General features: G+C 47.2%; 53 protein-coding genes, 3 tRNA genes and 1 pseudogene (2 of these 57 cut by a window edge). 27 read left to right on the plus strand and 30 right to left on the minus strand.

Annotated features, from left to right (window positions below):
- A protein-coding gene (leuC, locus tag FTT89_RS10280) for a 3-isopropylmalate dehydratase large subunit (protein ID WP_005182046.1) crosses the window boundary here: on the minus strand, window positions 1-651 show its start. It extends 783 nt beyond the left edge of the window; only the first 651 of its 1434 coding nucleotides appear in the window; its start codon is at window positions 649-651; its stop codon lies beyond the left edge, outside the window.
- A gap of 257 nt (window positions 652-908) precedes the next feature.
- On the opposite strand from leuC, the gene FTT89_RS10285 reads away from it, so the two are divergent.
- The 3 genes from FTT89_RS10285 (at window position 909) to ovoA (ending at window position 4528) form a co-directional block, all read left to right on the plus strand.
- Window positions 909-1145: a DUF2061 domain-containing protein gene (locus tag FTT89_RS10285; RefSeq protein ID WP_005182043.1), complete on the plus strand. Its 237-nt coding sequence runs from the start codon at window positions 909-911 to the stop codon at window positions 1143-1145.
- Window positions 1146-1350: 205 nt separating this feature from the next.
- On the plus strand, window positions 1351-2217 hold the full coding sequence (locus FTT89_RS10290) for a LysR family transcriptional regulator (protein WP_005182039.1): 867 nt from the start codon (window positions 1351-1353) through the stop codon (window positions 2215-2217).
- Window positions 2218-2353: 136 nt separating this feature from the next.
- Complete coding sequence (gene ovoA, locus FTT89_RS10295; RefSeq protein WP_180057190.1) at window positions 2354-4528, plus strand: 5-histidylcysteine sulfoxide synthase; 2175 nt, start codon at window positions 2354-2356, stop codon at window positions 4526-4528.
- 76 nt (window positions 4529-4604) lie between these two features.
- Here the strand turns inward: ovoA and FTT89_RS10300 are convergent, their stop codons facing one another.
- Together FTT89_RS10300 and FTT89_RS10305 are read right to left on the minus strand one after the other, a co-directional pair.
- Window positions 4605-4853, minus strand: coding sequence for a DUF2789 family protein (locus FTT89_RS10300; RefSeq protein ID WP_160241643.1), 249 nt, complete (start codon window positions 4851-4853; stop codon window positions 4605-4607).
- A 184-nt stretch (window positions 4854-5037) separates the two neighbouring features.
- Window positions 5038-5697, minus strand: coding sequence for an HAD family phosphatase (locus tag FTT89_RS10305; RefSeq protein WP_005182034.1), 660 nt, complete (start codon window positions 5695-5697; stop codon window positions 5038-5040).
- A gap of 183 nt (window positions 5698-5880) precedes the next feature.
- Between FTT89_RS10305 and FTT89_RS10310 the strand changes: the two genes are divergently transcribed.
- Both FTT89_RS10310 and ptsP read left to right on the plus strand, forming a co-directional pair.
- A complete protein-coding gene (locus FTT89_RS10310) occupies window positions 5881-6363 on the plus strand; it encodes an RNA pyrophosphohydrolase (protein ID WP_005182032.1) in 483 nt (160 codons plus the stop codon).
- An 85-nt stretch (window positions 6364-6448) separates the two neighbouring features.
- The gene (gene ptsP / locus FTT89_RS10315; protein WP_005182028.1) at window positions 6449-8746 is read left to right on the plus strand and encodes a phosphoenolpyruvate--protein phosphotransferase; all 2298 of its coding nucleotides are present in this window, start codon (window positions 6449-6451) and stop codon (window positions 8744-8746) included.
- Between the two features lie 13 nt (window positions 8747-8759).
- Here the strand turns inward: ptsP and FTT89_RS10320 are convergent, their stop codons facing one another.
- Window positions 8760-8939 (minus strand): hypothetical protein, encoded by a 180-nt coding sequence (locus FTT89_RS10320; RefSeq protein ID WP_005182025.1) that lies wholly within the window; start codon window positions 8937-8939, stop codon window positions 8760-8762.
- 428 nt (window positions 8940-9367) lie between these two features.
- On the opposite strand from FTT89_RS10320, the gene FTT89_RS10325 reads away from it, so the two are divergent.
- Window positions 9368-9859, plus strand: coding sequence for a macro domain-containing protein (locus tag FTT89_RS10325; protein ID WP_016659595.1), 492 nt, complete (start codon window positions 9368-9370; stop codon window positions 9857-9859).
- 151 nt (window positions 9860-10010) lie between these two features.
- Here FTT89_RS10325 and FTT89_RS10330 read toward each other — a convergent pair whose 3' ends face one another.
- Window positions 10011-11663, minus strand: a complete 1653-nt coding sequence (locus FTT89_RS10330) for an acyl-CoA dehydrogenase family protein (RefSeq protein WP_180006776.1) — start codon at window positions 11661-11663, stop codon at window positions 10011-10013.
- A gap of 80 nt (window positions 11664-11743) precedes the next feature.
- Here FTT89_RS10330 and FTT89_RS10335 point away from each other — a divergent pair, with 80 nt between their 5' ends.
- Together FTT89_RS10335 and FTT89_RS10340 are read left to right on the plus strand one after the other, a co-directional pair.
- The gene (locus tag FTT89_RS10335; protein ID WP_168395851.1) at window positions 11744-12409 is read left to right on the plus strand and encodes a TetR/AcrR family transcriptional regulator; all 666 of its coding nucleotides are present in this window, start codon (window positions 11744-11746) and stop codon (window positions 12407-12409) included.
- Window positions 12410-12684: 275 nt separating this feature from the next.
- Window positions 12685-14205 (plus strand): catalase, encoded by a 1521-nt coding sequence (locus FTT89_RS10340; RefSeq protein WP_005182013.1) that lies wholly within the window; start codon window positions 12685-12687, stop codon window positions 14203-14205.
- A 69-nt stretch (window positions 14206-14274) separates the two neighbouring features.
- On the opposite strand, the gene FTT89_RS10345 is transcribed toward FTT89_RS10340, so the two are convergent.
- The 8 genes from FTT89_RS10345 to hcaE form a co-directional block, all read right to left on the minus strand.
- Window positions 14275-15324, minus strand: coding sequence for an MBL fold metallo-hydrolase (locus FTT89_RS10345; RefSeq protein ID WP_005182011.1), 1050 nt, complete (start codon window positions 15322-15324; stop codon window positions 14275-14277).
- Window positions 15325-15507: 183 nt separating this feature from the next.
- Window positions 15508-16416 (minus strand): DMT family transporter, encoded by a 909-nt coding sequence (locus FTT89_RS10350; protein WP_016659599.1) that lies wholly within the window; start codon window positions 16414-16416, stop codon window positions 15508-15510.
- A gap of 312 nt (window positions 16417-16728) precedes the next feature.
- Window positions 16729-17958: a 3-phenylpropionate/cinnamic acid dioxygenase ferredoxin--NAD(+) reductase subunit gene (gene hcaD, locus FTT89_RS10355; RefSeq protein ID WP_180006774.1), complete on the minus strand. Its 1230-nt coding sequence runs from the start codon at window positions 17956-17958 to the stop codon at window positions 16729-16731.
- 4 nt (window positions 17959-17962) lie between these two features.
- Window positions 17963-18928, minus strand: coding sequence for a 3-carboxyethylcatechol 2,3-dioxygenase (locus tag FTT89_RS10360; protein ID WP_180006773.1), 966 nt, complete (start codon window positions 18926-18928; stop codon window positions 17963-17965).
- 67 nt (window positions 18929-18995) lie between these two features.
- A complete protein-coding gene (hcaB, locus tag FTT89_RS10365; protein WP_005182001.1) occupies window positions 18996-19811 on the minus strand; it encodes a 3-phenylpropionate-dihydrodiol/cinnamic acid-dihydrodiol dehydrogenase in 816 nt (271 codons plus the stop codon).
- 2 nt (window positions 19812-19813) lie between these two features.
- The gene (gene hcaC, locus FTT89_RS10370; RefSeq protein WP_005181999.1) at window positions 19814-20140 is read right to left on the minus strand and encodes a 3-phenylpropionate/cinnamic acid dioxygenase ferredoxin subunit; all 327 of its coding nucleotides are present in this window, start codon (window positions 20138-20140) and stop codon (window positions 19814-19816) included.
- A complete protein-coding gene (gene hcaF / locus FTT89_RS10375) occupies window positions 20140-20658 on the minus strand; it encodes a 3-phenylpropionate/cinnamic acid dioxygenase subunit beta (protein ID WP_005181997.1) in 519 nt (172 codons plus the stop codon). The genes hcaC and hcaF overlap by 1 nt, the downstream gene beginning before the upstream one ends.
- A complete protein-coding gene (hcaE, locus tag FTT89_RS10380; protein WP_005181982.1) occupies window positions 20655-22022 on the minus strand; it encodes a 3-phenylpropionate/cinnamic acid dioxygenase subunit alpha in 1368 nt (455 codons plus the stop codon). The genes hcaF and hcaE overlap by 4 nt, the downstream gene beginning before the upstream one ends.
- A gap of 284 nt (window positions 22023-22306) precedes the next feature.
- Between hcaE and hcaR the strand changes: the two genes are divergently transcribed.
- Window positions 22307-23206, plus strand: a complete 900-nt coding sequence (hcaR, locus tag FTT89_RS10385; RefSeq protein WP_005181980.1) for a DNA-binding transcriptional regulator HcaR — start codon at window positions 22307-22309, stop codon at window positions 23204-23206.
- Window positions 23207-23512: 306 nt separating this feature from the next.
- Window positions 23513-24189 (plus strand): annotated as a pseudogene (locus tag FTT89_RS10390) (DUF1345 domain-containing protein).
- A gap of 75 nt (window positions 24190-24264) precedes the next feature.
- On the opposite strand, the gene FTT89_RS10395 reads toward FTT89_RS10390, so the two are convergent.
- The 7 genes from FTT89_RS10395 to FTT89_RS10425 form a co-directional block, all read right to left on the minus strand.
- Window positions 24265-25125 carry an alpha/beta fold hydrolase gene (locus FTT89_RS10395; RefSeq protein WP_005181976.1) on the minus strand — a complete coding sequence of 287 codons (861 nt, stop codon included), beginning with the start codon at window positions 25123-25125 and terminating at the stop codon, window positions 24265-24267.
- A gap of 282 nt (window positions 25126-25407) precedes the next feature.
- Complete coding sequence (locus FTT89_RS10400; protein WP_005181973.1) at window positions 25408-26679, minus strand: OprD family outer membrane porin; 1272 nt, start codon at window positions 26677-26679, stop codon at window positions 25408-25410.
- A 589-nt stretch (window positions 26680-27268) separates the two neighbouring features.
- Entirely contained in the window at window positions 27269-28288 is a 1020-nt protein-coding gene (dmpG, locus tag FTT89_RS10405; protein WP_160232107.1) for a 4-hydroxy-2-oxovalerate aldolase, read from the minus strand.
- 11 nt (window positions 28289-28299) lie between these two features.
- A complete protein-coding gene (locus FTT89_RS10410) occupies window positions 28300-29196 on the minus strand; it encodes an acetaldehyde dehydrogenase (acetylating) (protein WP_180006772.1) in 897 nt (298 codons plus the stop codon).
- Between the two features lie 25 nt (window positions 29197-29221).
- Window positions 29222-30019 carry a 2-keto-4-pentenoate hydratase gene (locus FTT89_RS10415; protein ID WP_180006771.1) on the minus strand — a complete coding sequence of 266 codons (798 nt, stop codon included), beginning with the start codon at window positions 30017-30019 and terminating at the stop codon, window positions 29222-29224.
- Window positions 30020-30434: 415 nt separating this feature from the next.
- Entirely contained in the window at window positions 30435-31103 is a 669-nt protein-coding gene (locus FTT89_RS10420; RefSeq protein ID WP_179988473.1) for an HAD-IA family hydrolase, read from the minus strand.
- 353 nt (window positions 31104-31456) lie between these two features.
- Window positions 31457-32419, minus strand: coding sequence for an RluA family pseudouridine synthase (locus tag FTT89_RS10425; RefSeq protein ID WP_168417529.1), 963 nt, complete (start codon window positions 32417-32419; stop codon window positions 31457-31459).
- Between the two features lie 752 nt (window positions 32420-33171).
- Here FTT89_RS10425 and FTT89_RS10430 point away from each other — a divergent pair.
- The 5 genes from FTT89_RS10430 to FTT89_RS10450 all read left to right on the plus strand — a co-directional run bounded on the left by FTT89_RS10430 (window position 33172) and on the right by FTT89_RS10450 (window position 39034).
- The gene (locus FTT89_RS10430) at window positions 33172-36570 is read left to right on the plus strand and encodes an Rne/Rng family ribonuclease (protein ID WP_180006770.1); all 3399 of its coding nucleotides are present in this window, start codon (window positions 33172-33174) and stop codon (window positions 36568-36570) included.
- A 170-nt stretch (window positions 36571-36740) separates the two neighbouring features.
- Window positions 36741-38582, plus strand: a complete 1842-nt coding sequence (locus tag FTT89_RS10435) for a long-chain-acyl-CoA synthetase (RefSeq protein ID WP_168384441.1) — start codon at window positions 36741-36743, stop codon at window positions 38580-38582.
- A gap of 130 nt (window positions 38583-38712) precedes the next feature.
- Window positions 38713-38788, plus strand: a tRNA-Lys gene (locus FTT89_RS10440).
- Between the two features lie 20 nt (window positions 38789-38808).
- A tRNA-Lys gene (locus tag FTT89_RS10445) sits at window positions 38809-38884 on the plus strand.
- 74 nt (window positions 38885-38958) lie between these two features.
- Window positions 38959-39034 (plus strand) — tRNA-Lys (locus tag FTT89_RS10450).
- A 125-nt stretch (window positions 39035-39159) separates the two neighbouring features.
- On the opposite strand, the gene FTT89_RS10455 is transcribed toward FTT89_RS10450, so the two are convergent.
- Window positions 39160-39753: a hypothetical protein gene (locus FTT89_RS10455; RefSeq protein ID WP_228289529.1), complete on the minus strand. Its 594-nt coding sequence runs from the start codon at window positions 39751-39753 to the stop codon at window positions 39160-39162.
- A 288-nt stretch (window positions 39754-40041) separates the two neighbouring features.
- Here FTT89_RS10455 and FTT89_RS10460 point away from each other — a divergent pair, with 288 nt between their 5' ends.
- A complete protein-coding gene (locus tag FTT89_RS10460) occupies window positions 40042-40308 on the plus strand; it encodes a PspC domain-containing protein (protein WP_005181954.1) in 267 nt (88 codons plus the stop codon).
- A 68-nt stretch (window positions 40309-40376) separates the two neighbouring features.
- On the opposite strand, the gene FTT89_RS10465 is transcribed toward FTT89_RS10460, so the two are convergent.
- Window positions 40377-41507 carry an HPP family protein gene (locus tag FTT89_RS10465; protein ID WP_005181952.1) on the minus strand — a complete coding sequence of 377 codons (1131 nt, stop codon included), beginning with the start codon at window positions 41505-41507 and terminating at the stop codon, window positions 40377-40379.
- A gap of 480 nt (window positions 41508-41987) precedes the next feature.
- Between FTT89_RS10465 and glyQ the strand changes: the two genes are divergently transcribed.
- The 7 genes from glyQ to FTT89_RS10500 all read left to right on the plus strand — a co-directional run bounded on the left by glyQ (window position 41988) and on the right by FTT89_RS10500 (window position 48937).
- Window positions 41988-42977 (plus strand): glycine--tRNA ligase subunit alpha, encoded by a 990-nt coding sequence (gene glyQ, locus FTT89_RS10470; RefSeq protein WP_127801778.1) that lies wholly within the window; start codon window positions 41988-41990, stop codon window positions 42975-42977.
- On the plus strand, window positions 42977-45046 hold the full coding sequence (gene glyS, locus FTT89_RS10475; protein WP_180006768.1) for a glycine--tRNA ligase subunit beta: 2070 nt from the start codon (window positions 42977-42979) through the stop codon (window positions 45044-45046). Before glyQ ends, glyS begins: the two co-directional genes overlap by 1 nt.
- 86 nt (window positions 45047-45132) lie before the next feature.
- On the plus strand, window positions 45133-45411 hold the full coding sequence (locus FTT89_RS10480; RefSeq protein WP_180006767.1) for an AAA family ATPase: 279 nt from the start codon (window positions 45133-45135) through the stop codon (window positions 45409-45411).
- Between the two features lie 74 nt (window positions 45412-45485).
- Entirely contained in the window at window positions 45486-47027 is a 1542-nt protein-coding gene (locus FTT89_RS10485; protein WP_180006766.1) for an ATP-dependent endonuclease, read from the plus strand.
- 75 nt (window positions 47028-47102) lie between these two features.
- Entirely contained in the window at window positions 47103-47492 is a 390-nt protein-coding gene (locus FTT89_RS10490) for a hypothetical protein (protein WP_005181941.1), read from the plus strand.
- A 290-nt stretch (window positions 47493-47782) separates the two neighbouring features.
- Window positions 47783-48307: a hypothetical protein gene (locus FTT89_RS10495; RefSeq protein ID WP_005181937.1), complete on the plus strand. Its 525-nt coding sequence runs from the start codon at window positions 47783-47785 to the stop codon at window positions 48305-48307.
- Between the two features lie 204 nt (window positions 48308-48511).
- Window positions 48512-48937, plus strand: a complete 426-nt coding sequence (locus tag FTT89_RS10500) for a hypothetical protein (protein WP_104470692.1) — start codon at window positions 48512-48514, stop codon at window positions 48935-48937.
- 94 nt (window positions 48938-49031) lie between these two features.
- Here FTT89_RS10500 and FTT89_RS10505 read toward each other — a convergent pair whose 3' ends face one another.
- The 3 genes from FTT89_RS10505 to FTT89_RS10515 form a co-directional block, all read right to left on the minus strand.
- Complete coding sequence (locus tag FTT89_RS10505) at window positions 49032-49988, minus strand: 2-hydroxyacid dehydrogenase (RefSeq protein WP_104484188.1); 957 nt, start codon at window positions 49986-49988, stop codon at window positions 49032-49034.
- A 99-nt stretch (window positions 49989-50087) separates the two neighbouring features.
- On the minus strand, window positions 50088-50285 hold the full coding sequence (locus tag FTT89_RS10510) for a hypothetical protein (protein ID WP_005181929.1): 198 nt from the start codon (window positions 50283-50285) through the stop codon (window positions 50088-50090).
- Window positions 50286-50385: 100 nt separating this feature from the next.
- Window positions 50386-51660, minus strand: a complete 1275-nt coding sequence (locus tag FTT89_RS10515) for a hypothetical protein (protein WP_016659613.1) — start codon at window positions 51658-51660, stop codon at window positions 50386-50388.
- Between the two features lie 121 nt (window positions 51661-51781).
- Here FTT89_RS10515 and FTT89_RS10520 point away from each other — a divergent pair, with 121 nt between their 5' ends.
- Both FTT89_RS10520 and FTT89_RS10525 read left to right on the plus strand, forming a co-directional pair.
- Window positions 51782-52564 carry a class I SAM-dependent methyltransferase gene (locus FTT89_RS10520; protein ID WP_171525510.1) on the plus strand — a complete coding sequence of 261 codons (783 nt, stop codon included), beginning with the start codon at window positions 51782-51784 and terminating at the stop codon, window positions 52562-52564.
- A gap of 13 nt (window positions 52565-52577) precedes the next feature.
- On the plus strand, window positions 52578-53126 hold the full coding sequence (locus tag FTT89_RS10525) for a hypothetical protein (protein WP_180006764.1): 549 nt from the start codon (window positions 52578-52580) through the stop codon (window positions 53124-53126).
- A 65-nt stretch (window positions 53127-53191) separates the two neighbouring features.
- Here FTT89_RS10525 and FTT89_RS10530 read toward each other — a convergent pair whose 3' ends face one another.
- Both FTT89_RS10530 and FTT89_RS10535 read right to left on the minus strand, forming a co-directional pair.
- Window positions 53192-54394 (minus strand): TIGR03862 family flavoprotein, encoded by a 1203-nt coding sequence (locus FTT89_RS10530; protein WP_180006763.1) that lies wholly within the window; start codon window positions 54392-54394, stop codon window positions 53192-53194.
- A 2-nt stretch (window positions 54395-54396) separates the two neighbouring features.
- Window positions 54397-55047, minus strand: coding sequence for an SAM-dependent methyltransferase (locus tag FTT89_RS10535; protein ID WP_171066723.1), 651 nt, complete (start codon window positions 55045-55047; stop codon window positions 54397-54399).
- A gap of 84 nt (window positions 55048-55131) precedes the next feature.
- Between FTT89_RS10535 and FTT89_RS10540 the strand changes: the two genes are divergently transcribed.
- Together FTT89_RS10540 and FTT89_RS10545 are read left to right on the plus strand one after the other, a co-directional pair.
- Window positions 55132-55305, plus strand: coding sequence for a DNA gyrase inhibitor YacG (locus tag FTT89_RS10540; RefSeq protein WP_005181919.1), 174 nt, complete (start codon window positions 55132-55134; stop codon window positions 55303-55305).
- Between the two features lie 181 nt (window positions 55306-55486).
- Window positions 55487-55666: a hypothetical protein gene (locus FTT89_RS10545; RefSeq protein ID WP_005181916.1), complete on the plus strand. Its 180-nt coding sequence runs from the start codon at window positions 55487-55489 to the stop codon at window positions 55664-55666.
- A gap of 69 nt (window positions 55667-55735) precedes the next feature.
- Here the strand turns inward: FTT89_RS10545 and FTT89_RS10550 are convergent, their stop codons facing one another.
- The 3 genes from FTT89_RS10550 to FTT89_RS10560 all read right to left on the minus strand — a co-directional run.
- Window positions 55736-56380 (minus strand): MBL fold metallo-hydrolase, encoded by a 645-nt coding sequence (locus FTT89_RS10550; RefSeq protein WP_163146170.1) that lies wholly within the window; start codon window positions 56378-56380, stop codon window positions 55736-55738.
- 3 nt (window positions 56381-56383) lie between these two features.
- A complete protein-coding gene (gene hemH, locus FTT89_RS10555; RefSeq protein WP_005181909.1) occupies window positions 56384-57412 on the minus strand; it encodes a ferrochelatase in 1029 nt (342 codons plus the stop codon).
- Between the two features lie 66 nt (window positions 57413-57478).
- Window positions 57479-57671 carry the end of a DUF4062 domain-containing protein gene (locus FTT89_RS10560; protein WP_127801785.1) on the minus strand. It continues 836 nt past the right edge of the window, so only the last 193 of its 1029 coding nucleotides appear in the window; its start codon lies beyond the right edge, outside the window; its stop codon occupies window positions 57479-57481.

The raw sequence follows: 57671 nt of genomic DNA on the forward strand, positions 1-57671 counted from the left end.
CTGACCGCCAAATTCAATGGCATGGCCCGTACCACCTGCTGTACCGATTTTGGCAATAATCGCCAGCACCACGTCTTTCGGGGTCACGCCCTGACCCAACTGACCATCTACGCGTACCAGCATGTTTTTCATTTTCTTCTGAATTAAACATTGCGTGGCCAACACGTGCTCAACTTCTGAAGTTCCGATCCCGTGTGCCAGACAGCCAAAGGCACCATGGGTCGCGGTATGCGAGTCGCCACATACCACCGTCATTCCCGGCAAGGTTAAACCCTGCTCTGGTCCAACCACGTGAGCAATCCCCTGACGGATATCGTTAATATCAAACTCAACGATATTAAAAGTCTTACAGTTATCGTCTAAGGTTTGCACCTGAATACGCGAAGTATCATCTTCAATACCGGCTACGCCCTGCTCACGCTCTTTTTTCGAGGTCGGTACATTATGGTCCGGAGTCGCAATATTGGCACTTAAACGCCATGGCTGACGGCCAGCCAGTTGCAAACCTTCAAAGGCCTGTGGAGAGGTAACTTCATGCAACAAATGACGGTCGATGTACAATAAAGCCGAACCATCATCACGCTGTTTTACCAAGTGGTCATCCCACAATTTGTCATATAATGTTTTTGCTTTTTGGGTTTCGCCTGCCATGTCGATGTGCTCCACTGGACTGGGTAATTCTGTCATTAATTTCGATTATAACCACACAATTACATAAATCTAATTTATCATTTTTATTAGTTAAAAAACTTTATGGAATAAATATAATTGATTTTTGCTCAGATTAACATCTGATTAAAAATTCAATTTTCCGATTGAATTTTACAAAATATTCGTTTTTACAAATTAATTCGTACTGACTATGATGATGTTATCAGCACTGAATTGTAGATACGAGGAACATCATCATGGCGCATATTCAAAACTTTGTCGCAAACAACCAGCGAATGTTTAAAAAGACTTTTAGCTACTATGTGATGCACATTACGGTGGCCATGCTTGTCGGCTATTTCGTTACCGGCAGTCTGTGGATGGCCATTACCTTAAGCTTATTGGAACCAACAGTACAGGCGGTGGCCTATTTTATTCATGAACGCATGTGGGAAAAGAAAGCACAAGACGGCACAGAGGAAATCACCGCCTAGCCTATTTTTCGCCCGGTGTTCCTCCCAAAAGATCATCTTCAGGATGATCTTTTTTATTTTAATATAACTTAAATTACTGTTTTTAAAATATTTATATTCAAGTTATGGTTGTTGAACTTCAATTTATAGAAAAATAATCTTTGATTAATTCTAAAAATTTCTAAATAATAATTTTAAGTATAAAAAATCTTTATAGGTGATTGCGATGAATCTTGCAGCATTTGAAGCTTTTGTAAAAGTCATGGAAACCGGTTCGATTTCTCTGGCCGCCGATCAGCTGTTTATTACCCAGCCCGCAGTCACCAAACGGATTCATAGCCTGGAAGAATATTTTGGGGTCAAGCTGTTTGAGTCGGCCGGCCGTGGCGTGCAGGCAACCCATGCTGCGCATTCGCTGTTACCCAAAGTCAAAAACTGGCTAAATGAACTGGGCGATATTCATCATACTTTAAGCCATGAACAGGGCCAGGTGCAGGGTCGCCTGAAAATTGGCACCAGTCATCATATTGGCCTGCATCATCTGCCCGATCATTTGCGTCGCTATGTCCAAGATTTCCCCGATGTCACCTTAGATGTGCATTTTGTCGATTCGGAACAGGCGCATGAACAGGTGCTGGCCGGTGATCTGGAACTGGCCTTTTTAACCCTGCCACCGCAAGGTGATGACCGGCTGCAATATGTCACCATCTGGAATGATCCGCTGGTGTTTGTGGCTGCGCCTTTTCATCCGCTGGCCCAGCAGAAAAGACTGAAACTGGAAGATTTAACCCAGTTCCCGAGCCTGCTACCAGCAGCACAGACCTATACCAGCCAGATTACCCTGGCCGAGTTTGAAAAACAGGGCGTGAAGCCGAAGATCACCATGAGCAATAACCCGCTGGAATCCATCCGCATGCTGGTGTCGATTGGACTGGGCTGGTCAGTGTTACCGAAAACCCTGATTAATCAGGACTTGCAACAGCTGGATATTAATCTGGAAATGAACCGCCAGCTGGGCATGGTCTGGCATCCGGGACGCACACAGTCCAAAGCGGCGCAGGCGCTGGTTAACTTTATGCAGCAGCCGGACTAGGTTCATCGACCGGTCGCATCCTTCTGTACAGTTACTGAACAAAACAGCACGCTGCTCCAAATTGGCGTAATTTGAAAAGATAAGGTGCCCGCACAAGACACCAGGATCTTTATAAAAATGATGCAGGAGCAGAGTGATGAACCAGACCACTTCCCCGCTTGCCTATTCCCCTTCGTTCAGTTCAGCCCAGGCGCTCCAGCAGCGCCTAGCCGGCAGTGCACCGCCTTTACAGCCCAGTCCACGGCTGGATGTTATGCAGGCCGATACGCTACGTGCCACCCTCAAGCAGTATTTTCTGCAAACCTTTGACTGTTATGAATCATTGTTTAGCTGCCTCAACGGCGATGAGGCCTTTTATCACAAGCCGATTGCGCTGCGCCATCCGCTGATTTTTTACTATGGCCATACCGCGACATTTTTCATCAACAAACTGCTGCTCAGCAAACTGATTGAACAGCGTATCAATCCACATTTTGAATCCATCTTTGCGGTGGGTGTGGATGAGATGAGCTGGGATGACCTGGATGACAGCCGTTATGACTGGCCGACACCCGCGCAGGTCAAACACTACCGCGATCAGGTGCGTGCCACGGTGCTGGAAATTATTGAAAAGGCACCACTGAGCACGCCAATTGACTGGCAGCATTCGTGGTGGTCGATTCTGATGGGCATTGAACACGAGCGGATTCATCTGGAAACCTCCTCCGTGCTGATTCGCCAGCATGCCCTTGACTATGTCCAGACACAGCCACCATGGCGGCCAAATATCCTGACTAACACCGCACCAGAGAATGCGTTGCTTCCAGTGGCAGCCGGCCGGGTACAGCTCGGTAAGGAGCGGCACGACCCGGTTTACGGCTGGGACAATGAATATGGCCAATATCAGGCAGAGGTAGCGGCGTTTGCGGCCAGCCGCTATCTGGTCAGCAATCAGGAATTTCTGGCCTTTGTTGAAGATGCCGGCTATCAGAACACAAACTATTGGGAAGATGAAGGCTGGCAATGGCGCAGCTTTGCCCAGGCCGAATATCCGACCTTCTGGCGTAAACACGGGCCGGACTGGTCACTCCGGCTGCTGACCGAAGAAGTAGCAATGCCGTGGGACTGGCCGGCGGAGGTGAATTATCATGAGGCCAAAGCCTTTTGCCACTGGAAAGCGAAGCAAACTGGTCAGCCAGTACGACTGCCCACCGAAGAGGAATGGTATCGGCTGGTACAGCTGGCTGGCGTAAATGAGCCGTCTGCACCTGCCAATCTGGCGCTGGCCTATGGTGCTTCCTCCTGTCCGGTCAATACCTTCCCGCATGGCGGTTTTTATGACCTGAGCGGCAATGTCTGGCAATGGACCGAAACCCCGATTTATCCATTTCCCGGTTTTGTGGTGCATCCGATTTATGATGATTTCAGCACCCCGACCTTTGATGGCCGGCATAATCTGCTCAAAGGCGGTTCCTGGATTTCTGCCGGCAATGAAGCCGAACTGGCCTCACGCTATGCCTTTCGCCGGCATTTTTTCCAGCATGCCGGTTTCCGCTATGTGGTTTCTGATCAGGAGCCGCCGGCGATTCAATCACAATATGAAACCGACCGGCTGGTGTCTGAATATCTGGAATTTCAGTATGGCCGTGAATATTTTGGCGTGGCCAATTTTGCCCAGACACTGGTGCAACTGGCCCTGACCCAGCTGGCCGACAGACCACGACGTAAAGCACTGGATATTGGCTGTGCTACCGGCCGCGCCAGCTTTGAACTGGCTCGTTATTTTGATGAAGTGGTCGGGATTGATTTTTCAGCGCGCTTTATCCAGAACGGCGTCAAACTGGCACAGGGCGAAACCCTGCATTACAGCATCTGCACCGAAGGTGAACTGGTAGACTATCATGCCTGTGACCTGGCTCAACTTGGACTGGCCGACGTGCGGGACAAAGTCCAGTTTTACCAGGGTGATGCCTGTAATCTTAAAGCGATTTTCAGAGGCTATGATTTTATTCTGGCGGCCAATTTAATTGACCGGCTGCATCATCCGGCGCAGTTTTTAAGCCAGATTCATACACGGCTGAATATGGGCGGTATTCTGATGCTCAGCTCACCCTATACCTGGATGGAAGAACACACTGTCCGCAGTGAATGGCTGGGTGGCTTTAAAAAAGATGGCGAAAACTGGAGCAGTCTGGATGGCTTAACAGCCTTGCTAGAGCCGCATTTCCGTTTAATGACTGAACCGCAGGACATCCCTTTTGTGATTCGGGAAACCCAGCGCAAGTTTCAGCATACCTATGCGCAGGTCAGCTTCTGGGAACGGATTGCCTAAATGGATAGAAAAGAAAGTGAGGGATCAGGCCAAATTCCGGATTTGGCCTGATGATCTGGAGATTTGAACGAACGATTTAACGGCGAGGCACAGAGTCTTCATGCAGCGCTTCATTCAGCTGGTCGACCGTAATGGCCCACTCCCCATCCGAGGCAATTTTTTCAGCTAAAAACTGACGTTGACCATCACTCCAGAATTCTGCATCCATAATATGAATTTCCGCCACCAGTTGATGCTGGCCGATAAAATCTTGAATCGCCTGTTCGCTGGAGTCCAGGCCCAGTTGTTCAAACAGATTGGTCATTCTTGGTCGGGTTTGGCGCATGCGTGAATCTCCCTGTTGTTGTTCTTGTCTTCACCATAGCATATAAAACTGCAAATCCTAGTGCTGTTAAAAAAAAATCACCTTTTCATAAATTTGCAAGATAGATGACAACCGGCACAGACCAAAAAACAGGGCCAGTTATAGCGGCCCTGTCTGCTGATCTTGGTGTAGATAAACTGCGCTTTTATTCAGCAGCAATCGACCAGTCCTGAATCTCCCAGCCCTGCTCGACCGCCAAGGCCCGCAGACGATCATCCGGATTCACCGCAATGGCGTGGTCTGCATATTCTAGCAAGAAACGGTCATTGATTGAATCTGAATAGGCCCAGGATTCGGTCACCTCACGTCCGGCCAGCCACTGTTCCAGACGTACCAGTTTGCCCTGCTGATAACAGGCAGTATTGATCACTTTACCGGTATATTTGCCATCGACCACTTCGGCATTGGTGGCAATGATTTCGCTAATGCCAAATTCACGGAAAATTGGCGCAGTAATAAAATCCGAAGTCGCGGTAATGCCGACCAGTGCATGTCCGGCCTCACGATGACGCTGAATCGCCTTAAAACCTTCCGGGCGCATTTGTGGACGAATCACTTTTTGCATAAACAACTCATGCAGTTCGGTCAGGTAGTGTGACTCGTGCTGGGTCAGAAATTCGAATACAAATTCGTTATAGGCAATCGGGTCAAGCTGGCCAGCTTTGTAATCTTCATAAAATTTGTCATTCATGGCGCGGTGATGAACCGGATCGACCAGACCTTCATTGACTAAAAACTCACCCCAGGAATGATCCGAATCTGTATTTAACAAGGTGTGATCGAGATCAAATAGCGCCAATTTCATGAAAATACTCGTAAAAACTGAAATTTAAGAAAAAATTTGTAAATCTATCTCCGCTAGTCGATAGAAATTCGTTAAGATCATAGCAATTTTAACATTTTTAAACTTTGCTTTTTTTCGTGTTGGATACAGAAATAAAAATCCCCGGAAGCAAAGGCATAATTTACAGAATATTTAGGTAGCCAAATGATCGACTCAGAAGGTTTCCGACCCAATGTCGGGATCATTTTGGCAAACGACTTTGGACAGGTTTTATGGGCAAAACGCATTGGACACAATGCATGGCAATTTCCACAAGGAGGTATCCAGCATGGAGAAACCCCTGAGCAGGCACTTTATCGTGAGCTGAGAGAAGAAGTTGGCTTACTGCCCGAACACGTTCAAATTATCGCACAAACGAAAGGTTGGCTGCGTTACCGTTTGCCGCACCGTTACATCCGGCCCGATTCCGATCCGGTATGTATTGGTCAAAAACAGAAATGGTTTTTACTCAAACTCACGGCCTCGGCCCAGTTGATTCAGCTCAACCTGTCCGATCCGCCCGAGTTTGATCAATGGCAGTGGGTCAGTTACTGGTACCCACTGGGTCAGGTCGTGAATTTCAAACGCGATGTGTACCGCAAGGCGATGGTGGAATTATGTCATCAATTGCCATCTAAGAAAGCCTGAAAAAAGCTGTATGATCATGCAGATTTTTTAAACGACTCTTGCTATAAAGAGAACAGAACTGGAACGCTGATTTGGAGCAGACTTTATGTCGAATATGCAACTGGATACCCTAAGACGCATTGTGCAGGAAATTAATGCGTCCACCAGTTTGCATGAATCGCTCGACATTATGGTCAATCAGGTTGCTGAAGCTATGCATGTCGATGTCTGCTCCATTTACCTGCTTGACGAGCGCAACCAGCGTTATCTGCTGATGGCCTCTAAGGGCTTGAATCCTGAAGCGGTCGGCCATGTGTCTCTGCATACAGGTGAAGGTCTGGTGGGGCTGGTCGGCCAGCGTGAAGAAATCGTCAACCTGGACGATGCACCGAAACATGAACGCTTCCTGTATTTACCGGAAACCGGCGAAGAAATTTATAATTCCTTCCTCGGCGTGCCGGTCATGTACCGTCGTAAGGTCATGGGCGTACTGGTGGTGCAGAACAAGGAATGTCAGGACTTTAGCGAAGCGGCTGAATCCTTTCTGGTCACGCTCTGCGCCCAGCTCTCTGGCGTGATTGCGCATGCGCATGCTGTTGGCAATATTGATGTCTTTCGTAAACCCAGCAATCTGCCGGCCTACAAAACCTTCCAGGGCGTTTCCGGCTCGGGCGGGATTGCGCTTGGCCGCGCGGTCATTCTCTATCCACCAGCAGATTTGGCCGCGGTACCCGACCGTGAAGCCGATGACATCAGCGAAGAACTGAAACTGCTCGACACTGCGCTGGATGCCGTGCGTCAGGAAATTCAGGCGCTGGATGACAAAATGCAGGATGCGCTGATGGCCGAAGAACGCGCGCTGTTTAGCGTGTTCCTGCGTATGCTGGATGAAAATGCCCTGCCGGCGGAAATTAAAGAACTGATTCGGGATGGCAATTGGGCACAAGGTGCGGTGCGGATTGTCATTGACAGCCACATTGCCCAGTTTGCCCAGATGGAAGATGACTACCTGCGTGAACGGGTTTCCGACTTAAAAGATCTCGGCCGGCGTATTCTGGCCTATTTGCAGGAAGCCGATGCCAGCCACCGCGAACTGACCGATGAAAGTATTCTGATTGGTGAAGAAATCTCGACCGCGGCACTGGTGGAATTACCGGTCGATAAAATTGCCGCAATTGTCACCACCGAAGGCGCCATGAACTCACATATGGTGATTGTCGCGCGCGCACTGGGTATTCCAACCGTGGTCGGGGTGACTGAACTGCCGATCAACACCCTCGATGACGTAGAAATGATTGTCGATGCGCATCAGGGCCGGGTGTTTATTAATCCGCCACGGCGTTTACGCACCCGCTATAAAGAAATTCAGAAAGAAGAAGAACTGATTGCCAAAGACCTGAAACAGTATGAAACCAAGGACGCCGTTACCCCAGACGGCGTGACGGTCAAACTGTATGTCAATACCGGTCTGATGATTGATGTGGTACGCGGGGTACAACGTGGTGCCAAAGGGGTCGGCCTGTACCGCTCTGAAATTCCGTTTATGCTGCGGGACCGTTTCCCGGGCGAAGAAGAACAGCGTGCCATTTACCGCCAGCAGCTGAGTCACTTTGCCAATAAACCGGTGGTAATGCGCACCCTGGATATTGGCGCAGACAAAGACCTGCCGTATTTCTCGATTGAAGAAGAAAACTCGGCGCTGGGCTGGCGCGGGATTCGCTTCACCCTCGATCATCCGGAAATTTTTTCTTCACAAATTCGCGCCATGCTCAAAGCCAGCATTGGCTTGAACAATCTGCACATCCTGCTGCCGATGGTGACCAGCGTCAATGAAGTCGAAGAAGCGCTGTATCTGCTAGATCGTGACTGGCATGCGGTACAGGAAGAAGAACAGGTCAAGATCAACAAGCCGCGTATCGGGATTATGGTAGAAGTGCCAAGCGTGCTGCTACAGATTGATGAATTTGCCGAACTGGTCGATTTCTTCTCGGTCGGCTCCAATGACCTGACCCAGTATCTGCTGGCGGTAGACCGTAACAATCCACGCGTGGCCAACGTCTATTCCCATTTCCACCCGTCGGTGCTGCGCGCACTGACCCGTCTGGTCAAGGAATGTCACAAGTACGATAAACCGGTCAGCATTTGTGGTGAAATGGCCGGTGATCCGCTATCTGCGGTGCTGTTGATGGCGATGGGCTTTAATACCCTGTCGATGAGTTCGAGTAACATTCTGCGCGTGCGTAAAGCGATTTGCCATGTGCCGATGAGCGAAGCACAGGAGCAGCTGGAACGGGTGCTGAAAATGAATAATTCGCTGATGGTGAAAAGCTGGATGGAATATTATTTTAAAACCCATGGTCTGGGCGATATGGTCAAGGCCTCTACCCGGATTGTTGGCGCTTAAGCCATATTTTGATTTAAATCAGACAGAATGAATAAGGGCGATAATCATCAGAATATCGCCCTTGTTTGTGTTTGCTATAGCCGCGTTTGGCATTCTTTTTCCGGTCGACAAAAACCTGGCTCTTGTTGACCTCATGCATATATTTGGCCACGAAGTTATGCTGAATCACTTCTGGCTGTTTTTTCTTTGCCATCACTTTATCCTTCCGGTTCATGATTTGAATGCAGGTGTTCCTGCGCTGTATTGATGGGTACATTTGCGCAAAATTCAAGCGCATTTTAGCCTTAAAACTGCGTTTTGTTTCCCGTCGACATCCCTTTGGAATGGGGAGTCAATCATACATTTTTTTGGACAATTCAGCAGCAATTTTGCGACAGTCATGTAACAATAAAAGAAACGGTATAGAAAAATTTTGCAGTGTTTTTCTGAACATTCTTCAGTCAAAAAATGAAAGTAGATTCAGCTGCTCTGCCCCTATAATTATACCACAAAATCTTATATTTTTTATTATTTTGCAAAGACTTAGCAGTTATATAGCACGCTAGAAAAAACTTCCTGATAGGCTAAGATGAAGCTAGAAGATCAATTCAAACAGCCTCTTCCAAAACAGGAGTTCACAGTATGATTTATGAAGTTTCTGGAGATATTTTATTGAGCCAAGCCCGTGCCATTGCCCACGGTGTTGCCCCAAATGATAACTTTGCCACCGGACTGGCTTTAAGTCTGCGCGAACACTGGCCGGCGCTGTATAAAGACTTCCGTAACTATTGCCATATTTACCATCCTAAAGCGGGTGAACAATGGACCTGGGTCAATGCCGAAGGTCAGCGCATCATTAATCTGATGACTCAGGAAGCGGCCTATGACAACGGTTCCAAGCCGGGTAAAGCATCGACAGAATACGTCAACCGCACCCTGAAAAATCTGAAACAGCTGGTTGAAGCCGAGAATATTGAAAGTCTGGCGCTGCCACGTCTGGCCACCGGTGTCGGCGGTCTGGATTGGGAAGAAGTCCGCCCGCTGATTTACAAGCATTTAGAAGACCTGAATATTCCGGTTTATATCTACACCCTGTACCAGAAAGGGGTGAAAGCAGACGAACCGGCGCATTAAGCCAAGCTCGTTTGATCGTTAGCGTGAGACTGATGCCGGGATCACACGGCTGCGCAACTGCAGACCGCCATGCATCCAGTCCGATTTCCCCGCTTGGCTGAAGTCAAGCGGGGAATTTTTCTATCAGGATACGCTCTATCACGCGTGATGTTTAAACCGCCAGCGCACGTTCTAACAGCCGGGCAACATCGACCTGGGCCGGGTCTAACATGCCCACCACCTGACCATGCAGGGTCTGATAACGGCTCTGGATAAAGGCCTGTGCCACAAAATCAGGCGCATGCTGGTTTAAGATGACCGCTTGCGCCAGCAGCACCAAACGGCTTACCAGCGTACGTGCCATAAACTGCAAGGCTTGGGGGTCTGTCTGCTGGAACAGCTGCATCAGTGCCTGTAATTCCTGCTGTAACAACGGCTGTTGTTGCACACCATCGGCCAGCGACTGCAACAGGACCTGCATGGACGCCGGATCACGCTGTATCGCGCGTAGCACATCCAGACACATGACATTGCCCGAACCTTCCCAGATACTATTTACCGGGGCTTCTTTAAAAATACGCGCCATGATGCCGTTGTCGACATAGCCATTGCCGCCAAAGACCTCCATCATTTCGCCGCTCAGCTCGACAGTACGCTTACACACCCAGAACTTGGCGGCCGGAGTCATAATCCGCTTCCAGGCCTGCGCCAGCAGCGTATCCAACTGATAGCACTGCGCCAGATAAAAGCCCAGCTGCACCGCCGCTTCGGTTTCCAGTGCCAGATCGGCCAATACCGCCTGCATCAGCGGCTGTTCAGCCAGCGGCTTGCCAAAGGCTTTGCGTTGCCGGGTATAGGCAATACATTGCACCAGCGCCTGGCGCAACATGGCACTGCTGCCGACCACACAGGTCAGGCGGGTATAATTGGCCATTTCAATAATGGTGGGAATACCACGGCCAGCTTCGCCAATCATGATGCCCCATGCCTCATGAAACTCGACTTCCGAGCTGGAATTGCTGCGGTTGCCGACCTTGTCTTTTAGACGCTGGATATGAATCGTGTTCTTGCGGCCATCTTCCAGCCAGCGCGGCACAAAGAAGCAGGCCAAGCCATCCTGTTCGGTTTTGGCCACCACCAAATGCGCATCACACATCGGCGCCGAGAAAAACCATTTATGCCCGGTCAGCAGATAAGGCTGGCCACGACCCGCTGCCCCCACCGGAGTGGCGATGGTTTCATTGGCGCGTACATCGGAGCCGCCCTGCTTTTCAGTCATGCCCATGCCCAGCCAGATTGATGTTTTCTGCGCCATTGGAATATCCCGCGCATCATATTCATTCGACAGCAGTTTATCGCCGAGCTGTTGCCACAGTTCAGGTTCACGCTGAATGAGCGGAATGCTGCCCAGGGTCATAGAAGCGGGACACAGATTGCCACATTCAACCTGACCACTCAGATAAAACCGCGCCGCCCAATCGACCCAGGCAGATGCAGACTGAGGTTCAATAAAGGGATGGGCATGGGTCTGAAATTCCCGGTTCAGCGCCATCCAGTAATGCCAGGCCGGATGGAACTCGACCACATCCTGACGGCGGCCGCGAGCATCAAAGGCCTGTAACTGCGGGGTATGGCTATTGGCTAAATGGGCAGAATGATAAGCCTCTGCCGATCCGGCCTGCTGACCGAGTGCGCTAAGGCGTGCCTGATCCTGACTGCCATAGCGCTGCAAGATTTCCTGCAATACGCGGTCACTCGCAAACAGGTTATAATCCTGACGTTCATCAAACTGATTCTGAATAGAATGGGTCATCCATGCCTGCATCGTTCATCGTTCCTGATTGATTATGATGATAGGCTTTCAGTATAAAGAATATTCACCCACAGCATGTTCGGTTTTCAGTCATGACCTCCCCCTCTGTACAGCTGCGGCGTAAGCCTCGCCAGTCCCGGGCCAAACAGACCCAGCAGGCACTGCTGGACAGTGTTGTTCGGCTTTTGCAGCAGCAGACACCCGCACAACTGACCATCCGTGAGATTACCGAACTGGCCGGGGTCGGTCTGGGCACCTTTTATGAATACTTTGCCCAGAAAGAAGATTTGCTGGCCTGGGTGATTCACCAGCAGATTATCCAGCATGCCGAGGCGCTACGCAGTTATACCCAGCCACCGCTACAGTTATCCACAACTGGTGATATTTGCAGCGATATACTGACCCTGCTGCGCTTTCAGCTTGACCGTATCCGCAGCGAACAGCGGCTGTGGGCCAGTGTGTTTTTACTGGAACGCAGCCTGTCGAGCGAGCAGGCCTATCAAAAGCATTATCAGCTGATGCTGGACAGCTGGCAGCAGATTTTAAGCCGCTATACGCCTGAAACCCGCGAACGCTTGCGCTGTGCCGAAAACCTGCATCGCATCAGTTATGGCTTTATTTCACAAACCCTGTTAATCCAGCCCACATTTCAGGACTGGCCGCAACTGCAGGCCGATATTGAACTGGCCATCCAGCCATTTTTAGCCCGGCTCATCTCAACAAAATCCGACCAAAACACTCAGAAATCAAAACTTTAAGCTATCGATTATTCCTTTGAGCACTAATCGTTTTATCTATTTGAAAAAGTGTTATATTCGGTTTAAGTTAAATAAGAACCAAGTTGCATTTTTATGTTTTTTTATCCATCGTCATTCTGCCCAGCCAGCTATTGCAAGGTAGATTTCAATGATAAGCTGGGTTTATTTTTTATATTGATGACTTTGATAACGGTTAATTTCATGAGATGTCACCTGCCTGGAGAATCCAGCCCGTGTCCAACGTCAGCACATGAATACAATAACGGAGAACGATAATGAGCCAAGACTTTAAAAAATGTCCGGTCACCCACCTCACCACCGATGCCGGTGCTCCGGTGGTCGATAACCAGAACAGTATGACCGCCGGTGCCCGCGGTCCATTACTTACCCAAGATTTATGGCTCAATGAAAAACTGGCGAACTTTGTTCGTGAAGTGATTCCTGAGCGTCGTATGCACGCCAAAGGTTCAGGTGCATTCGGAACCTTTACCGTGACTCACGACATTACCCAATATACCCGCGCCAAAATTTTCTCTGAAGTCGGCAAGAAAACCGAAATGTTTGCCCGCTTCTCGACGGTGGCCGGTGAGCGCGGTGCTGCCGATGCCGAACGTGATATTCGCGGTTTTGCACTAAAATTCTATACCGAAGAAGGCAACTGGGATTTAGTCGGTAACAACACACCGGTGTTCTTCTTCCGTGACCCGCGCCAGTTCCCGGACCTGAACAAAGCGGTAAAACGTGATCCAAAAACCAACGTCCGTTCTGCTAACAACAACTGGGATTTCTGGACCCTGTTACCAGAAGCGCTGCATCAGGTGACCATTGTCATGTCAGACCGCGGTATTCCAGATGGTTATCGTCATATGCATGGTTTTGGCAGCCACACCTACAGCTTCATTAATGCCAACAATGAACGTTTCTGGGTCAAATTCCATTTCCGTACCCAGCAGGGCATTAAAAACCTGACCGATGCCGAAGCCGCAGCACTGATTGGCCAGGATCGTGAAAGCAGCCAAAATGACCTGTTTAATGCAATTGAACGTGGCGATTTCCCGAAATGGACCCTATTCGTGCAGATCATGCCGGAAACCGAAGCGGAAACCGTGCCTTATCATCCGTTTGACCTGACCAAAGTCTGGCCAAAAGGTGATTATCCATTAATTGAAGTCGGTGAGTTTGAACTGAACCGTAACCCAGAAAACTATTTCCAGGATGTGGAACAGGCCGCTTTTGCACCAAGTACTCTGGTGCCGGGGATCAGCTATTCACCAGACCGTATGCTGCAAGCGCGTTTAATTAACTATGCCGATGCCGCACGTTATCGCGTGGGGGTAAACCATTCCCAGATTCCGGTAAACGCAGCCCGTTGTCCGGTCCACTCTAACCGCCGTGATGGTCAGGGCCGTATGGATGGCAACTATGGCGGCTTGCCACACTATGAGCCAAACAGCTTCCAGCAATGGCAGGAACAGCCACAGTACCGTGAACCACCACTGAAAATCCGTGGCGATGCCGATTTCTGGGATTATCGTCAAGATGACAGCGATTACTTTAGCCAGCCGCGTGCCCTGTTCAACCTGATGAATCCTGAACAGAAACAGGCGCTGTTTGACAATACTGCGCGTGCCATGGGCGATGCCTATGACTTTATCAAGTACCGTCATATCCGTAACTGCTTTATGTGTGACCCGGCCTACGGCGAAGGTGTAGCCCAAGCCTTGGGGATGACCGTGGCAGATGCTCAGGCCGCTCGAGCCACCGACCCTGCGCTGGGTCAGCCAGGCGTGCTCTAAGCCTCTACACAGAGAGTTCAAGCCATAAAAAAACCACCTTCGGGTGGTTTTTTGTTGCAGGATTTAAACTTAAACAATCAGCTTCTTGCCTTCGCGAATGCAATAAAACGGATTCATCAGTTTTGAGGATTTACGCATGGCATTTTGCAAATCGACTTCCGGCTGTTCACGGCCTTCATCGGTGAGCTGGAAGGTACGGTAATGAATGGCCAGCGAACATTTGGAATGCAGGTCTTTATGCGCCTGAAAAGCATCTTCCGGATTCATGTGCATATAGCGCATCAGGTCCCGTGGCTCATAGGCACCAATCGGTAATAGTGCAATCCGCGGTGCGCCAATACGGGCATGGATTTCCTTAAAATGCGAGGAATAACCGGTATCTCCGGCAAAGAAGCAGTGATCTTCACCATGCAGAATCGAGAAGCCACCCCAGAGGGCACTGTTCTGGTCGCGCATACCACGGCCTGAACCATGCTGCGCCGGAATATAGACCAGTTTTAATTCATTAAATAGCGCCGATTGCCACCAGTCCATTTCCACCACATGAAAGTTTTTTGGCAAATACCAGCTGTTGCCCAGTCCGGTATAAATTGGCATGGCAAAACGGGCATGTAACCAGCGCAGGGTGGCCAGATCCATGTGGTCATAATGGTTATGGCTCAACAGCACCGCATGAATGGTCGGTAACTCTTCCAGGGCAATTCCAGCCGGGCAAATCCGTTTCGGACCTCTGCCCTGCTGCGGTCCGGCATATTCACACCAGACCGGATCGGTCAGGAAATTATAGGGGCCAATCTGAATCAGAACGGTAGCATGCCCTACAAACCAGATCTGCCAGTCATCCAGGCTGGCATTCGGACGTTCCTGCGGAATCGGACGCTTGCCTTCAGCGGGCTGCTCTGGTGTGTTTTCTGCGGTCCAGCTATTGCGTTTACGCTGTAACAGCCATTTCAGCAAATCACTGCGGCTACGCCCTTCGGGTGCCGGCACCGGATTGAAAAACTGGGCACCGTTATAATGCCGGGAAGGTAAAAACTGCAAAGCAGGCTGACGCCAGGCGTGTGACCAACATGTTTCGGTTGGTAGCTGAAAATGCTTAGGTTCCGCGTTTTGATTCATGTCAGTCCGATAAAAATTGAAGCACGTAGAGCAAATCCTGTGATTTATTAAGTCTTCATTACACAGGACAGCAAGTGCCGATGCAATATGCATAGTATCCAAAATTGTGGAATATTTTGTTTTATGTTTTTGTTGTTTTTAGCAAAAGCCAAAACAGCAGGAAGCGCATGGCTTCCTGTGCTGTCACCATTTAGAAAAATACTGACGCTGCCAGTCTTTCCAGAAATACATCACAATGCCCAGCATCACCACCGCAATCCCGGCCACCGCATGTGCACTGATATGCTCATGATTCAGGGTCGCTCCGAGTACCAGTGCAATAATCGGGGTCATCACATTGCTTAAAGAGACAGTGGACGCAGCCAGACGGCGAATCAGCCAGAAATAACACAGCATCGCCACAATCGAAGACATGATCATGGTAAACAAAAAGCCAATCATGGTTTGCATGCCCGGCCATTCGGTTGGCATATGTGACCAGATGAATGGCAACATCAGCATTGAACCCAGTGCCGAGACCAGCAAGGAACCGGTGGCCTGTGACATCGGACTCAGTGGTGCATTAATCTGCTTGACCCAGAAAATCGAGCTGATATACGACACCATGCTAATTAACATCAGCACAATCCCAATCGGGTTGATCTTGCTGTCTGCCGAGTCGGCAAAGACATAACTCAGCCCGGCCACCGCCACCGCCATGCCCAGCCATTGCAACGCCACCAGTTTCTGGGTTTTTAAAATCACATGGCCAATTAAACCGGCAATAAGCGGGGAAAAACCAAAAATCAGCGCCATTAAACCCGAAGTCAGGTAATTGGCTGCCAGATAAATAAACAGCTGCGCACCAATCAGGTTCAGGCTGCCCGCCACATAACTTTTGAGTGAGGTTTCATCCAGCGGCAACGGATCACGCATCAGTTTCAGTAAAAACAGCGCAATCAGCGAAGCCCCGAAATAGCGGATAATCAGCACCCACATGGGATGGACTTCTTCCACACTCCACACAATCGCCAGCGGCGTGGTGGCCCAGATCAGCACCAGCAAGGCATAGATACTGGCGGTAACGATCATGGGAGATGAGTTTGAACTCATAGACAACTCAACTAAATTTGAAAACCATAAAATGAAGGCATCTTTATTCAAACCCATCTTGAAATAATGAGGATGACGACCTGAATGTCACCACGGAACGAAGAGAGACGCCCAAACAATGAAAAGAGTTTTGCACTGCAAACTCAAAAATAAATTTTGAGGATTCTTATCAGCTTTAAAAAGTAAGACCTACCGACACAAAGTCATGTACAAATCACCATGCACATTGTGCTCATGTCTCGACATTAAAATAAAACAGCCATAAAAAAGCAGACCAAAGTTACCCAAGGTCTGCCCTGCCGTATCGCCGGATTATTTTACCAGCTTACGAAGATCCTGACTCAGATCGAGATATTTGTCAGCCTCAAAAGCCGCCTGTTTGCTGATCAGCTTTTTCAGGTGACGCATGTCTTTGGCTGCATTCACGGTAATCCCGCCAACGATCACGCCATCGGTGACACCAAACAATACGAATGATGATTCAGCACGCAGTTCAGGTTTAATCTCGCCACGCACATGCCATTCAGCCGCTGCCATATCACCAACAAACTGATAGTTGATGTCCAGCTGATCGGTCCAGAACCAGGCCGGGTTTGCCACTGGATGTTCAACGCCCATCACGTGACGCGCGAAGATACCCGCTTGCAGGTTGGCATTTTCCCAGGTTTCAACGCGGCGGTGGTTACCACAGTCACGCAGTTGCGTGGCCACGTCACCCGCTGCATAAATATCCGGATTTGAAGTCTGGCAATTTTCATTGACCTTAACCGCAAAGTCCGCATCCAGACCGGCTTCAACGGCCAGCTGTGCATTCGGGATAATCCCGATGCCATAGACCACAGCATCTGCACGCAGCTCTTCACCGCCTTCCAGTGTTACCACAATTTCTTCGCCATCCAGCTTGCATTCTGCAATCTGGGTCGACAGGCGTACATCAACACCGGCCAGTTGTTGCTGCTGCAGCAGGAACTCGCTCAGGATGCGTGGTGATGAACGACCCATCACCATTGGACCCATTTCAATCACGGTCACTTCACATTCTTTAAAACGTGCGCTTGATGCAAGCTCCAGACCGATCACACCACCACCAATCAGGATGATACGGCGGCCCGGCTGTAATACCGGCACCAGCGCTTGTGAATCTTCCAGGTTACGCAGGGTGTACACGTGTTTACCCAGCGCATCGAAGTTGGGTAAACGACGCGCTGCACCACCGGTGGCCAGCAGTAACTTGTCATAAGCAACGACATCACCGTTTTGCAGTTCAACCGTTTTTGCCTCGGCATTGATTTTGGCCACACCGTTACCACGGATGGTTTCAACGCCCAGTTCCGCCAGTTTTTCTTCTGACAGAATTTCGATTTTGGTTTCGGCTGGTTTGAGAATCACATCTTTAGACAAAGGCGGACGCTCATACGGCAAATGGGTTTCATCCCCGATCAGGGTGATTTTGCCTTCGTATTTGTTGCCACGTAATTCCAGAATTGCGCTGGCACCGGCCTGACCTGCACCGACAATCACGATGCTGTTTACATTGCTCATTCAGTTAACCTTTTAATTCTGCAGAAACGATACCGAAACCGGCAATCCACTCGCTGATTTCTTCATAGCAGTGGGTGGTCATGTCATATTCGCCCAGCTCATGCAATGCAGCAAATGCCGCCATCCATGAACGGACTTCCTGACCGCCACGGCCGCCATCACGACGGATTTCCACTTCAGTCATGGCTTCCAGTGCTGCGAAATCTGCCTGCTTGAATTTCTCCAGCAAAGCAATATCCCATTCCGCATTCAGCGGGACTGCCACAGAAGTATCCCCCGCGGCCAGCTTCTGACCCACGGCAATAATTTTTGCCTGACGGGCTTCACGGGCTTCCGGGGTCGGGTTACGACCGGCAATCAGGAATTCTTCCACTTCTGGTGGTACCGAACCCATTTGCGGGGTTGGTGGATCGTGAGACAGACCGCCCGTACCCAGAACCAGTACGCGTTCGTTTTCAAGATTCAGTGACTTGATAAACTGACCGACCGCACGACCTAAAGCGATGGTACGTTTGGTGGTTGGCATTGGTGCAGCTGCACCATTAATGAAAACTGGAATAGTAGGATAACGATCGAGCTGACCACCACACAGGAAATGTAATGGCTGGGTCACACCGTGGTCGGCCTGCATACGATACGAATAGGCCACATCCACGCCTTCATCGAGGACACGGCGAACCAGATTGAGTGCAGTTTCTTCAGGCACATCAATCTTGTTGTTGTCTTTACCGTAGTCCCAGTCACCTGCTGCAGTGGCACGAATACCCACACAGAAACTTGGCATCAGGTCATAGAAGAAACCATTGAAATGGTCTGGACCAAAGGTAATGATCAGGGTTGGATCGTAGGCTTTGACTTCCGCAGACAGTTTTTCAAACGCCTGACGAACAGCTTGTTCTTTGCGTTGTTCTTGCGGAGTGGCAAACTCCATTAAAGGACTGTGCGATGCACAAATAAGTTTAACGGCCATGTGTGACTCCTAAACGGAAGGCAGCCAAAAGGCTGCCGGGTTAGTCCATTATGTTTTAAGGCGTGAATTACTCGTCAAAGAAACCGGCACGTGGTTGACGTAAACCACGAATGCCCAAGCCACATTCCGCGTTAATCAGCACGCCGGTCAGTGGACGGTTGTTTTGACGTGAAGCCAGCAGCACATATGAACCGGTCATATCTTCTGGTTCTGGCAAGAAGTTCAGTGGCATACCACGGGCAATTTTCTCAGGATCACGTGCATCGAGCAGGCCAACATTTTCCTGACCGAGTGATGCCGCGCCTTTGATATTCACATTCATGGCAGACGGTGCCACGGCATTGACACGAACTTTTGGCGCTAATTCATAGGCCAGTTCTTTCATGATGCCTACACCGGCATGTTTGGATGCGGTATAAACAGGACCACCGCCCGATGAATACAGCGCAGAGTTTGATAAAGTGAAGATAATTGAACCTTCAGACTTGATCAGTTCGTCTAGCGCTGCTTTGGCACCCAGGATCAGCGACTTGGTATTAATGCCCATGATTTCATCAAAGGCTTTATCTAGTTGCTCACCCGAGGTGTTAACGATATCGGCATAGTGATCCCAGATACCGGCATTACCCACAAAACAGTCAAGCTTGCCAAAACGCTCAACGGTCGCTTGAACAGCACGGACATTGTCTTCATAGTTGGCAACATCACCAGCGATTGCAAGAATTCGGTCACCGAAGTGTTCCTGTAAAGCATCAACTTTAGACTGAGAACGCTGAAGAACGGCCACCTGTGCTCCTTCTTCCAAAAAACGCTCAACCAAAGCCCAGCCTAAACCTGAACCACCACCAGTGATGAGTGCAACTTCGCCTTTTAGCCAACCCATGATTACTCTCCTGCCATCTCTACGTATAACGCGCCATCTTCAACAATCACTGGGAATGTCTGGATTGGATCTGTTGCTGGCAAGCATAGTGCTTGACCAGTTTTCAAACAGAAACGTGCAGAGTGCAGCGGACATTCAACTGTACCGTCGTCTTCCAGATAACCTTCAGACATCGATGCATTACCATGTGAACAGCGATCATTCATTGCGAAGAATTCACCGCCATTGTTGAATACTGCCAGCGCATCGATACCGTTTACGCCGCAGTCCACTTTCAATGCTTCGCCTTCGTCAAGCTCGTCAACTTGGCAAACAAAAATCTTATTCATTAGAAGAACACACTCAGGTTATGTGAGTTATAGGTAACTTGGTCAAGCGTGATCTTACGGTTGAAGATCTGGAAGCCTAAGCCGCCTTCAACTTTACGGATCTTGTCATGACGCTTACCACAGTAAATCGTAACGTCTTTCTCTTTTTGGGTACGGTACAGTAAATAAGTCACGTACACATCGTATTCGCCTTCTACTTCAGACGCTTCAACAATCACGTTAGACACCATGTGAGTCGTACGTGATGGAGGCTCTTCTGCCCAGGCCATACCGGTTTCAAGACGGGCAACACGACGTTCCAACAGATCTTTCGTATCGTTGAACACCCAAGTCGTCGGTGGTTCAACCGAACGACGACGGTCACGGGTTTGTGCGTTTGGTGTGGTACGTAGCGTATAAGAAATATCTTCAGCTAGCGTGTCTAACCACTCGCGGAATTTCCAGTCATCAAGAAGCTTGGCTTCTTGATACAGGAACTGACTGATCTGGTGATGAAGTTCTAAGCTGATTTGACTCATTTCATAAGCTCCTTCTCGTATTCGTCAGCCGCTTTTTCAACGTCTTCCCATTTTTCATGGATCAATAAATCTGCCCAGCGACGGTACATACCGCGTGCTGCAGTTTCAGAGAAAATGTAGTTGGTGATGCCCGGGATACCATCTTCACGTACTTTCTCGTTGCCTTTACCCATCTCAACGATCAATTTGTTTTGACGTGCTTTATAACCACGTAAAACTTTCTGAATCTCGATCCAGTTCTCAGAGTCATCTTGCTCCAGGAAGCCGGCAGGACCGAATGCACGCGTTGCAGAGCGTTCAAACGCTTCTTTCACTTCTTGAGACGCTTCAGCATCGGCAATACAGAATGCCCAAACTTCAGTTTTGTTTGGACCACGTGGGTGCCATACGCGAAGTGTTGCAGTACCGTTCAACCAAGACAGTGTCGGGAACATGGTGTTGTGACCTGCAAGACGCAGCGCACGCACTTCACCTAAACGCTCTTTTACTTCTTCATACGTTTCGCGGAAGTAGTTGGCCACTTCACCGTCAACCCAAACGTTTGCATCTGGTTTCTCTGTGAAGAAGAAGCCTGAACCGTGACCACGTGAACCGTATTGCAGTGCATCTTTTGCAGTTTCCCAAACTGGACGAGCCGTTTGAGCAGCACCTAATTTCTTGGTTGATTCGTCGTCTGGTTTCGCGCCAAGTACCTGAATCGCAGATGCGTGAGAGAACAGGGCGTGGTATTGGTCAGATGCAAACTGTTCAGCTGCAAATTTCCAGTTACACTCGATTTCCCACTTGTGTACACCACCGATGATTTCAGTACCACCTGGACGACGGTCTACAACGCCATCAAGATACCAAGCGATATCACCCATGTATTCTTCTAGATCTGGTGTAGTTTCATCCCAGCAGCCGAATACCAGGCCTTTGTAAGACTTCACACGGTTTACTTCAACCAGACCCCATTGCTCTTTACATGCACCATGCGGGTAAGCACGATCTTCAAGCGGGATGTCTTTTAAAGAACCGTCAATACCGTAAGACCAGCCGTGGTATGGGCAAGTGAACGCACGGGTATTACCACAGTCTGCGAAGCTTACGCGCATAGAACGGTGACGGCATTGGTTTAAGAATGCTTTGATCGAGCCATCTTTTTGACGTGCCACAATGATCGGATCTTCACCCATATAGGTATTGAAGAAGTCGCCCGCCTTAGGAATTTGGCTTTCATGGCAAAGGAATAACCAGGTACGACCAAATACACGTTCAAGTTCTAACTCGTAGATATCTGGATCAGTATAGATAGATGGCGTAATACGTCCATTTTGTGCATCGACTAAAGCGTCGATTTCGCGCACATCAATTTTTCCACTCATTGAAAGCTCTCCTGTGACCGACACAACGGCACAAAATAAATAGACTCAACTTTGCATGGATAATGATTTTTTAGCGGGGTTTAGTGAAATATTTTTTTTGTTTTAATTAAGATATTTTATCAATTACTTATCGCTTATTTCTCTTTATTAAAGCATTAATAAAATTTGAAAGCCTATTTATTTCCTAAATGGCAGAATAATCTTCACCTAATAGTTGATTATAGACTATACTCTTAAGACATGATAGTTAGACATTTTTTGAATTAATCTTTTGGAATGGGTTTATGGAATTACGTCACCTTCGCTATTTCATTACCGTGGCTGAAGAACTGAACTTCAGTAAGGCTGCCTTGAAGCTCTACACAGCCCAGCCTTCTTTAAGTCAACAGATTAAAGACCTCGAAGAAGACGTTGGCGTAAAACTGTTACACCGGACCAAACGTAAGGTCGAACTGACAGAAGAAGGCGCAGTGTTTCTGGAACAGGCGCGCTTGACCCTGGCGCAGGCCGACAAAGCCGTGGCTATGGCGCGTCAGGTGTCCCAGGCCAAACAGCAGATGCTACGCATTGGCTTTGTACCGGTCGCGGAAATGAAGATTTTCCCGTATGTGTTGCCGAATCTGCGCGTACAGAACCCCGATCTGAAAATTGAATTGCTCAGTATGAACAACAATGATCAGATGAAAGCCATTAAAAAAGGTGAACTGGACATCACCTTTACCCGTCACAACTTTAACAGTGATGAAATTGAAAGCCAGTTCGTGCTGCGCGAACCGCTGATTTTCATTTTGCCAAAAGACCATCCGCTGGCCAAATACGAACGTATTCCGGTCAAAGCTCTTAATGGCATTGATTTTATTATTCCGGCCGCAGAGCAGTCGCAGAATCTGCACGACATGATTCTAAACTTTGCCAAGACCAATGGCATTGAATTTAACATTGTGCAAAAAGCCGACAACATCCTGTTCAATATCAACTCGATTGGCATGGGCTTGGGTTGTACCATTTTGCCGGGCTACATTGCCCCGCTGACCATGAACAACACCATCATCCGTCCGCTGGATATCGAACTGCCTTATCTGGACCTGTATGTCAGTTACCGCAAAAACAGCAACTCGCCATCGGTCGACAAGTTTATGGAACTGCTGACCCGGGTGTTTTACCTGGATATTAACCGCGATTAAGCCACGCTTTGGCTGACTGCCTGTAAGCATCATTATTTCGAGACTAAATAATGGTGCTTTTTTTATGGCCAATTTGCCGACTTTTTAATCAGATTAGACTTAAGTCGCAGGCTTTTTTGCACCATTTTTTATCATTTTTGCACTTTTACGACTTTTTCTCTGCTAGCCGCGCAGATTTATTTTCAGCCGTAAACTACAACTTAAGTCTAATAAGCTAGACTACAGTGAAGTGCCGCTATGTTCTGCCCCTGAAGCAGGATGCTAGGCATGCTTTTATCTGTCATGGGCCAGATCAAAGGAATAAGAATGATAAAAACACCGTTTAGCCATATTAAAACCGGGATGCAGTCTCATCCTTATTTTTTATCAGTTTTCTGATCACCACGGTGCTGTACGGTATTTTTCAGTGCTTGAGCCCGTGGACCTGGTCGACCTGCCTGCTCATCAGCTGGAATATTGCCGTGTCCGGCTATCTGCTCTTTACCCTGCTGAATTTCTGGCACAGTGATCATCAGCATATTCTGCAACGCGCCCAGCAGCAAGATGCCAGTAAATGGCTGATTCTGTTACTGCTGTTTCTCACCCTGGTGATGTGTTTTATTGCGATTATTGTCGAGATCAATTTATTTGCCCAAACCGACTTTGCCCGCATGGGGCATTTTCTGCTGGCGATTACCACTATTTTATGTGCCTGGCTGTTTATGCATACCATTTTTGCGATTCACTATGCGCATGACTATTATCTGGCGCTGCAACAGCATCAGGCAGGTGGTCTGGAGTTTCCGAAAACCCCTTATCCGACCTATCCGGATTTTCTCTATTTTAGTTATGTGATTGGCACGTCGGCACAAACCGCCGATGTCACCATCAGCTCACGCGCGATGCGTATCCTGAATACGCTGCATATTGTGCTGGCCTATATGTTTAACACCACCATTCTGGCGATTTGTATTAATCTGGTGGCCAGCTTTATTCAACACTAAACCGGTTGAGCCAGAAATTCCGCCCATAAAAAAAGGATGGCCTGTCACCATCCTTTTTTCGCTTTTATCACCGACTTATTTTACGCCGTGCGCCGCCAGGTAGTTTTTAATAACTGTGTTGAACTCATCGGCTTTTTCAACTTGTGACCAGTGCCCACACTGGCTGAAGATGTGTGCATCTGCATTTGGCACCACATTCAGAATGTCCCAGGTACGGGATACTGGAATCACCACGTCTTGAGTACCATGAATCAGAAGTACAGGTACGGTGATGTCTTTCATTTTTTCGAAGTCTAACGGGAATTCGAAACGGTCACGGTCACGCGCACCCACCACGTCCATTAAACGGTCAGATGCATAGTCATTTGCAGCCGAGTCAAAACGGACTTTCACCAGTTCGTCTGTAATCAGGTCTTTGTTCACCACGAACATAGACAGTGTCTTACGGATCCCTTCTTCAGTCAGTACTGGGTTCGCGTGCGCTTTCAGTGCCGCAGTTTGCTTGGCACCACCGGTACCCATAGACACGATACCCAGAACGCGCTCTGGATAATCCAGTGCCAATTGAAATGCCAACCAGCCACCTAAAGAGTTACCCACCAACCAGGTTTTCTCGATACCTAAAGCATCTAAGGTACGGATTGCGTGATCAACCCAGGCACGGATCCCATATTGGGTACCCGGTGCAACAACGGTTTGACCATAACCAATGGTATCAATCGCGATACAACGTGCCTGTTCACCAATTTGTGGCAGGTTTAACCACCAGTTGGCTGCTGCAGATACACCCGTACCTGAACCGTGCAAGAACAGAATTGGCGTACCTTCACCAATTTCATGGTAGTGGGTGAGTTCGCCTTCTGCGGTTTCAATCCATTTATCTTCTAAGCCAAAGAATGAATCTGTTGTATAGTCAGGGATTTGGACAGTGCTCATACTTACTCCTCATACAGTCTTTAGCTTGCGTTTCCCTCAATCTTGGAAGGTCTGGACGTCAAGTGACTCGTTGAACATGCGTTTTCTATAGGCTTATATTAACCGCTCCTGCGCTTTCAACTGATACAAAATTACGATTTTAAACTACAAAAAAACGATTATTTAAGCCATTGTTTTTAAACATTTTAGTTAATTTTAAATCCTTATTTTTATTAGGACTTTCATCTGTTTTTATATAAAAAAGAGCAGCTGGAGGTGCAGCTGCTCTTTGATCTTGACCAATTAGAATGTATAGGTATAGGTCGTCGCGATACGGTGTTCTTCTAGATCGTTACCACCTGAGATATTGTCATAGTTGGTATCAATAAACATGTAGTTGAAACCTAAACCTTTTAGCTTACCTTCTGGTACCACATAGTTCACAATCAGGTTGTTTTCATTTTCTTTGCCACGCGGTTCGCCTGCACCATTATCGACATCCCAACCACGGAAATGACGTGCAGTTGCGGTTAAACCTGGTACACCCACATCAGCAAAGTTATAGGTATAACCCAAGCTCCATGATTTTTCATCTTTACGGATAAAGCTTGCCACCGACCAGTTGTCTAGATAAGGCTGTGGTACCCAACCACCCAATGTCGGGAACATTGGTGCTTTGTTACCATGCTCTCCAAACATTTGCTGGTAGCCTAATTGTACTGTGTGCATACCATGGTTGATTTTTGCACCTGCAGACACGGCCTGGCTGTCAATCTTGCCATACAGCTGGTCACCCGATTCGCTGTTGTCAAAATAACGTACATGGGTGTCTAACTTGGTGTTTTCAGCCAAGGTCGTTTTATAGTTTACAGCGGCATAGTGTTGTTGGTAGATGTTGGTGACATCGGCATACCAGTAACTACCACCCACTTTTGGGGTGAATTGATGATCAATCCCGGCAATATACATACCGTCATCTGTACTGACTGCTGTCGCAAAGTTGTTTTGCGGAAATAAGCTCAGGTCATGATATTGATTTTCATAACGTGCATTAATGCCATCTAAATATGCCAAGGTCAGTTTAGTATCTTTAATGTCCTTAGACTCTAACCAGGCACCACTATAAGTAGTCAGTAATTGGCGAGATGGATCAAAGAATACCACTGGTGACATTGGTAATAGATCACCAACCTTCAACTCAGTTTCAGATACCTTAACTTTTAAGGTTGCACCAACTTTACCAAAATGATCTTTAGATTCTTTGCCATCGTGAGGTAACACCCAATCCGGATTTTGATCACGGCCGTTGAGTTTAACTGCATGTTGAACCAGTACATCTGCTCCAATTTGCACGCCACCACCAATATCGTGATAACCCGACTTGGCATCCAAAGTTACCGCCTGTGACCATGAACCAAAGTTCAATTCTGGTTTATCTTGATACTGACGATCTAAATAGAAATTTTTAAATTTAAGTTGAACATTGCTGTCATCAATAAAATCTGCATATGTAGCAGAAGTTCCTAAAGTTGCTGTCGCAGCAAGCATTGCTATCCATAATTTTTGACGACGCATGGTAAGTTTTCCCATTCAGCAGATAAAAACAATGCCGTCATCATGCGTAAGCATAATCAAATAGAAAATCCGACCACAGTATTAAACATTTATCGGTTTGGGCATTTTTTTGATTTCACAGCGCTTTTTTTATTTTTTTAAGATATTTCAGCAATCATTTCCCTGCTAAATACTCTCCACCCTGTAAATATAAACCCCTGTTATTCATATTATTTTTCACTGTATTTTTTATTTATTCTGAGTTTTTAGGCTTTATTTATTGGTTTTAACATTAACACTTTAACTAATAGCTTTTAACTATCAGTATTATTTATAAAAAATTTAATATTTAAAACAATTCAGCTTTTCCCCTAATTTAAATCCCTTAGCTTTCCATTCCCCCTTCTCCATCCTTTTAAAATAAATCTCGGCTGATCATTTAAAAGACTTTTTATATAAAAATAAGATGCGTTTTAAATACATTGATCTGTGTGATTTTAAATCCGGATTTATTTTTAAAGTGTGATATTAAGCAACTCAATCACACCAATAAAAAAAGCACCCCAAATATATTGGAGTGCTTTGCTTAAGCCAGTTTTAAAATTAAAACTTAAGCTTGCATTTCACGTGCTTTAGACATAGTAAGCGCCAGGTCTTCAATCATGTCTTCCTGACCACCGACTGTACCACGGCGACCCAGTTCCATCAGGATTTCACGCGCAGACACGCCATATTTCGCTTCAGCGCGTTTTGCAAACAACAGGAATGAAGAGTAAACACCCGCATAACCTAAAGTTGCCGCATCACGGTCTGCACGAATTGGGTTGTGCATCATTGGAATCACAAGGTCTTCAGCAACGTCTTGTACTTTGAACAGGTCAACGCCTGTATCCATACCCATACGGTTCGCTACAGCAATGAACAATTCCAGCGGTGTGTTACCCGCACCCGCACCAAGACCTGCAGAGGCCAAGTCCACACGTACTGCACCTGCTTCAACCGCAGCAACCGTATTTGATACACCCATACCTAAGTTGTGGTGACCGTGGAAACCGAGTTCGATGCTTGGGTCCAAATGTTGACGTAAATGTCCTACACGATCAATCACATCTTGAGGAAGCATATAACCCGCAGAATCCGTCACATAGATACAGTTTGCACCGTAAGACACCATCTTTTTCGCTTCTTCTAGCAATTTTTCAGGTGAAGCCATGTGCGCTAACATCAAGAAGCCCACTGTATCCATTTCTAATTTACGTGCAGCGGTAATGTGCTGTTCCGAACAATCCGCTTCAGTACAGTGTGTTGCAACACGAATAGTCGATACACCAATTTCATGTGCCATTTTCAAATGATCAACCGTACCAATACCCGGTAAAAGCAATGCAGAAACTTTGGCATTCTTCATACGTGGCACAACAGCAGACAAGTATTCTTCGTCAGTTGCTGCCGCAAAACCGTAGTTAACCGATGAACCACCAAGACCGTCACCGTGTGTTACTTCAATTAAAGGTACGCCTGCATCATCAAGTGCTGTTGAAATCGCAATCATTTGCTCAACAGTGGTTTGATGGCGCTGCGGGTGCATACCATCACGTAAAGTCATATCATGAACAATAATCTTAGACATGAGGTTGCTCCTTAAGCTTCAGCAGTGTTGAAAACGTGTTCTGCAAACATTTCTGCAGTACGTGCAGCTGCCGCAGTCATAATATCCAGGTTACCCGCATATTTCGGCAGGAAGTCACCTAAACCTTCTACTTCAAGGAAGATAGAAACACGGTTACCGTCAAAAATAGGACCGTTTACCAGTTTGTAACCTGGCACATATTTTTGAACTTCTTTGATCATCGCGTGAACAGATTCAGTAATCGCAGCTTGATCCGGCTCGCCTTCAACTAGACAGTGAACAGTGTCACGCATCATTAGTGGTGGCTCAGCAGGGTTAATGATGATGATTGCTTTACCTTGTTTCGCACCGCCAACTTTCTCAATTGCGCCTGCAGTCGTACGGGTAAATTCATCAATGTTTTTACGCGTACCAGGACCAACTGACTTCGTTGATACAGTTGCAATGATTTCGCCGTATTCAACCGGTTGAACGCGAGACACTGCAGCAACCATCGGAATTGTTGCCTGACCGCCACACGTTACCATGTTAACGTTTGGCACTTCGCCCGCTTGTAGCAAGGCTTCAAGGTTTACAGGTGGTACGCAGAAAGGACCAATTGCCGCAGGGGTTAAGTCAATCATCAGCACACCAAGTTCATTTAACTTGCGGCTGTTTTCTGCATGCACATACGCAGAAGTCGCATCAAAAGCAATTTTGATGTCATCTTCGATTACGTGAGGAAGAAGACCATCCACACCTTCTGCTGTGGTTTTTAAACCCATTTTTGCAGCACGTGCCAAACCTTCAGAAGTTGGGTCAATCCCCACCATCCATACTGGTTCCAACCATTCACTGCGTTGCAATTTATAAAGCAAATCCGTACCAATATTACCCGGACCGATCATTGCACATTTAATCTTTTTCATGCATGTACTCTCTTAGAATCTCGATTTATTCCGCAGCAAACGTAGCTGTTACTGAACCAAAGCCTTCAATTTCAACTTTGAATTCTTCACCCGGATGCGCAACAACCATTGGGCCTAAAGCACCTGTTAAGATGATGTCGCCTTTTAACAATGGACGACCACGGCGTACCATTTCATCGGCCAACCACACCGCAGCATTGAGCGGGTTTGCCAAACATGCTTTACCCACGCCTTGAGAAACAACTTCTTCACCACGTGTCATGACCATTTTGCAGTTCACCAAGTCTAGATTTTCTAACTTGACGGGTTGTGAACCTAAAACAAACGCAGCAGAAGATGCGTTATCTGCCACGGTATCAATCAAACTGATTTTCCAGTTTTCAATACGGCTATCGACCACTTCAATGGCAGGCAAGGCATATTCAGTCGCACTGATAATGTCTGCATAGGTATGTTTTTCTTTGGTCAGGTCTTGGTTAATCACCAACGCTATTTCTGCTTCTACTTTAGGCTGAATCAGCAAACCTGCAGGAATTGCTTCACCATCGCCATAAGCCATATCGGCAAACAACATGCCAAAGTCAGGCTGATCTACACCCAGTTGTGCTTGAACCACTTTAGAGGTCAAACCAATTTTACGCCCCACCAAACGACGGCCTTCTTTTAAGGCACGTTCGGTATTCACTTCTTGAACGGCATAGGCAATATCTACGTCAGCACTTTCACCACCAAGCTCTGGGCGGATTGGCGCGATCGCAGTTTGAGAGAGTTCGGCAGTACGTAATGCTTGCGCAACTGATTCAACAACAGCAGAATTCGACATCAATGTTTCCTTAAACTGCAAAAATTGGGCTTATACCCCGAGGTGTTGGAAAGGTGATAAAAGAAGAAAAGGCACCATGACCCTGATCTTGACCGTCAGCGTGATAAGCTGTCCATCTCAGAGGTATGTATAAACTGATTTAGCATCTGAAAAATGGCGTTTTTATGCCAATACTTATTTTCTTTTTTTCAATAGCTATTAGCTATTAGTCTGTTTTTGTAAAAATCAATCAAAACAGCTGCCTGCGGGCTTTACTATTATTTTCCGAGTAGATGACTCGACTATTTGTAGCAATCTTAAAATGTCTTAATCCTTACTTTAGACTAAAAGCTAAGCATTTCCTGTCAGCACAATATATTCAATAAAAAAGGGCAACTTGCTTGCTGCCAAACTGCCCTTTTTGTTGTGCTGTAATTTAGCCTGCCCGACGCAAACGGTACTGTTGCAATAAAAATGCATGCAAACTCGGTACGTCATGTGCAATAGTCAAAGGCTGATAACGCTGCAATACCTCTACACTATGCACGCCATAGCTCACACCCACACGTGGCATGGCAATATTCTGCGCCATTTCCAAATCATAAGAGGTATCACCCACCATAACAGCCTGCTCGACCTGCACCTGAGTACTGCTTAAAATTTCCTGCAACATTAAAGGGTCAGGTTTAGATTTGGTTTCACTGGCTGCACGTGTTGCCACAAATAAATCCTGACTTTTGGTTTGAGCCAATACACGGTCTAAACCCTTACGGCTTTTACCTGTTGCCACGGCCAGTTTCAAACCTAAGCCTGACAATTCATCTAGCATTTCTGCCACACCATCAAACCAAACATCAGTTTTTGAGTGTTTCACATAGTGTTCTGAATAGCACTGCAAAATATCCTGATGCAGTTCAGGCACCTGTGGAAACAGGCGCTGCGCCACTTCTGGCAAACCCAAACCAATAATACTTTTGGCAGCAGCATCGGTCAGTGGCTGCTGAAATTGTTGTGCTGCAAACTGCAAACTCGCCACAATTTGACCGACGGAATTAAATAACGTGCCATCCCAATCAAAAATGATGAGTTCTACAGGTTTGTTCATATTAGGTTCCTAGATTTGATTCGGCTTTAAAATTCCCTCGCTTTACCTTAACTCAAAAGGATAAATGATCAAGAATCAGCACATATATCACAACAAATATTCGATACGCGAAGGGAGACATGAATGTCGCCGTTTCGCTGTGGCACAGGGATGTTCCATCAGCGAAACAAAAGATTTTTGTTACTTTTCATCTTTGAAAAGTAAGGCATAACCTATACAACAAGAATTTAAATTAAAAACTATAAAATGTGGCTGTGAATTACCCCTGAAAGCCCAATCTCCGTCTTGAGAAACAATGTTCCTCATCTTTAAAAAGAAGGGAACTGCTATTACACAATTGAGAATGACAAAAATTAAAACTCAGGTGGTGCTGTCGGCTTATCCGCCTTTTGCGCTCTAAGCTGTGCCACTAGACTCTGCATATCTTCAGGTAGAGGGGCTTCAATCACAGGATAGCCTGGAATTTCCAAACGCATAGCATGTAAGCACAAACGACGTGGTGCAGGACCACGGTATTCAGTTTGATGACCGTATTTATCATCACCCACCAAAGGATGTCCAATACTTAAACCATGCACACGAATTTGATGGGTACGCCCAGACAGTGGCGATGCATACACCAAACTGGCATGCATAAAACGCTCTGCGACCTTCCACAGGGTTTTGGATTCTTTACCCTCTTTAGATACACGCACTCGACGTTCACCATTGGCCAATTCATAACGATGCAACGGTGCGTCAATCAATTGCTGATCTAAACTCACCTGCCCTTTAACAATGGCCGCATAAGTTTTTTGAATTTTATGTTCGCGCAATAAGTCCTGCAGCGTTTTTAAGGTGCTACGCTTTTTAGATACCATCACCAAACCCGAAGTATCACGGTCAATACGGTGAATCAGCTCCAAATATTTTTTACCTGTGGCGGCACGTAAACCCTCAATCAAACCATAAGCGACACCACTACCGCCATGCACCGCAATGCCCGAAGGCTTATTCACCACCATCAAGCCTTCATCTTCATAAATCACACGGCTTAATAAGCTTTGTGCGACCTTATCTGAAATAGGCGCAGCACTGTCGTCTTTTTGCTCATAACGAATAGGCGCTACACGAATTTGATCGCCGATATTGAGTTTGGTTTCTGCTTTAATACGCTTTTTATTGACCCGTACCTGCCCTTCGCGAATCAAACGATAGATGCGACTTTTAGGCACCCCTTTTAAACGACTAAACAAAAAATTATCGATGCGTTGACCCGCTTGATGCTCATCCACTTCAAACCAAGTGACACTTTGCCATTGTTGGGTAGAATTCATACAGTTAAGTGACCTAATAAAATACTAAAATTGATTAAAAACTGATCATTTAGGCTATGCTTTACACAAGAAACATAAGCTTAGCCCATAGGCAGATGATGCAAGGTTTGATATAGTCAGCGCACGGAAACCATCGTAAGTGGGTAAAAGTTGGGTCATTTCGGTTTTTACTGAAGTTGATTATTCAATCAAACACTCCACTAAACACGTAAAGGTCCCAAAAGAATTATGCCGACGCCGAAGGCTTATTATATCGGCAAAACTGCAAACTGTTGCGTTTAATTGTACTTAAGGTACATAAATCAGTTTGCCTGAAAAAATATGTCGCCAACCTCAAGTTGGTTTTTAAACGTAAACTGATACACATCAGACTAGTCGTTCCCTGATGTCGCATTCAGGCTACAGCGTTGATACATTGGATCTGCACAAATTGTAAAGATACGACGATAATTCCGTATCAAGACACTCGACTAAAAGAAGGGATGATCTTTGAGCAATGTGACAGTGAAAGTTACTCACATCCAATGTACCGCTCGTCCGCCAGTGAAACGACCAGGTGACTTTAATCGTTTAAAGATTGAAGCCGTATTGACATCATCAATACGTGAATCATCCACCGAAACCCGATTATCAGGCCGGTAGAGAAACGTTCAGACCGCTGTATTTGAGATCTGAACCATGATCCGTGATGTTTGATGCTCGCTACGTATAGAGCGATGTTTTGCTGTGTATCACTATAAGGTGTTACACCCATGAAACGTATGTTGATTAATGCAACACATGCTGAAGAAATTCGCGTTGCACTTGTCACTGGTCAGCGTCTTTACGATTTTGATTTAGAAAATCGTACCCGTGAACAAAAAAAATCAAATATCTATAAAGGTCATGTGACTCGCGTAGAGCCATCTTTAGAAGCTGTATTTGTTGAGTATGGTGCCGGTCGTCAAGGTTTCCTGTCGATGCGCGAAATTGCCAACTCTTACTACAAGGCCGATCCTCGTCAAACTTCAAATATTCGCGAACTGATTACTGAAGGCACCGAACTGCTGGTTCAGGTAGAAAAAGAAGAGCGCGGCAACAAAGGTGCTGCCCTGTCGACCTTTATTTCACTGGCGGGCCGTTACCTGGTCCTGATGCCAAACAACCCGAAAGGGGGTGGTATCAGCCGTCAGATTTCCGGTTCAGTGCGTGAAGAACTGAAAGAAATGCTGGCCTCTTTAAACGTGCCACGCGGTATGAGCGTGATTGTACGTACTGCCGGTATTGGTCGTTCTCAAGAAGAATTACAACTTGATTTACAGCATCTGCTAGATCTGTGGGCGCAAATTCAAAGCACCTCAAGTTCTGGTCCATCGCCAATGCTGGTGCATCAGGAAGCCGGTGTCGTCACGCGTGCCATTCGTGACTACCTGCGTGATGATGTGGCTGAAATCCTGATTGACTCAGAACAGGCCTATAACGAAGCTTATAACTTCGTAAAAGCGGTGATGCCACGTCAGCTCGACAAGTTAAAAACCTATACCCTAAATGAACCACTGTTCGCGCATTTCGGTATCGAAAGCCAGATTCAAACCGCCTATGAACGCGAAGTCAAACTGCCTTCAGGTGGTTCAATCGTGATTGACCAAACCGAAGCATTGGTGTCAATCGACATTAACTCGGCAAAATCAACTCGTGGTCAGGACGTTGAAGATACCGCACTAAACACCAACCTGGAAGCTGCTGAAGAAATTGCACGCCAGTTACGTTTACGTGACATCGGTGGTCTGGTAGTAATCGACTTTATCGACATGACCAAAGACCGTAACCAGCGTATGGTGGAAGCCAAGCTGCGTGAAGCAACGCAAAGCGACCGCGCGCGTATCCAGTTTGGTCAATTGTCACGCTTTGGTTTAATGGAGATGAGCCGTCAGCGCTTACGTCCATCTTTAGAAGAAGCGACCGGTTATGTTTGCCCACGTTGTCATGGTACCGGCATGGTACGTGACTTACGTTCTCTCTCACTGTCGATTATGCGTAAAGTGGAAGAGATTGCGCTACGTGAGCGTCATGGTGAAGTTCAGGTTGAAGTACCGGTTGAAATTGCAGCATTCTTATTGAATGAAAAGCGTCACAGCCTGGTTTACCTTGAACAAACCTCAAATGTACGTGTAACGGTATTGCCGCACCCGCATTTAGAAACCCCACATTACGAAATCTCTTACAATCCGGAAGGCTTTGCCCCAACCAGCTATGAACGCACAGCAGCCACCCGCTTAAGCGAACAGGAACTAGGTTATGAAGCCTCTGAATGGCATTTAGAAGAAGAACAGCACGCTCAGCATGCAGCTGCGCCTGCAGCACCGCAAAAGGAACAGAAGCGTCCAGCCAAAGCTCAAGCCGCTGCGCCTGCACAAGTGGCCCCTGCTGCCGCTGCACCAAGTGCTAGCCCATGTGCATGGTTAGAAAACCTGTTTGTGCAAAAACAGGCCAACACGGTTGATCAGTCACGTAGCGCCAACAATGCGGCTGCAGCGATTGAGCAAATGGTCAATAATGGCGCAGTTAGCCGTGGCCAGTTCGGTCAGATTGCAGCTGCGGCGCCTGTGGCTGCACCAGCAGCAACCAGCAATGCTTATCTTGCCCCATCAACTGTGACCAAGCATGAGCGTGATCACGCTGAAAAACCGGCTGAACGTGAAGAAAAATCATCACGTCACAACAACAAAAAGCGCAGCAAGCATAAAGAGCCGCGCGAGCAAAACAGCCAGAATGACAACAGCCCAGCACAGCATCAGGTACACGAAGAAGTGGTGCAGCTGTCACGTCAGGAGCAACGTCAGGAAGCGCGTGAAAACAAACGCAACTCCCGCCGTCAGCACAACAACAATGAACAGACGCAAAACGAAGCGCAACAGCAAGATGCTGTGCCACGTCGTGACCGTCGTAACCAGCAACGTCCAGAGCGTCCAAATCGCCACCGCGATGCCAGCGTGCTGAATGACACGGCTGCACCGGCAGCAGCTACAGCAGCACCAGCCGCTGAAGCACAAGGCCTGAAAGTGGACCTGGTGGATGCACCACGTCAGGACGTGATGCCAACTGCTCTGGTGGTGAATGTTGATGCTGCACAAAGTGAAATTGTCGCGCTAAACCAGAACACAGCCGCTGCACCTGCAGCAACTGCTGAACTTCCGGTTGCGACCAGCACTGAAGCAGTAGAAGAAGCACCAGTACCAAAAGAAGAAGTGGCACCTGCGGCAATTGTGGCTGAAGAGCACAAATCGCAACCGGTGAAACGCGCCAGCAACGATCCGCGTCAGCGTCGTCGCCAGCAACGTGAAGGTCGTGCGCAACAAAACCAGCCGCCAAAGCTGTCACCATCTCAGGTTCCAGCCTTGCAGCAGTACACGGTAGGCAGCCTGATCCGTCATGTGTATGGTGAAGATTGCTCGGTACTGATTGAGCAGTTTGGTTTAATCCCAACCTTTAACCGCGCCCTGCAAAAGTTCACTGAACAATATGCAGCCAGCCTGGTCGCTCAAGCACCTGCGGCAGAAAGCCAAAAGCAGCCTGTGACCCGTGATGTTGAAGTCAGCAAAGCTGAGCCAGAAGCAGAACCTGCTCCTGTGCTGGACCTGACTCCACCAGCGCCAGTCAAACGTGTGGCCAATGATCCGCGTGAGCGTCGTCGTTTAGCCAAACTTGCTGCCGAACAGGCGCTGGAACAGGCCAAACAGGCCCATGCCGACGAAGCAGAAAAAGCACCCGCTAACGATGCACCAGCAGAAACTGCGGCGGACGCTCAAGCAGCTGAAGCAACAGAAGCCACTGCTGCAAGCAGCACAGCAGCACCTGTAGAAGCGACTGCCGAGCCAGCAGCAACTGAAGCAGCACCAGCGGCTGAAACCACTGCGACTGAAACTGAAGTGGCGACTGAAGAAAGCGCTGCAGCCGAAGCACCGGCTAAAGAAACAGCGAAAGCTGAAGCAGCGCAACCAGTACAGGCTGAACTGCCAGTTGATGCAGCAGATGCCAGCGAAGCACCGGCAAATGCAGAAGCTGAAGCTCCAGAAGCCGCAGCAGACAAGGCCGAGAAAGAAAAACCGGCACGTCCGCGTCGTCCACGTGGCCGTCCACCAAAGAAAGCCAATACCTCAACTGAGTCATAATTTGCTTTTTTGCAGGTGAATAAAAAAATCCAGTCATTTCGGTGGCTGGATTTTTTTTGTTAATTTGTCAGATTAGGTTGATTACACTACAACGAAACGATTAAAACCTTAAAGTGCAATATTCATGCGCTAGAACTACAGATTGGATGTCGAGAATAAATAGGATTCATATGAGCCATACAACACAACATGATCTTATTGGTCTGGCCGATGTCGCCGCCAAAATTCCAAAGTTTATCGGCAAAGTCCCGAATCTTATTCAGGGTCTGAGTCAAGCCTATTTACGAACGCCATCCACCCCTGCCGGTCTGGGCATTGCCTTTGAAAAAGCGGTCAAACGTAATCCGCATGGTCTGGCTTTAATGTTTGAAGAGCAGCGCTTTAGCTACAAAGCCCTGAATGAATGGGCCAACCAGATTGCCCACTATTATCTGTCACAAGGCGCACGCAAAGGCGATGTGATTGCGGTAATGCTGGAAAACCGCCCGGAACTGATCGCGACTATCATCGGTCTGGCCAAAATTGGCGTCACCATTGCACTGGTAAACACCTCACAGGTCGGCAAGGTGCTGACCCATAGCATCAATCTGGTCAAACCGGTCGCGCTAATTGTTGGCGAAGAATGCCGTGCTGCGGTAGAGGAGATTCGTCAGGCGCTGGATTTGCCGGCAGATCGTCTGGACTGGTTTGCCGATCAGGAAACCCAGCGCGATGCGGGCAAAGCTCCGAAAGGCTTTAACAATCTGGCCGAAAAGATCGACCATTTTCCGAAATTCAATCCGCCGACCACGCATTCCGTCCAGGGCAAAGATGGCCTGTTTTATATCTATACCTCGGGAACCACCGGCCTGCCGAAAGCCGTGGTGTTCACCCATAGCCGCTGGACCCTGGCCTATGGCACCTACGGCCATGTACTGAATCTGAATCCAAAAGATGTCATGTATGTGACCCTGCCGCTGTATCATGCCACTGGTATTGTGGTGTGCTGGTGCGGCGTAATTGCCGGTAGCGCAACCCTGGCAATTCGACGTAAATATTCCACCTCCAGCTTCTGGAAAGATGTACAGAAATTTAATGCCTCTGCCATTGGTTATGTCGGCGAGCTGTGCCGCTACCTGATGGATGCACCACCATCCGCGCTGGATCAGGGCCATCGTGTTACCAAAATGATTGGGAACGGCATGCGCCCGAATATCTGGAACAAGTTTAAGCAACGCTTTGGCATTGAAGAAATTCTGGAGCTGTATGCCTCCAGTGAAGGCAATGTCGGCTTTAGCAACATCTTTAACTTTGACAATACCGTTGGTTTTTCTCCAACCCCTTATGCGATTGTGGCTTTCGATAAAGAAAAAAATGAACCGGTCCGGGATGCGCGCGGCTGGTGCCAGAAAGTCAAAAAAGGTGAAGTTGGTTTATTGATTGGCAAAATTACCCGCCGTTCGCCATTTGATGGCTATACTGATCCGGAAAAAAACAAGGCGGTGATTTTAAAAGGCGTTTTCCAGCGTGGCGATCAATACTTTAATACCGGTGATCTGGTACGAAATATCGGCTTCCGTCATGCCCAGTTTGTTGACCGCCTCGGGGATACCTTCCGCTGGAAAGGTGAGAATGTTTCCACCACCGAAGTGGAAAATATACTCTGTGATTATGAGAAAATTGCCGAAGCGGTGGTTTACGGCGTAGAAATTCCAGAAACCAATGGCCGTGCCGGAATGGCGGCCATTACCTTAAATACCGATGCAACACTGGATGAACATGACCTGCAGCAGATGGTGAGCCAGTTTAAACAGGCCCTGCCCGGCTATGCGGTTCCGGTATTTTTACGGATTCAGGCCCAGGTTGAAACCACCGGCACTTTTAAATATCAGAAAAACAAGCTCAAAGAACAGGCATTTAATCCGGCAGCTACCACGGATCGTTTGCTGGTGTTGCTGCCCGGTGCAGCGGCTTATACTGATCTAACCCCGGAAATTTTCGAGCAGATTCAAACCTATCAATACCGCTTCTAAGCCCAAAGTTGTCTATTTTTTGATTCCCTAGCATGAATTTGTTTCATTTATAATCAAACATAGACAACTTTTTTATTTTTTACTTGCGCTCAAACGAGATCTTGCTACAATACGCTCCATCAAATGATATGGGTCGTTAGCTCAGTTGGTAGAGCAGCGGACTTTTAATCCGTTGGTCCCGCGTTCGAGTCGCGGACGACCCACCACTCATTTGAAAGCCTAAGATGGGTCGTTAGCTCAGTTGGTAGAGCAGCGGACTTTTAATCCGTTGGTCCCGCGTTCGAGTCGCGGACGACCCACCATCTTTCCTTAGGAACTCTGCAAAAACTCCAGTTCTTGCATATTAAAAAATAAGCAGCTTATTTTTTATTCCTCAGGGTCGTTAGCTCAGTTGGTAGAGCAGCGGACTTTTAATCCGTTGGTCCCGCGTTCGAGTCGCGGACGACCCACCATTTATCTTCCAAAATAAATATCTTCGCTTCCCTACTCTGCATTGCACATTTATATGCTGGGCTGCATCGTATCTGCGCTACAACCTCAATATTAATGTGGATGAAAGAACGCTCAATCTGCTTTTTTAATCGGCCGACTTTTCCAGATAATAAGCATGTGCCGGTAAAGGATTACGGGAAAAATACTGCTGATTTACCGTCGATACTGTGGCAATTTTTTCTAAATCCATGCGTAGATTCTGCGTGTCATCAATATCATAAAAAATTTCCACCCCATTACTGCGATGCACAATAATCTGGTGTGCGGTTTCATCATACATCCAGTAATCCAGATGATAGTTCATTTGTGCACCGGCCATGACCCGGCCAAGATAGACAATGGAACGATGTGCGGTGCCATCGGGCAATAAAGTCAGAATAAAATCGGCTGTACCGGTCTCACATTTGACATAGGCATCTTCACAGCTAATTTTTACCTGATACCGGCCGAAATAGGCCAAGGCCGCTTCCGGCACCACGGCTTTATCGGCATCTTTTGCAGATGGAAATACCGGTTGGCCAGCCACTTCACTCAGGCGTTTACTTGGCACATCTTCCGTCACCTGCAGGTCTGCCACGGGTGTAAACGGCTGTGCCTCCTCTTCTTGACTGTTAAACGTCGGGTCACAAGCGGCCAAAGACAGGCAACAGATTCCCCATAACCATTTCGAACAATGCACAGCCAATATGGTGTCTCCCGGGTATCAATAAAAATAGCCACCGTATGCCTTTGCATCAGGTTGATGGGCACACAGCGAAGCTATTGAAATTACATGAATTTTCACCCAAATCTACAGTTTTTGTAGACCTGTTTCAAGATTTTAAAGCGCAATATTTATACCGTGTCATTTTATTTACATAAATTAACGATTTATAGCGCATTGACCCTTTAAAAACGGAAATAGGTCGCCATTTTTATTTTATGAGTTGTTGATTGACTCACCATTTTATTTTTTAAGGAGACCTCAATGGCCAATGTTGGTTTATACCGCTCTAACCGCTCAAACATGATTGCAGGTGTAATGGGTGGTATTGCTGAACGTTTTGGTTGGAATGCAAATTTACTCCGCATTATTTTTGTGTTGGTATCCATTATGAGTGCCGCCTTCCCGGGTATTCTGGTGTACTTGGTACTGTGGCTGGTGATGCCGAAAAAGAAAGCTGAAATTGAACACGTGAATGGCTATCGCAATCCGGTACGTACCATTCATGAAGATCAGAACAGTTACCGTTAATCTTCATTTTTCTTGCACAGTTTAAAGCTACGGTGGCCCCCTATTACCGTAGCTTCTTTTTTCTGGCTTTAACTTTCCGTAGTTTTGCTGCGTAGCCAGATCAGACGCTGGTTCATGGCGGCAATCATATCGGCGCGGCTAATAATCCCGACCAGCTGCTGCTGTTCCACCACTGGAATATAGTTAAACGAACGTTCCACAAAATACGGGACCAGATCGGCAATACTCTGATGTGGTTTTACCGTCACCACCTTGCGGTTCATAATGTGTTTGACCTGATGCTGCCATGACATCCGCACATCAGTAGCATGTTTAAACCATTCCACCACTTCATACAGTGCCAATGTGCCGACCAGTTGCTGCTCGGCATTTACCACCGGCAAGCTCATTAAATTGACCTGCTTGAACTTGTCTAGCGCGAGCTGGATATCATCATCCTGCTGCAAGGTAATCACATCATGGGTCATGATATCTTCACAGCGCCATTCCTGCACGTTTTCATCCTGCATACGCGCATTGGCCTGATATTGCGCTTCCAGAATAATTTTCTGCAAGTCATATTCACTAATGTCCAGCAGCTCGGTCTGATGCTCCAGCACATGATGAATATCTTGCGGCTGAATGGTGACTTTCTGGGTCGGGGTCGGGTCTTGCGAACGCAGGTTCAGCTGGGCCTTGTGTGGATATTGCTTGCCAGTCAGTCGGTTAAACATCATTGCCACCAACAGCAATAACAGCGAATTTAACAGCACCGGATAAAAGATAAATAAATAGCCCAGTTCACTGACCGCCTCACCGCCCAATACTGCGGTAATCGCCACAGCACCACTCGGTGGATGCAGCGAATCGGTCGACATCATTAAAATAATAGATAAGGCCACCGCCACACTAAAGGCTTCGGTCAGATTCGGAATATACAGCGCACAAGTCACACCAATAATGCCGGCAATAGTATTGCCAATCACCATATTCCACGGCTGTGCCAGCGGACTGGCCGGCACCGCAAACAGCAATACTGACGACGCACCCATCGGCGCGATATACCAGGCATTAATATCGCCCAGAATCCATAAGCTGATCAGTGAAGATAAACTTAAGCCCAGCAAAGCACCCAATCCGCACAACAGACGTTCTTTCAGCGGCAGTAATTTGAAATTGGGTTTTAAGATTTCTAACCATTCAGATTGCGGATGAAACACGGGAATCCTTTGTGATTTTGGCGACGGCCGCCATTATAAAATGAAGCAGCTTATAAGATGTATTCATTCTATATCTTATAATTATGAATTTTTCTGTTGAGATGTATATCAGTATAGGCACACTGAATCATCCTCTTTTTAGAAAAAATTGATAAGCCCTTCATTTTAAAAACATCGTTTTTGCGTATACACCGTTCAGCGCAGATGATTGCGCTGTATACACCAGATGAAACCAATCTTTGAGAAAAATGACTGAAATGACAATGCTGGGTTTTCCCCGAATCCTACAGATCAAAATCCGTTTTTTGTGGATAGACAGATCAACCGAATGTCGGTTTCTCTACTGATTTTTCATGGCGATTTTTCGGTTAGGCTTCGCTTCCTGATCAAAGCGCCAGCATTGTATGGATAACCTTTGCTACCTCCCGCCAAAATCCTTATAATTGAGCACAATTTTTCTCTAATTTTAAGTGGATGACCATGAGTCGCGCCATATCGCATATTGATACTTTCCAAGGCTTAATTCTTGCCTTACAAAATTACTGGGCGGAGCAAGGCTGCGTCGTGTTGCAGCCTTACGACATGGAAATGGGTGCAGGAACATTCCACACTGCAACTTTCCTACGTGCATTAGGGCCTGAAACCTGGAATGCCGCTTATGTGCAACCTTCACGTCGTCCAAAAGATGGCCGTTATGGTGAAAACCCGAACCGTTTGCAACACTACTACCAGTTCCAGGTGGTATTAAAGCCAAACCCGGACAACATCCAGCAGCTGTATCTGGATTCTTTAAAAGCCATCGGGATTGATCCTTTGGTTCACGACATCCGTTTTGTCGAAGATAACTGGGAATCACCAACACTCGGTGCTTGGGGCTTAGGTTGGGAAGTTTGGCTGAATGGTATGGAAGTCACGCAATTCACTTATTTCCAGCAAGTCGGTGGTGTTGAATGTTATCCGGTCACCGGTGAAATCACTTACGGTTTAGAACGTCTGGCGATGTACCTGCAAGGTGTCGACTCAGTTTATGATTTGGTTTGGACTAAAGGTCAGTTCGGTACGGTCACCTATGGCGATGTGTTCCATCAAAACGAAGTGGAACAATCGACTTACAACTTCGAATATGCGCCAGTCGACAAACTGTTTGAACTGTTCGACTTCTATGAAGCAGAAGCCTCTCGTTTAATGGAAGCGAAACTGCCACTTCCTGCCTATGAGCAAGTGGTGAAAGCATCACACAGCTTTAACCTGCTTGATGCGCGTGGTGCGATTTCTGTGACTGAGCGTCAGCGTTATATTTTACGTGTCCGTACATTGGCGCGTGCCATTGCACAAAGCTACGTGGCCGCACGTGCAGAGCTTGGTTTCCCAATGGCAGAACCGCATTTACGTGATGAAGTTCTGGCACAGTTAAAAGCACAGGTTGAGGCGGAAGCCGCGCAAGCAGAAAAATCAGCGGAGAACAAATAATGTCTAAACATACTGTTTTATTTGAACTTGGCTGTGAAGAACTCCCACCAAAAAGCCTGAAAAAATTACGTGATGCATTACAGGCAGAAACGGTTAAAGGCTTAAAAGATGCAGGTCTGGCTTTCGATTCAATCGAAGCCTATGCTGCACCACGTCGTTTGGCACTTAAAATTGTCAATGTAGATGGCGCGCAAGCCGACACTCAAAAACGTTTTGACGGCCCTGCAAAACAAGCAGCGTTTGATGCTGAAGGCAATCCAACCAAAGCTTTAGAAGGCTTTATGCGTGGTCAAGGCATTACGGTTGATCAGGTTTCGACGTTCCAGGCCGGTAAAGTTGAAAAAGTGTGCTACTTAAAAGATGTCAAAGGCCAAAGCCTGGATGCGCTGTTACCGCAAATTTTACAAAATGCTTTGGACAACCTGCCAATCGCGAAACGCATGCGTTCTGCAGCAAGCCGTACTGAATTCGTACGTCCTGTAAAATGGGTAGTGTTGCTGAAAGACAACGATGTGGTTGATGCAACCATTCAAGATCATAAAGCTGGCAATGTGACGTATGGTCACCGCTTCCATGCACCTGAAGCGATTACGCTGGCCAATGCAGATGCATACTTAGATGCACTTCGTAGCGCTTATGTGGTTGCGTCTTTTGAAGAGCGTCAAGCCATCATCGACCAGCAAGTGAAAGCACTTGCTGATGAAGTGAATGCGATTGCGATTGTGCCTGCGGATCTTCGTGACGAAGTCACTGCACTGGTTGAATGGCCTGTTGCATTACGTGCCAGCTTCGAAGAACGCTTCCTTGCTGTTCCTCAAGAAGCTCTTATCACCACCATGCAGGACAACCAAAAGTACTTCTGCCTGGTGAATAGCGATAATAAACTGCAACCGTACTTCATTACGGTGTCAAACATCGAGTCGAAAGATCCGTCACAAATTATTGAAGGTAACGAGAAAGTCGTTCGTCCACGTTTGTCGGATGCTGAATTCTTCTTCCTGCAAGACCAAAAACAACCGCTTGCTTCTCGTAAAGAGAAATTGGCAAACATGGTCTTCCAAGCAGAATTGGGTACGCTTTGGAACAAATCTGAACGTATTGCCAAACTTGCTGTTGCGCTTGCGCCAATTACAGGTGCACATGCGGCTGACGCTGAAAAAGCTGCCCTGCTGGCAAAATGTGACTTAACCTCTGAGCTTGTGGGTGAATTCCCAGAACTTCAAGGCATCGCGGGAACTTACTATGCACGTCTTGAAGGCGAAAATGATGAAGTGGCTGAAGCACTTGGCGAGCAGTACTTGCCTAAATTTGCAGGTGATGTTTTACCGAAAACCAAAACAGGTACAACCATTGCGCTTGCAGACCGCTTAGATACGCTCACCGGTATTTTCGGTATTGGTCAAGCGCCTACAGGTTCGAAAGACCCGTTTGCCCTGCGTCGTTCTGCAATTGGTATCTTACGTCTAGTGACTGAAAACGAGCTTGATGTTTCAATCGAAGATTTGATCAAACTTGCTTTAGCTGCGTATGGCGATGTACTCAAAGATCACGATAAGACTTTAAACGATGCGGTTGCATTCCTTGAAGGTCGTTACCGTGCCAAATATGAAGACCAAGGTGTGGCTGTTGACGTGATTCAAGCCGTTCAAGCCTTGTCACCAAAATCACCGCTTGATTTTGACAAGCGTGTCAATGCGGTCAATCACTTCCGCGCATTGCCTGAAGCGGCTGCACTTGCTGCTGCGAATAAGCGTGTTGCCAATATTCTTGCCAAAGAAGCGGCACCAGCTGGTGAAGTGGTTGAAGCGAATCTGGTGGAAGATGCTGAAAAAGCATTGTTCGCTGAACTTGCAAAAATCACGCCTGTAGTTGAGCCATTATTCGCTGCTAAAGACTACACTGCTGCGCTCTCTGCACTTGCTGCACTGCGTGCGCCTGTAGATGCGTTCTTTGACGGTGTAATGGTGATGGCGGATGATGCTGAATTGAAAGCAAACCGTTTACGCTTGCTTGCTCAGCTTCGTAACTTATTTACGAAAGTGGCGGATATTTCGGTGCTTCAACACTAAAAACTAATTGGTTGTAAAATACACGAAACCCCGCTATAACATTAGCGGGGTTTTTTATTTTTATAAACAATATATTAGGGCTGATAATGAGTGTAATTATTAAAGAATTGGAGATTTTGAATTTTAGGTCATGTAAAGATACTCAGGTATGTTTAAAAAATTTCACCGCTCTAATTGGTTATAACAATGCGGGTAAATCAAATATTCTTTTGGCTATTAAATTTCTTTTAGAAGGCTTAAGTGTTAAATCTTTTAACTACTATGCAAATGCAAATAATTGTGAAGAACCCATAGAAGTAACAGCTCTCCTAACCAACATCAAAGATGACTTATTAAATTGGCTTTGTTGCACAAAGATTTCATAACTATATGATTTTAAAAGTTTTGATTGTTTTTTGATCCAAAATTAAATTTATTTAAATCAGATGCTTACATATTTATGCAACAAAGCCTATTAAATTTATTAGAAGAGGATCATGCAAATAAGCTTCGACCATTTATACAAAATGAAGAATTAAAAATTAAAAGAAGAACCTTCCTCGATAGAAATGAAAAACAGAAGATAGTTGCTACCTTATTTGATGGTAAGGAGTGGAAATCTATCCCTTCCGGTATTGAACAATCAATTATAAAAATTTTTCCAAAATTCATTCATATTGAAGCCATGACAGATGCTCATGAGGATTCAACAAAAAATAAAAGTGGGACAGCAATATCTAAACTTCTTGAACTGATTTCTTTAGAGATTCAAGAAAACTATCAACAAGATTTTATAACAAGTTTGGAATCTGTTTCTAATCTTTTATCACATGATGGAAGTAATAGAATTCCTGCATTGAGTAAAGTCGATACAGGTATAAATGAAATAATTAATGACTTTTTTCCAAATATATCGGTAAAGCTGCATTTCCCAACCCCAACCATCGAAGATATTTTTAAAAGTGGGACTTTGAAAATATTTGAAGATACACATACAGAAAGAGATTTTAATAATTTTGGGCACGGTACTCAGCGCTCAATCCAAATGGCTCTTATTAGATATTTGGCTGACTTACAGCAAAAGAATCCTAGCTCAAGAAGATCAAATACTATTATTTGTATTGATGAACCTGAACTCTATTTACATCCTACAACTATTGAACTTGTACGTGATGCATTAATGACTCTCAGTAATTCAGGTTACCAGATTTTATTTTCTACGCATTCCGCAAGTCTTTTGTCCTCTGAACATGCAATTAATGCTTTACAAATTCATAAATCTCCAGAGTTAGGCACACAAGCAAGAAAGCCTATTTCAAAAATTATCGAATCTCTTAATGCTAAGTATCCTAGTCATTTTTATGAAGTGTTTAAGTTAAATAATGCTTCTCAAATATTTTTTAGTGATGAAGTCCTTTTAGTAGAAGGAAAAACTGAGCTTAGAGTTCTTCCTAACATATATACTAAAATACATAAACGCCCTTTTCATCTCAAAAAACTATCTCTAGTTTCTGCTGATAGTAAAACCAGTCTTTTACCTATTCAAAAAGTTTTAGGTGCTCTTGGAATTCCTTCAAGAATTCTTACAGATCTTGATTTTATCGGTAATTGTAAGGATTGGGATCTAATTGATGATTCTAATGCTCATTATTTTGAAGAGTTTAGAAGTTTAGTAGAGAGAAATAAGGACTTACCTGATTTGAATATTTGTCAGGATCATGTCAAAGACTGTTCGTCCTTAAGACAAATCGGTGCAAAAAAGTTTAAAACTCTAGCTCAACTACCTGAAGCCAAACCCATACTAAAAAACATTCATAATTCTCTAAAAGTTAAAGGCATATACATATGGTGTACAGGAGATATTGAGGCTGTTTATGGTTTTAATTCTAAAAGAGAACAAGAATGGCGTAGATTTAATACTGCTCTTATAAATAATGAATCTATTGAAGAATTAGTAAGTGATTACGAACATTTGAGAGATGCTATAGAGTGGATTAGCTAAAAGTGGAGTAACTATAGGCATATCCCTATATATTTCATATACTCAACCTAACAACACTCAACAAGAAAGAAGCTTATGAAACTTAAAACTTTAATTTTATCTGGTCTAACTTGCCTTTCTCTGGGTGCATGTACCTCTGCGCCAGTCATTCCACAACTACAAGCAGGGGTATTACAAGAAGTCCAAAATCTTGAGGTCTATCCAGACACCACGCATAACTCGGCCAAACTGACCAAGTTTATTGATAAATGCGTGATTGAATTTAGAGGGCAGCTCAAAGCCGGCCGCTCAATTGAACAATGGGCATTTAAAGGCAACACCCTCATTTCAGCCGGTTCAGCTACCTTTGCCCAAGATGGCACCAGCACCGCCCATAATTTTGACCTGCATGATGCCACGGTACAGAAAAACTTCCTGACCCTGCGCGATCATTTCCATAAAGATGCACTGGCGCAATGTAACTAAAAATTCAAGCATCATGCCTGCAAAAGGTATGGTGCTTTTCCACATTTCCTAGAAAAAATAAAAATAACCCGAAAAATAAATAGATTTTTCATCATTCAAATTATATCTGCTATACCAACTGGTATAAGACTTCGCAGCCAATCCCCGGTTTACAAAAATGCCTGAATTGTTAAGCAGTTGTAGCAAGATTGTGGATGTTTTTGCATAAAGCATATCGGCGCATATTTTTCTCCTTAAGATAGGCACCGCTCACAGCATTGCGTCTGTGGCACACATGCAAGGAAAATCCTATGAAGAAAACTCTCACAACAATATTCATGAGCAGCGCCCTACTCGCGACATCTTCACTGTATGCCGCGCCAGCACTTCAGGCCAATGTCAACGCATCGGCAGCTGTGCAGACGCCACAGGCTGGTGGACTTTTAAATAATGTAGTGCAAGGTACGCAGCAGACCTTACACAGCGCAGGCGAGCATGTCGGTCAAGGATTACATAGCGTAAAAACCACGACCCAGAACACCTGGCAAAACACCAAACAGTTCAGCAATGAAAAAGCCGAAGCCGGCAAAGAAAAAGCCGCAGATTTAAAACAGGCGGCCTATGAACGCTCAAGCGAACTGAAACAGTCTGCCGCCAAGAAAGCCGCAGCAGCCCGTGAACATGCCGCAGACCGCACGGAAAAAACCAAAAACAGCCTGAAACAGAAATCGGCACAGGTACAATTGCACAGCAATGCGCAGGTTGATGTCGATACGCCTGTGGCCAAAGCCAAAGTCAGCAGCAAAACCCATACCGCAGTGGGCGCAGCACAATAATCAAAATGAGAGAACCAAGCCTGCAACCCTGTTGGCTTTTTTAATTTTGTGCTTGAGTTTCAAGATAATTCAGCAGATGCTCAGCACAGTAACAGGAATCTTCATGATTTCTTCATGCCTTCAGTTTAGGCTTAGGCTTTCCATTCTCTTTTAGCAGGGGGCATGATTATGCATAAAATGAAATCCGTATTGGCTGTTGGCCTTATGCTCATGGGCACTGCAGTCTGGGCACAAACCCCGCCAGCAGAAGCGAATAGCAGCACCAAGCTCCAAGCCCCGATTCAACCTTATGCCGATAATCCGAATTTACTGCATGTCTGGGCCTATAAAGCACAGCAAGGTGTTTTAAACGCGGCAGATCGGGTTGGTGAAGTGGCAGAAAAAGGTGTGCAAAAAGTACGGCCTTCGGTGCATCAGGCCTGGGAAAATACCAAGACCTTAACCAGCAACACCACGCAACAGGCCAACCAGAAAATTCAGGACACCAAAGAAGCTTTAGGCGGCGCACCACAACAGCCGGTACCCATTGTACAAGGCAGCTTGAGTCAGCCAGATACCGCTCAACCGGCGGCATCCGTACCTGCTGAAACCGGTTCAGGAGCCACCAGCTACGCCGTGACCGAACTTTAAGACGGAGTGAGCGAGAGCATCATCACTCGCCTTTTCATTCCACCCAAAAATACGGACCTGAATGCGTCCGTATTTTTTATTGCTTGATATCTGATTAATTGACCTGACGGATCGGTTGGCCCTGCTGAAATGCGATCACGTTTTCTACCATTTGCTGCACAATCCGCTGCCGCGCATCTACACTGCCCCATGCACTATGCGGGGTTAAAATTAAATTGGGAATGGCTGGGTCTAACAGGATATTGCCCTGCTTGGGTGGCTCGACACTCAGCACATCCATCGCCGCACCGGCAATTTGTCCGGACAGTAAGGCTTCGGCCAGCGCCGCTTCATTGACAATACCACCACGGGCACAGTTAATTAAAAACGCGCTATGTTTCATGGCGGCAAACTCAGCCGGCCCGATTAAATCCCGGGTATCTTCGGTCAGTGGACAATGCAGGCTTAAAAAATCCACCTGCGGTAACAGTTCGGTAAAAGGCACCCGCGACGCAGATTGTGGCCGGTTGGCGAGAGCAGCAATTTTGACCTGCATGCCGAAGGCTTCGGCCAGCTTGGCCACCGCCTGTCCCAATTCACCATAACCAACAATGCCCAGCATTTTTCCGGCCAGCTCGACAATTGGATAATCCAGCAGACAGAACTGGCGAGAACGCTGCCACTGGCCCTGTTGCACCGCCTGATGATAAGGCACAAAAGAAGTGGCCAGATTTAACATCAGCATTAAGGTATGCTGTGCTACTGCGGCCGTGCCATAACCCTGACAGTTACACACCACCACACCCTGGCGGCGTGCCTGCTCCAAATCGACATTATTGGTACCGGTGGCTGAAATTAGGATCAGTTTAAGCTGCGGGCATTGCTGTAATGTCGCGGCATCGAGCAAGACTTTATTGCTGATAATCACCTCGGCAGATTGCACCCGTGGCAGCAGCTCTGCAGGCGAAGTGGTTGGATACAGCGTTAACTGCTGCTGAAAGACAGCGTTTAAGTCTTCTAGCTGTAAATCATCCTGATCCAGCGAGGCAAAATCCAGAAATATGGCGTTCATGTGGTGCATCCTCTCATCATGGCGTGAGGGAATTAAAGCACACTTGCAACGCTGCGCGTCAGTTCAAAAATGGGATGCCCACAAAAAATGCCCATGAGTTCATGGGCGCTTGCTGTGATAATTGCGTAAAGAAAAGCGGATTTGCCGAATAACATAAATGGTTAAAGCCAATACCAATAACAGGCCACTGCCGAACACCATATAGGCTGAATAATGCACCGTTTGTGCCGAAGCAACGGACGGAACAGCCCAACCCAGCAGGCTCAGTACCACAACAGACAGAGGTCGAATGGTCATAACACTACCCTACTTTTATCCACTGGTTGTTTTATATCCACCTTCATCTTAGCCTGAATATAAAATAAAACAAGGACTTCGGGGTCAGTGCAGTTTTGGCTTACAGCACCACTTCGGGCTGGGTCACAAATTTGGCACTTTCCGGGCTATCATCGACAAATTCATTGCCGCCAAATTCATCACTACTTAAATTCAGCTGTTTATAACTCAGCACATAATAATCGCTGTATTTTTTAATCACGATGGGGTGCATACCGGCGCTGAGCTCATCCTGTTCCTGAAACAGTTTCATGACCTGACGATCATTCATGGCCACAATATAACGCTGGTCATTCAGCCAGATTTGTACCAGTCCATTGCCCTTGGCATAAATCGGAATCAGGAATTTATGGTTTAAGGCCACAGCACTGGCAGCATAGCTTTCGATCTTCTGGCTAATGACATTAAATACCAGCCCATGGCCAAAACAGTCCATCAGCTGGCGGCGGCTTTCCTGCGGCAGGTTAAACTGAATCCCGAGTTTATGCAGGTCATGCTGATCGACCTGTTTATTGCTGAGCAGCGAGCGAATCAGGTTCTGCTTGAGCTTGGCATCAAAAAAGCCGCTGTCCAGTTGCAGTTCGTTATTTTTCAGGATTTGCCCCAGCGCATGTTTGTGCCGTGGCAACAGGTTTTCAATCAGCTTGCGATAGTAGAACTTGCTGTTCTTTTTGACCTGACGCATCTTCTGGTAAAAATGTGCCGGATCAAAAGGATGGCTAAGAAAATCATTGAGCAAATCGGAACTGGCCAGCACCGCAATCGCATCATGTCCGGTAAACGGTAAATGCAGGGTCTGCAGCGAAGGCAGTACCGCCTGCAGTTTTAAATACTGGGCGCGGTCTTCGGCATAGTGCGGATCATAAATCACGATATATTCGCGCTCAGCCGAAACATCTTGGGGCTGAATACGCATGTCAGCATTGTGTTGCGGATGGAAGAACATATTGTAGCGCGTGTCCAGAATATCTTCCGGATCAATCGAATATTGCGGCACCAGTGCCACCACACGTTGCAAATCCAGCAGGTTGGAATATTTGATGGCCGCATAACCACCCATCGAACCGCCATAGCCAATACGCTGCTGAAACGGCGCAATGGTGGCGGCAATTTCATTCAGCATCGCGCGCATCGACTGTTCGGGAAACCAGGATTTCTCCTTTGGCATGATGCCAACCACATTATAGCCGTGTTTGCTCAATGACTTTTCAGCATTAATGGTCAGGCCTTTGGCGCGGGTAATTAAATCGCCAAAAGAAAAAATCAGCGCCTCTGAATGACCGGGCATCCAGATGACGCGGATATGATCGTCTTCAAAAATTATGTGTTTATCCATTCCCACACCAGAGCTGCACAGCCCTCTATCAAGATTCAAAATAACAAATAGACCGTATGCCGACGACTAAAAAGCGAATATGTTATTTTATAGATGCCCGGCAGATAAAAAAGCACAAAATATGACACAATTCCTCCATCCTGCAGCAGAACAAGGCTTTTCCACAGCCGCCAAACTTTATCAACAGGTCCGACCAAGTTATCCACAAGCGCTGGTTGCATGGTTAAAAAACCAGCTTAAATCTGATGCCGCACCGGTCTGTGTCGACCTAGGTGCCGGTACCGGTAAATTCCTGCCGATTCTGCAACAGCTTAGCCCGCATGTGATTGCTGTTGAGCCGGTGGCCGAAATGCTGGCACAACTACAGCAACACTATCCTGATGTGCAAAGCATTCAAGCCTATAGTCATGCCCTGCCGCTGCCTGATGCCAGTGTCGATGCCGTCTGCTGCGCGCAGTCCTTTCACTGGTTTGCCAATCTTGAAACCCTGAACGAAATTTACCGGGTGCTGAAACCGGGTGGCCAGCTGTTGCTGATCTGGAATCAGCGTGACACCAGCATCGACTGGGTCAAGGCACTGGCCGACCATATAGCACCGCTGGAAGGCGATACCCCGCGTTTTCATAGCGGCCAATGGCGACAGGTCTTTTCGGCTGCGACCGGCTTTAACGCTAACGCAGAAGCTACTTTTCAGCAATGGCAAAGCGGTACAGTTGAACAGGTGGTGTCAAAACGCCTGCTTTCTACCAGTTTTATTGCCGCGCTGCCTGAACACCAGCAACAGCAGCTGAAACAGCAGTTCGAGCAGATGGTGCTGCAATATACAGGCAAACAGCCGCAGCAACAAATTGACTTTCCCTACCTGACCCATGTGTATAGCTTTACAAAAATTACAGAACAATAAGGATGAACCTGTCATGTCCAATCTGATTAAACCTTTATCTCTGGCCTGTCTGCTTGGCAGTGCACTGCTGCTGAGTGCCTGCGAGCGCAATCCATCACCAGAACCGAAGCAGGAATTAAGCGCCGAAGATCAGGTGCTGCAGGAACTGAAAAGTGAGCCGGTACGCACTTTCCCAAAAACCGAGCAGGACTTGCATGACCTGCAGCTACTAACCGACTATGAACAGCGCTTTGGCCAGATGAGTGAGGAAATGGAAGCCGAACTGATGCAGATGCAGCAGCAAGGCACGCTGGATGATGGCTTTGCACGAAGCCGGCAAGGTGACAATATCCAGTCGGCACTGAATATGCTGAAAGCGCTGGATTTAAAGACCGAACAGGGCCGCTATATCCAGGGCCTGATGTATGAATATTGGGATCATCAGGCTCAGCTGCATGCCCAGCAACCAGCTTCAGCTGCATCGGAGAGTGCACCAGACAGCGTTAAAGGTCTGGGGAAATTTATTCATGCCCAAGAGCAATTAGAACACTGGCGCGACCAGTATCCACAGCTCGAGCATTAAATGATATGCACAACCTCAGGGCCCTAAATAGCCCTGATTTTTTACAGGCAGGATGTCTGTGAGTTTTACTGCCCTGTAGCGAGATAGGCATGTACACCTTCCCCAGCTGCCCGTCCGGTGGCAAAACAGGCCGTGAGCAAATAGCCGCCGGTGGGTGCATCCCAGTCCAGCATTTCACCGCAGCAAAATACTGCCGGATGATCCTTCAGCTGTAACTGCGGGCTGAAGGCACTGCGTTTGATTCCGCCGGCACAGCTAATCGCTTCTTCAATCGGGCGAAAACCCGTTAATTCAATCCGTAGCTGTTTGATCTGTGCCGCCAGTGCCTCCGGCTGATGCCATAAGCTTTTATCGACCAGTTCACGCAGCAGACTGCTTTTGGCTGCATCTAAACCGGCTTTACGCCAGACATTGCTAAGTGACTGCTTTTTACTGGGGTGTAATTTTTTGGCCAGCTGCGCCTGGGACTGCTCGGGCAGTAAATCCAGAAACAGCACCATGCGCTGCTGCTGTTTCAGCTGTGCACGTAAGGCCCGGCCCTGCTTATAAATCAGGCCGCCTTCCAGTCCATAATGGGTCAGGACAATATCGCCGATACTGCGCGTATGCGGTTCTACCCAGGCCTCAACCCGTTTTAAAGGCTGACCAAACACTGGCTGCATAAAGCTGGACCACGGATATTCCACCCCGGCATTGCTGGCCTGAAATGGTTCAATCTGCTCTGGACGGAGCCAGTCCTGCCAGGCACCATCACTGCCTAATTGCGACCACGACAGCGCACCACAAGCCAGCACAATCGCATCAAATGCTTCACTGCGCAGTTGCCCATGTTTTAAGTCCAGAATCTGCAGCTGTTGCTGCTCAAGGCCTTTGACCTGCTGGCGGTAATGAAACTGCACCCCATTATCCGCCAGTCGTTTTAACCAGGCCCGTAATAGCGGTGCAGCTTTCATCTCCACCGGAAATATCCGCCCGGATGAACCGACATAAGAGCGAATGCCCAAGCCTGCCATCCAGTCCTGAATCCAGCCAGCATCCCAGCGCTGAATCCACGGCGCCAGCCAGTCGGCCTGATCATAACGCTGAATAAACTGCGGCACTGCTTCGGCATGGGAAATATTTAACCCGGTTTTTCCGGCCATTAAAAACTTGCGTGCTGCCGAAGGCTTCTGCTCATAGACATGCAGGTTATAGCCATACTGGCTGAGCACCTCAGCCGCCATCAAGCCGGCCGGGCCTGCCCCGATAATGGCAATCCGCTTGGACATGCTTATTCTTCCACTGCCTGCGCTGGCGACTGGCCCTGAAGCGGCTGAAAATCGTCAAAACGGGTACGATACCCTTCCGGTTTGCGAATAATCAGTTGCTGGCACAATTCACCGCGCTGCAAATATTTAATTTCAAAATGGGTCCGGGCAGAATCGGCGGCAATCCGCTGTTTCTCAAACGGTAGTTTCCATAGCGCCAATAATTGCTGTTCAGCTTCGGCAATATATTCAGGGATATTACTGGCCAGGGTAATCTGTCCATTCGGTTGCAAACGTGACAGCAAAAACTCAAAAAATGGCATGTTCAGCCAGCGCTGGGCCGGATTATGCGGCTCCGGATTCGGATATAAAATAAAGCACTGCTCGACTTGCGCCGGATATAGCGCATGTACAATCCACGGTAAGGCATCGGCATGGACTGGCTGCAGATTGGCATGCGGTTCTAATCCATGCTGCTTTTGCATGGCCAGAAACTTTTCCCGGGTGCGCTCAATCGCATACAGGGTTTGCTCAGGATGTTGCCCACTGAACAACAGCGCGTGCTTGCCTTTGCCTGCACCAATTTCGATACAGACAGGAGTATTGGCAATGGCTTGAAAGTCACGCGGAGCATGCATACGCTGGGCTTGAAATTGACGAATGGGCATAATCAGATCAAACTTATAAAAAACCGCACAAGTCTATCAAGTGCAGCTGTTTTTGCCTAATCTAATCCGGGATTTTATCAGGAGACCCGCATGCCACGTACATTCCCTTGCCCACGTTGTGGTGAACCTTCTGTCTGGGAAGGCAATGAATTTCGCCCTTTCTGTTCCGAGCGTTGCAAGCTGATTGATTTGGGCGCCTGGGCCAGTGATGAATATCGCCTGCCGACTCAGGATGCACCCTCGGTAGATAACCCGGAAGACTAAAACCGGTTACGCGGTTTTACAAAAAGCCGCTTTTACTGGAAAGGTGTAATAAAAATCCTACACATTTAAAACTTCTTTGCGCAAACAGCGCACACATTTAAAAATTTTACTGCAAAACGTTACCCTATTCGCATTCGGTTCTTTTTTAAATGGCCTCGAGATTCTAATTATCGAGCCCTGTATGCCCACGCTCCTGAAAATTCTTTTTTTCGCCTTTCTGCTTGCCGCAATCTTAATGCTGGCGGTCGGTTTATATAGTCAGGATACGCTGCTGATTGGGGTGGCGGTATTATTTGCCTTAATGGCCTGGCTGGTGGGCATGGAAGCGAAAAAACAGCTGAATGACCCGTTTCGCAAATAAATGGCAATCAAAACGGCGCAATAAAAAAGTCAGCACTGTGCTGACTTTGGTTAGGGTGAAATTTGCAGATTAACCGGCCTGCCCCGCCACAAAAGGATTGTGCTGTTTTTCAAAACCAATGGTACTGATCGGACCATGCCCTGAAATAAACTGGGTTTCATCGGGCAGGCTAAAACATTCACGCTGGATTGAATCCAGTAATTGCTGATGATTCCCTCGCGGGAAATCTGTCCGGCCAATCGAGCCTTTAAACAGCACATCACCGGTCCAGAGCAAACCGTAATTGGCATTATAGAACATCACATGACCTGGGGTATGTCCCGGCGCAAAACGCACTTCAAACTGTTCATTGCCCAGCTGCAGCTGCTCACCACCTTCCAGCCACTGATCCACCTCGACCTTTTCAGGAATCGGGAAACCATAACGCGCCGATACTTCCTGAATCATATCCAGCCAGAATGCATCTTCCTTATGCGGGCCAATGACCGGCACATCCCAGCGTTTTTTTAAGGCGCCGACAGCACCGGCATGATCCAGATGACCATGAGTTAACCATAAGGCTTTCACAGTTAAGCCCAGTGCTTCAACTTCTGCCTGCAGCTTGTCCGGTTCGCCGCCCGCATCAATCAAAATGGCGTCTTTGCTTTCTGCATCCCAGACGATGGAACAGTTTTGGGCAAATGCCGTGACCGGCACAATTTTGACTTGTAACATGGGTTAAGCGTCCTGTTGAAAATGGGCAAAAGTCTGTTTCAGCGCATCCAGATTAGCCTGAAGCAAGGCATTCAGCAATTGTAAATGATCGTCCCGCTGGTTGAGCGCCGGAATATAGGCATAGTGTTCCCCGCCCGCCTGCTGAAAAATCTCGGCATTTTGTATCGCCAGTTCTTCCAGGGTTTCCAGACAGTCGGCAGAAAATGCCGGACTCATGATTTGAACCGATTTGACCCCCTGCTTGCCCCATTCTTCGAGCAGCACATCGGTATAGGGCTTGACCCATTCCTGCTTGCCAAAACGTGACTGGAAGCTGATCGCCCACTGATCCTCATTTAAACCCAGCGCCTGTGCCACCAGTTGAGCGGTTGTGCGACTGCGCTCGGCATACGGGTCGCCTTTATCGGCATAGGGCTGTGGAATACCGTGAAATGACATCAGCAGTTTTTCCGCCGGACCATGCTCGGCCTGAAATTCGCGCACACTCTGCGCCAAAGCCTGAATATACAAAGGATGCTGATAATAATCGCGGATAATGCTCAGCCCCGGCAAATTGCGCTGCTGCGGAATCCATTTGGCTATAGCATCATATAGCGGCGCGGTAGAAGTTGCGGAATATTGAGGGAATAGTGGCAGGACAAGGAGATGATCTTGCGGCTGCTGGGCCAGCTTTGCCAGCAAAGCGTCGATGCCCGGGTTGCCATAGGTCATGGCTGGCACAATATTCAGCTCAAATTCCGGGTAGAGCGGAGTTAAGGTCTGTCTGATGGCATCAACCTGCGCCTGCAAAATTTCGCGCATAGGCGAATCCTGATTCCAGACCATGGCATAAGCATGTGCCACGCGTTTGGGGCGAAACGGTAAAATAAACAGCCTTAAAATGATTTGCCACAGCAGTTTGGGAATTTCAATCACCCGCTGATCAGACAGGAACTGTTTCAGAAAACGTCGTACCGCGGGCACAGTCGGTGCATCCGGTGTGCCCAAATTGGCCAGAATAATGGTGATTTTCGGTTTCGCAACAACAGACATTAGGCTCTCAGGAATCATCAGGGAACGCGTTTACTTTAACAGCTTTCCCGTCTGTTACTAAATGAATTAATACGTCGATTTATATTGAAAAACACGATCATTATCAAGCAGGTTACTGTCCAGCAACTTCTGCCCTTTGGCTGTAGTCTGCCATAGCATACGCTGGCGTTCATCCCGGCCGGCCTGCACAATCCAGTCATTCTGGCGCATCTGCATTTTAATGGTATGCAAGGCACGAATATTGATTTGCGCCCGTGCC

The sequence above is a fragment of the Acinetobacter sp. YH01025 genome (genome assembly GCF_013420185.1).
Classification (GTDB): Bacteria; Pseudomonadota; Gammaproteobacteria; order Pseudomonadales; family Moraxellaceae; genus Acinetobacter; species Acinetobacter indicus.

What these genes read in the sequence shown, in the direction of transcription:
- FTT89_RS10435 (WP_168384441.1), top strand. Translation starts at nt 36,741, where the DNA reads ATGAGCCATACAACACAACATGATCTTATTGGTCTGGCCGATGTCGCC.
- ptsP (WP_005182028.1), top strand. Translation starts at nt 6,449, where the DNA reads ATGTCGAATATGCAACTGGATACCCTAAGACGCATTGTGCAGGAAATT.
- FTT89_RS10325 (WP_016659595.1), top strand. Translation starts at nt 9,368, where the DNA reads ATGATTTATGAAGTTTCTGGAGATATTTTATTGAGCCAAGCCCGTGCC.
- FTT89_RS10460 (WP_005181954.1), top strand. Translation starts at nt 40,042, where the DNA reads ATGGCCAATGTTGGTTTATACCGCTCTAACCGCTCAAACATGATTGCA.
- FTT89_RS10410 (WP_180006772.1), bottom strand. Translation starts at nt 29,196, where the DNA reads ATGAAAAAGATTAAATGTGCAATGATCGGTCCGGGTAATATTGGTACG.
- FTT89_RS10520 (WP_171525510.1), top strand. Translation starts at nt 51,782, where the DNA reads ATGACACAATTCCTCCATCCTGCAGCAGAACAAGGCTTTTCCACAGCC.
- FTT89_RS10510 (WP_005181929.1), bottom strand. Translation starts at nt 50,285, where the DNA reads ATGACCATTCGACCTCTGTCTGTTGTGGTACTGAGCCTGCTGGGTTGG.
- hcaD (WP_180006774.1), bottom strand. Translation starts at nt 17,958, where the DNA reads ATGAGCAATGTAAACAGCATCGTGATTGTCGGTGCAGGTCAGGCCGGT.
- FTT89_RS10335 (WP_168395851.1), top strand. Translation starts at nt 11,744, where the DNA reads ATGACCTCCCCCTCTGTACAGCTGCGGCGTAAGCCTCGCCAGTCCCGG.
- FTT89_RS10330 (WP_180006776.1), bottom strand. Translation starts at nt 11,663, where the DNA reads ATGCAGGCATGGATGACCCATTCTATTCAGAATCAGTTTGATGAACGT.
- glyQ (WP_127801778.1), top strand. Translation starts at nt 41,988, where the DNA reads ATGAGTCGCGCCATATCGCATATTGATACTTTCCAAGGCTTAATTCTT.
- FTT89_RS10345 (WP_005182011.1), bottom strand. Translation starts at nt 15,324, where the DNA reads ATGAATCAAAACGCGGAACCTAAGCATTTTCAGCTACCAACCGAAACA.
- FTT89_RS10490 (WP_005181941.1), top strand. Translation starts at nt 47,103, where the DNA reads ATGAAACTTAAAACTTTAATTTTATCTGGTCTAACTTGCCTTTCTCTG.
- hcaF (WP_005181997.1), bottom strand. Translation starts at nt 20,658, where the DNA reads ATGAGTCAAATCAGCTTAGAACTTCATCACCAGATCAGTCAGTTCCTG.
- FTT89_RS10530 (WP_180006763.1), bottom strand. Translation starts at nt 54,394, where the DNA reads ATGTCCAAGCGGATTGCCATTATCGGGGCAGGCCCGGCCGGCTTGATG.
- hcaE (WP_005181982.1), bottom strand. Translation starts at nt 22,022, where the DNA reads ATGAGTGGAAAAATTGATGTGCGCGAAATCGACGCTTTAGTCGATGCA.
- FTT89_RS10540 (WP_005181919.1), top strand. Translation starts at nt 55,132, where the DNA reads ATGCCACGTACATTCCCTTGCCCACGTTGTGGTGAACCTTCTGTCTGG.
- FTT89_RS10400 (WP_005181973.1), bottom strand. Translation starts at nt 26,679, where the DNA reads ATGCGTCGTCAAAAATTATGGATAGCAATGCTTGCTGCGACAGCAACT.
- FTT89_RS10340 (WP_005182013.1), top strand. Translation starts at nt 12,685, where the DNA reads ATGAGCCAAGACTTTAAAAAATGTCCGGTCACCCACCTCACCACCGAT.
- FTT89_RS10480 (WP_180006767.1), top strand. Translation starts at nt 45,133, where the DNA reads ATGAGTGTAATTATTAAAGAATTGGAGATTTTGAATTTTAGGTCATGT.
- FTT89_RS10360 (WP_180006773.1), bottom strand. Translation starts at nt 18,928, where the DNA reads ATGGCCGTTAAACTTATTTGTGCATCGCACAGTCCTTTAATGGAGTTT.
- FTT89_RS10395 (WP_005181976.1), bottom strand. Translation starts at nt 25,125, where the DNA reads ATGAGCACTGTCCAAATCCCTGACTATACAACAGATTCATTCTTTGGC.
- hcaR (WP_005181980.1), top strand. Translation starts at nt 22,307, where the DNA reads ATGGAATTACGTCACCTTCGCTATTTCATTACCGTGGCTGAAGAACTG.
- ovoA (WP_180057190.1), top strand. Translation starts at nt 2,354, where the DNA reads ATGAACCAGACCACTTCCCCGCTTGCCTATTCCCCTTCGTTCAGTTCA.
- FTT89_RS10495 (WP_005181937.1), top strand. Translation starts at nt 47,783, where the DNA reads ATGAAGAAAACTCTCACAACAATATTCATGAGCAGCGCCCTACTCGCG.
- FTT89_RS10420 (WP_179988473.1), bottom strand. Translation starts at nt 31,103, where the DNA reads ATGAACAAACCTGTAGAACTCATCATTTTTGATTGGGATGGCACGTTA.
- FTT89_RS10505 (WP_104484188.1), bottom strand. Translation starts at nt 49,988, where the DNA reads ATGAACGCCATATTTCTGGATTTTGCCTCGCTGGATCAGGATGATTTA.
- hcaB (WP_005182001.1), bottom strand. Translation starts at nt 19,811, where the DNA reads ATGGGTTGGCTAAAAGGCGAAGTTGCACTCATCACTGGTGGTGGTTCA.
- FTT89_RS10515 (WP_016659613.1), bottom strand. Translation starts at nt 51,660, where the DNA reads ATGGATAAACACATAATTTTTGAAGACGATCATATCCGCGTCATCTGG.
- FTT89_RS10415 (WP_180006771.1), bottom strand. Translation starts at nt 30,019, where the DNA reads ATGTCGAATTCTGCTGTTGTTGAATCAGTTGCGCAAGCATTACGTACT.
- FTT89_RS10300 (WP_160241643.1), bottom strand. Translation starts at nt 4,853, where the DNA reads ATGCGCCAAACCCGACCAAGAATGACCAATCTGTTTGAACAACTGGGC.
- FTT89_RS10310 (WP_005182032.1), top strand. Translation starts at nt 5,881, where the DNA reads ATGATCGACTCAGAAGGTTTCCGACCCAATGTCGGGATCATTTTGGCA.
- FTT89_RS10285 (WP_005182043.1), top strand. Translation starts at nt 909, where the DNA reads ATGGCGCATATTCAAAACTTTGTCGCAAACAACCAGCGAATGTTTAAA.
- FTT89_RS10305 (WP_005182034.1), bottom strand. Translation starts at nt 5,697, where the DNA reads ATGAAATTGGCGCTATTTGATCTCGATCACACCTTGTTAAATACAGAT.
- FTT89_RS10290 (WP_005182039.1), top strand. Translation starts at nt 1,351, where the DNA reads ATGAATCTTGCAGCATTTGAAGCTTTTGTAAAAGTCATGGAAACCGGT.
- FTT89_RS10430 (WP_180006770.1), top strand. Translation starts at nt 33,172, where the DNA reads ATGAAACGTATGTTGATTAATGCAACACATGCTGAAGAAATTCGCGTT.
- FTT89_RS10500 (WP_104470692.1), top strand. Translation starts at nt 48,512, where the DNA reads ATGCTCATGGGCACTGCAGTCTGGGCACAAACCCCGCCAGCAGAAGCG.
- FTT89_RS10525 (WP_180006764.1), top strand. Translation starts at nt 52,578, where the DNA reads ATGTCCAATCTGATTAAACCTTTATCTCTGGCCTGTCTGCTTGGCAGT.
- FTT89_RS10320 (WP_005182025.1), bottom strand. Translation starts at nt 8,939, where the DNA reads ATGGCAAAGAAAAAACAGCCAGAAGTGATTCAGCATAACTTCGTGGCC.
- hemH (WP_005181909.1), bottom strand. Translation starts at nt 57,412, where the DNA reads ATGTCTGTTGTTGCGAAACCGAAAATCACCATTATTCTGGCCAATTTG.
- glyS (WP_180006768.1), top strand. Translation starts at nt 42,977, where the DNA reads ATGTCTAAACATACTGTTTTATTTGAACTTGGCTGTGAAGAACTCCCA.
- FTT89_RS10425 (WP_168417529.1), bottom strand. Translation starts at nt 32,419, where the DNA reads ATGAATTCTACCCAACAATGGCAAAGTGTCACTTGGTTTGAAGTGGAT.
- hcaC (WP_005181999.1), bottom strand. Translation starts at nt 20,140, where the DNA reads ATGAATAAGATTTTTGTTTGCCAAGTTGACGAGCTTGACGAAGGCGAA.
- FTT89_RS10485 (WP_180006766.1), top strand. Translation starts at nt 45,486, where the DNA reads ATGCAACAAAGCCTATTAAATTTATTAGAAGAGGATCATGCAAATAAG.
- dmpG (WP_160232107.1), bottom strand. Translation starts at nt 28,288, where the DNA reads ATGTCTAAGATTATTGTTCATGATATGACTTTACGTGATGGTATGCAC.
- FTT89_RS10550 (WP_163146170.1), bottom strand. Translation starts at nt 56,380, where the DNA reads ATGTTACAAGTCAAAATTGTGCCGGTCACGGCATTTGCCCAAAACTGT.
- FTT89_RS10350 (WP_016659599.1), bottom strand. Translation starts at nt 16,416, where the DNA reads ATGAGTTCAAACTCATCTCCCATGATCGTTACCGCCAGTATCTATGCC.
- FTT89_RS10545 (WP_005181916.1), top strand. Translation starts at nt 55,487, where the DNA reads ATGCCCACGCTCCTGAAAATTCTTTTTTTCGCCTTTCTGCTTGCCGCA.